Source organism: Micromonospora sp. NPDC048905 (genome assembly GCF_040649655.1).
In the GTDB taxonomy this organism is placed as follows: domain Bacteria; phylum Actinomycetota; class Actinomycetes; order Mycobacteriales; family Micromonosporaceae; genus Micromonospora.
The window spans coordinates 1-42421 of the sequence record NZ_JBEZFV010000025.1 but is presented as its reverse complement, the minus strand read 5'-3'; the positions used below and the strand labels follow the sequence as shown (position 1 = coordinate 42421).

General features: G+C 71.6%; 42 protein-coding genes and 1 pseudogene. 29 read left to right on the top strand and 14 right to left on the bottom strand.

The annotated features are described in order from the left end of the window. Nucleotides 1–207: 207 nt before the first annotated feature. Entirely contained in the window at nt 208–1173 is a 966-nt protein-coding gene (locus AB0C01_RS33730; RefSeq protein WP_357573063.1) for a COX15/CtaA family protein, read from the bottom strand. A 191-nt stretch (nt 1174–1364) separates the two neighbouring features. Here AB0C01_RS33730 and AB0C01_RS33725 point away from each other — a divergent pair, with 191 nt between their 5' ends. The 11 genes from AB0C01_RS33725 (at nt 1365) to AB0C01_RS33675 (ending at nt 11237) form a co-directional block, all read left to right on the top strand. Next, nucleotides 1365–2072 (top strand): transcriptional regulator, encoded by a 708-nt coding sequence (locus AB0C01_RS33725; RefSeq protein ID WP_357256124.1) that lies wholly within the window; start codon nt 1365–1367, stop codon nt 2070–2072. After that, the gene (gene sufB, locus AB0C01_RS33720) at nt 2069–3499 is read left to right on the top strand and encodes a Fe-S cluster assembly protein SufB (RefSeq protein ID WP_266244341.1); all 1431 of its coding nucleotides are present in this window, start codon (nt 2069–2071) and stop codon (nt 3497–3499) included. The genes AB0C01_RS33725 and sufB overlap by 4 nt, the downstream gene beginning before the upstream one ends. Nucleotides 3500–3590: 91 nt before the next feature. Next, nucleotides 3591–4739, top strand: coding sequence for a Fe-S cluster assembly protein SufD (gene sufD, locus AB0C01_RS33715; RefSeq protein ID WP_357256081.1), 1149 nt, complete (start codon nt 3591–3593; stop codon nt 4737–4739). Continuing rightward, the gene (locus AB0C01_RS33710; RefSeq protein WP_357256083.1) at nt 4739–5065 is read left to right on the top strand and encodes a non-heme iron oxygenase ferredoxin subunit; all 327 of its coding nucleotides are present in this window, start codon (nt 4739–4741) and stop codon (nt 5063–5065) included. Before sufD ends, AB0C01_RS33710 begins: the two co-directional genes overlap by 1 nt. After that, nucleotides 5065–5838 (top strand): Fe-S cluster assembly ATPase SufC, encoded by a 774-nt coding sequence (gene sufC, locus AB0C01_RS33705; protein ID WP_357069837.1) that lies wholly within the window; start codon nt 5065–5067, stop codon nt 5836–5838. Before AB0C01_RS33710 ends, sufC begins: the two co-directional genes overlap by 1 nt. Before the next feature lie 20 nt (nt 5839–5858). Continuing rightward, nucleotides 5859–7163 carry a cysteine desulfurase gene (locus AB0C01_RS33700; protein WP_357573062.1) on the top strand — a complete coding sequence of 435 codons (1305 nt, stop codon included), beginning with the start codon at nt 5859–5861 and terminating at the stop codon, nt 7161–7163. Then, nucleotides 7163–7636 carry a Fe-S cluster assembly sulfur transfer protein SufU gene (gene sufU / locus AB0C01_RS33695; RefSeq protein ID WP_350865704.1) on the top strand — a complete coding sequence of 158 codons (474 nt, stop codon included), beginning with the start codon at nt 7163–7165 and terminating at the stop codon, nt 7634–7636. The genes AB0C01_RS33700 and sufU overlap by 1 nt, the downstream gene beginning before the upstream one ends. A gap of 67 nt (nt 7637–7703) precedes the next feature. Continuing rightward, nucleotides 7704–8231: a metal-sulfur cluster assembly factor gene (locus AB0C01_RS33690; RefSeq protein ID WP_357573061.1), complete on the top strand. Its 528-nt coding sequence runs from the start codon at nt 7704–7706 to the stop codon at nt 8229–8231. Between the two features lie 1192 nt (nt 8232–9423). After that, nucleotides 9424–10056, top strand: coding sequence for a LysE family transporter (locus AB0C01_RS33685; RefSeq protein WP_357573060.1), 633 nt, complete (start codon nt 9424–9426; stop codon nt 10054–10056). Nucleotides 10057–10107: 51 nt separating this feature from the next. After that, a complete protein-coding gene (locus AB0C01_RS33680) occupies nt 10108–10761 on the top strand; it encodes an acVLRF1 family peptidyl-tRNA hydrolase (protein ID WP_357573059.1) in 654 nt (217 codons plus the stop codon). Nucleotides 10762–10877: 116 nt separating this feature from the next. Next, nucleotides 10878–11237 carry a nuclear transport factor 2 family protein gene (locus AB0C01_RS33675; protein WP_357573058.1) on the top strand — a complete coding sequence of 120 codons (360 nt, stop codon included), beginning with the start codon at nt 10878–10880 and terminating at the stop codon, nt 11235–11237. A gap of 97 nt (nt 11238–11334) precedes the next feature. Here AB0C01_RS33675 and AB0C01_RS33670 read toward each other — a convergent pair whose 3' ends face one another. After that, complete coding sequence (locus AB0C01_RS33670; protein WP_357256097.1) at nt 11335–12255, bottom strand: neutral zinc metallopeptidase; 921 nt, start codon at nt 12253–12255, stop codon at nt 11335–11337. 262 nt (nt 12256–12517) lie between these two features. Here AB0C01_RS33670 and AB0C01_RS33665 point away from each other — a divergent pair, with 262 nt between their 5' ends. Further along, a complete protein-coding gene (locus AB0C01_RS33665; protein ID WP_357256099.1) occupies nt 12518–14122 on the top strand; it encodes an ABC-F family ATP-binding cassette domain-containing protein in 1605 nt (534 codons plus the stop codon). 67 nt (nt 14123–14189) lie between these two features. Here the strand turns inward: AB0C01_RS33665 and AB0C01_RS33660 are convergent, their stop codons facing one another. Further along, nucleotides 14190–14789: a cadmium resistance transporter gene (locus AB0C01_RS33660; RefSeq protein WP_357573057.1), complete on the bottom strand. Its 600-nt coding sequence runs from the start codon at nt 14787–14789 to the stop codon at nt 14190–14192. A 215-nt stretch (nt 14790–15004) separates the two neighbouring features. On the opposite strand from AB0C01_RS33660, the gene AB0C01_RS33655 reads away from it, so the two are divergent. The 3 genes from AB0C01_RS33655 (at nt 15005) to AB0C01_RS33645 (ending at nt 18138) form a co-directional block, all read left to right on the top strand. Next, nucleotides 15005–15232, top strand: a complete 228-nt coding sequence (locus AB0C01_RS33655) for a helix-turn-helix domain-containing protein (protein ID WP_007462679.1) — start codon at nt 15005–15007, stop codon at nt 15230–15232. A gap of 46 nt (nt 15233–15278) precedes the next feature. Beyond that, complete coding sequence (locus AB0C01_RS33650; RefSeq protein ID WP_357256103.1) at nt 15279–16046, top strand: enoyl-CoA hydratase/isomerase family protein; 768 nt, start codon at nt 15279–15281, stop codon at nt 16044–16046. 115 nt (nt 16047–16161) lie between these two features. After that, the gene (locus AB0C01_RS33645) at nt 16162–18138 is read left to right on the top strand and encodes an ABC transporter ATP-binding protein (protein WP_357573064.1); all 1977 of its coding nucleotides are present in this window, start codon (nt 16162–16164) and stop codon (nt 18136–18138) included. 20 nt (nt 18139–18158) lie between these two features. Here the strand turns inward: AB0C01_RS33645 and AB0C01_RS33640 are convergent, their stop codons facing one another. From AB0C01_RS33640 to AB0C01_RS33610, 7 genes are all read right to left on the bottom strand, one after another. Further along, nucleotides 18159–18569 (bottom strand): hypothetical protein, encoded by a 411-nt coding sequence (locus AB0C01_RS33640; protein ID WP_357256105.1) that lies wholly within the window; start codon nt 18567–18569, stop codon nt 18159–18161. An 84-nt stretch (nt 18570–18653) separates the two neighbouring features. Then, nucleotides 18654–19241 (bottom strand): G/U mismatch-specific DNA glycosylase, encoded by a 588-nt coding sequence (gene mug, locus AB0C01_RS33635; protein WP_357256107.1) that lies wholly within the window; start codon nt 19239–19241, stop codon nt 18654–18656. Further along, nucleotides 19238–19999 (bottom strand): SDR family oxidoreductase, encoded by a 762-nt coding sequence (locus tag AB0C01_RS33630; RefSeq protein ID WP_357256109.1) that lies wholly within the window; start codon nt 19997–19999, stop codon nt 19238–19240. The genes mug and AB0C01_RS33630 overlap by 4 nt, the downstream gene beginning before the upstream one ends. After that, the gene (locus AB0C01_RS33625) at nt 19984–20523 is read right to left on the bottom strand and encodes a hypothetical protein (RefSeq protein ID WP_357256111.1); all 540 of its coding nucleotides are present in this window, start codon (nt 20521–20523) and stop codon (nt 19984–19986) included. The genes AB0C01_RS33630 and AB0C01_RS33625 overlap by 16 nt, the downstream gene beginning before the upstream one ends. Next, on the bottom strand, nt 20520–21338 hold the full coding sequence (locus AB0C01_RS33620; RefSeq protein WP_357256113.1) for a DUF692 domain-containing protein: 819 nt from the start codon (nt 21336–21338) through the stop codon (nt 20520–20522). The genes AB0C01_RS33625 and AB0C01_RS33620 overlap by 4 nt, the downstream gene beginning before the upstream one ends. Then, nucleotides 21335–22273 carry a TIGR04222 domain-containing membrane protein gene (locus tag AB0C01_RS33615; RefSeq protein ID WP_357573056.1) on the bottom strand — a complete coding sequence of 313 codons (939 nt, stop codon included), beginning with the start codon at nt 22271–22273 and terminating at the stop codon, nt 21335–21337. Before AB0C01_RS33615 ends, AB0C01_RS33620 begins: the two co-directional genes overlap by 4 nt. A gap of 81 nt (nt 22274–22354) precedes the next feature. After that, on the bottom strand, nt 22355–22927 hold the full coding sequence (locus tag AB0C01_RS33610) for a helix-turn-helix domain-containing protein (protein ID WP_357256117.1): 573 nt from the start codon (nt 22925–22927) through the stop codon (nt 22355–22357). Between the two features lie 78 nt (nt 22928–23005). Between AB0C01_RS33610 and AB0C01_RS33605 the strand changes: the two genes are divergently transcribed. The 3 genes from AB0C01_RS33605 (at nt 23006) to AB0C01_RS33595 (ending at nt 25818) form a co-directional block, all read left to right on the top strand. After that, nucleotides 23006–23866, top strand: a complete 861-nt coding sequence (locus AB0C01_RS33605) for a carbon-nitrogen hydrolase family protein (protein WP_357256119.1) — start codon at nt 23006–23008, stop codon at nt 23864–23866. 65 nt (nt 23867–23931) lie between these two features. Beyond that, nucleotides 23932–24576: an HAD family hydrolase gene (locus AB0C01_RS33600; protein ID WP_357256121.1), complete on the top strand. Its 645-nt coding sequence runs from the start codon at nt 23932–23934 to the stop codon at nt 24574–24576. 309 nt (nt 24577–24885) lie between these two features. Continuing rightward, on the top strand, nt 24886–25818 hold the full coding sequence (locus AB0C01_RS33595) for an RIO1 family regulatory kinase/ATPase (protein ID WP_357256122.1): 933 nt from the start codon (nt 24886–24888) through the stop codon (nt 25816–25818). 41 nt (nt 25819–25859) lie between these two features. On the opposite strand, the gene AB0C01_RS33590 is transcribed toward AB0C01_RS33595, so the two are convergent. After that, a complete protein-coding gene (locus AB0C01_RS33590; RefSeq protein WP_357069883.1) occupies nt 25860–26108 on the bottom strand; it encodes a DUF2630 family protein in 249 nt (82 codons plus the stop codon). Between the two features lie 436 nt (nt 26109–26544). Between AB0C01_RS33590 and AB0C01_RS33585 the strand changes: the two genes are divergently transcribed. The 9 genes from AB0C01_RS33585 to AB0C01_RS33545 all read left to right on the top strand — a co-directional run bounded on the left by AB0C01_RS33585 (nt 26545) and on the right by AB0C01_RS33545 (nt 36185). Then, complete coding sequence (locus AB0C01_RS33585; RefSeq protein WP_357248762.1) at nt 26545–27858, top strand: cytochrome P450; 1314 nt, start codon at nt 26545–26547, stop codon at nt 27856–27858. Between the two features lie 18 nt (nt 27859–27876). Continuing rightward, nucleotides 27877–28764, top strand: a complete 888-nt coding sequence (locus AB0C01_RS33580; protein WP_357248759.1) for a terpene synthase — start codon at nt 27877–27879, stop codon at nt 28762–28764. Further along, complete coding sequence (locus AB0C01_RS33575; RefSeq protein WP_357573055.1) at nt 28761–30392, top strand: prenyltransferase/squalene oxidase repeat-containing protein; 1632 nt, start codon at nt 28761–28763, stop codon at nt 30390–30392. The genes AB0C01_RS33580 and AB0C01_RS33575 overlap by 4 nt, the downstream gene beginning before the upstream one ends. 61 nt (nt 30393–30453) lie before the next feature. Beyond that, nucleotides 30454–33015, top strand: a complete 2562-nt coding sequence (locus AB0C01_RS33570) for a nitrate- and nitrite sensing domain-containing protein (protein ID WP_357573054.1) — start codon at nt 30454–30456, stop codon at nt 33013–33015. An 81-nt stretch (nt 33016–33096) separates the two neighbouring features. Next, on the top strand, nt 33097–33516 hold the full coding sequence (locus AB0C01_RS33565) for a roadblock/LC7 domain-containing protein (RefSeq protein ID WP_357248750.1): 420 nt from the start codon (nt 33097–33099) through the stop codon (nt 33514–33516). A 5-nt stretch (nt 33517–33521) separates the two neighbouring features. Further along, entirely contained in the window at nt 33522–33908 is a 387-nt protein-coding gene (locus AB0C01_RS33560; protein WP_357248747.1) for a DUF742 domain-containing protein, read from the top strand. Beyond that, a complete protein-coding gene (locus AB0C01_RS33555) occupies nt 33889–34500 on the top strand; it encodes an ATP/GTP-binding protein (protein ID WP_357248744.1) in 612 nt (203 codons plus the stop codon). Before AB0C01_RS33560 ends, AB0C01_RS33555 begins: the two co-directional genes overlap by 20 nt. A gap of 84 nt (nt 34501–34584) precedes the next feature. Next, nucleotides 34585–34920 carry a YciI family protein gene (locus tag AB0C01_RS33550; RefSeq protein WP_357248742.1) on the top strand — a complete coding sequence of 112 codons (336 nt, stop codon included), beginning with the start codon at nt 34585–34587 and terminating at the stop codon, nt 34918–34920. 5 nt (nt 34921–34925) lie between these two features. Further along, a complete protein-coding gene (locus AB0C01_RS33545) occupies nt 34926–36185 on the top strand; it encodes a sigma-70 family RNA polymerase sigma factor (protein WP_357573053.1) in 1260 nt (419 codons plus the stop codon). A 289-nt stretch (nt 36186–36474) separates the two neighbouring features. Here AB0C01_RS33545 and AB0C01_RS33540 read toward each other — a convergent pair whose 3' ends face one another. Further along, nucleotides 36475–36843, bottom strand: coding sequence for a VOC family protein (locus AB0C01_RS33540; RefSeq protein ID WP_357573052.1), 369 nt, complete (start codon nt 36841–36843; stop codon nt 36475–36477). 93 nt (nt 36844–36936) lie between these two features. On the opposite strand from AB0C01_RS33540, the gene AB0C01_RS33535 reads away from it, so the two are divergent. Further along, on the top strand, nt 36937–37902 hold the full coding sequence (locus AB0C01_RS33535) for a WYL domain-containing protein (RefSeq protein WP_357573051.1): 966 nt from the start codon (nt 36937–36939) through the stop codon (nt 37900–37902). A gap of 342 nt (nt 37903–38244) precedes the next feature. Here AB0C01_RS33535 and AB0C01_RS33530 read toward each other — a convergent pair whose 3' ends face one another. Beyond that, the gene (locus AB0C01_RS33530; protein ID WP_357248726.1) at nt 38245–41097 is read right to left on the bottom strand and encodes an aconitate hydratase; all 2853 of its coding nucleotides are present in this window, start codon (nt 41095–41097) and stop codon (nt 38245–38247) included. Nucleotides 41098–41348: 251 nt separating this feature from the next. On the opposite strand from AB0C01_RS33530, the gene AB0C01_RS33525 reads away from it, so the two are divergent. Beyond that, complete coding sequence (locus tag AB0C01_RS33525; RefSeq protein ID WP_357573050.1) at nt 41349–42119, top strand: DedA family protein; 771 nt, start codon at nt 41349–41351, stop codon at nt 42117–42119. A 131-nt stretch (nt 42120–42250) separates the two neighbouring features. Here AB0C01_RS33525 and AB0C01_RS33520 read toward each other — a convergent pair. Continuing rightward, nucleotides 42251–42421 (bottom strand): annotated as a pseudogene (locus AB0C01_RS33520) (phytochelatin synthase); the annotation flags it as partial.

Below are 42421 nucleotides of genomic sequence, written 5' to 3'. Positions count from 1 at the left end.
GGCGCGGCTCGGGGCGGGGCGCGGCACGGGGCGGGGCGCGGCACGGGGCGCGGCACGGCACGGGGCGCGGCACGGCACGGGGCGCGGCACGGCACGGGGCGCGGCACGGCGCGGGGCGCGGCACGGCGCGGGGCGGGGTGCGGGGCGCCGACGCCCGCCAGGCGGTCGGTCGGGCGGTGGCCGGCGGGGCCGGGGCGCGCAGGGTGGTCAGGCGGTGGCTGCGACCGGAGGTGCGGTGTCCGCCGGAGCGGTCGCGGCGGCCGGGGTGACCGGGCGGCGTTCGCGGGTCGACCACTGCGCCGACAGCGCGGCCAGCAGCACCAGGCAGGAGCCGAGCATGTGTGCGCCGACCAGGATCGCGGGCACGTGGGTGAAGTACTGCACGAAGCCGATCAGGCCCTGACCCAGCTCGACGGCTACCAGGACGATCGCGGCCCGGGTGGCCCGTCGCGCGCCGACTGCGCGGAACGCGAAGATCAGCGCCACCGAGAGGCCGATCAGCAGGAAGACGGCGTCCGCGTGCACCTGCGAGATCGTCTCCGGGTCGAGCCCGTTGCGGGCGGCGCCGTGGTCGCCGGCGTGCGGGCCGCTGCCGGTGACCCAGGTGCCGATGACCAGCACCGCGACCGCCACGCCGGTGGTGACCCGGGCCAGCGCGCGCAGCGGCGTGGGCACCACGGCCACGGTCGGGCCGTCCGGGTCGCCGATGCGCCGCCAGAGGGCGTACGCGGCGGCGATCACCGCCATCGACGCGAGGAAGTGCAGGCCGACCACCCAGGGGTTGAGGTTGGTCAGCACGGTGATGCCACCGATCACCGCCTGGGCGGGGATGCCCAGGAAGACCGCCACGGCCAGGGCGAGGAGCCCGGGTCGACGGGGCCGGTGCAGCAGTACGGCCAGCAGGGTGGCCAGCGCGATCAGGCCCACCGCGAAGGTGAGCATGCGGTTGCTGAACTCGATCACCCCGTACACACCCATCTCGGGGGTGGTGACGTACGAGTCGTCGGTGCACCGCGGCCAGGTGGGGCAGCCGAGGCCCGAGGCGGTCAACCGGACGGCCCCGCCGGTGAGGACGATGCCCACGTTCGCGATGATCGAGGCGAGCGCGAGGCGGCGCAGCAGGATGCCGGGGACCGGACGGGCGATTCGGTTCACGGCGCAAATCCTACGCACTGTAGTGATCGAGGTTCGTCCGACTCCGTCGGCTCGGTGGTTCGGATCACCGGGGCCCGGGTTTGCGACCCTCCGGGTAATTACGTAACGTTGGCGTTGTGAAAAACGCGGCGGCGCTCCCCGAGCACCAGCCGACGGCTGTCCCGGCCGTCGGCGCGTCCGCGTCCGCGTCGGTCGTGGCCACGTCGGGGATGCCCGGCGGGGTCACCGCGGCGGAGATCTCCACCCGCGACCGGGTCACCCAACTGCTGCTGGAGCAGGGTGCCACCACCGCCGCGCAGCTCGGCGTCGCCCTCGGGCTCAGCCCGGCGGCGATCCGCCGGCACCTCGACGCGATGCTCGCCGACGGCGATGTGTACGCCCGCGAGCAGGCCGTGCGGGGCAGTCGCGGTCGGGGGCGTCCGGCCAAGGTGTTCATGCTGACCGAGGCCGGCCGGGTCCGCTGTGGCACCCATCACTACGACAACATGGCCACCGCGGCGCTGCGGTGGATCGTCCGCAACGGCGGATCGGAGGCGGTCGAGGCGTTCGCCACCGAGCAGGTGTCCGCCCTGGAGTCGCGCTGCCGGACGGCCATGGAGGACGCCGGCGACGATCCCCTCGCCCGAGCCGAGGCACTCGCCGCGGCGCTCACCGCCGAGGGTTACGCTGCCAACGCGACCACGATCGCCTCCGGCGGTCAGCTCTGCCAGCACCATTGCCCGGTGGCGCACGTGGCCGCCGAGTTCCCTCAGCTGTGCGAGGCCGAGACCGCGGTGATCTCCCGTCTGGTCGGCACCCACGTACAGCGCCTTGCCACCATCGCGCACGGCGACGGGGTGTGCACCACGCACATTCCGACCCAGCCGGGGCGTGCTCAATCCGGTAATCCCGTCACCACTGTGAGGACAGATAGATGACCGAGCAGATTGTCCAGCCCCTGACCCAGGAAGAGCAGCTTGCCGCCCTGGGTCGGTACGAGTACGGCTGGTCCGACCCGGACGCCGCCGGGGCGGTCGCCCAGCGCGGCATCAACGAGGCGGTGGTGCGGGACATCTCGGCCAAGAAGAACGAGCCGGCGTGGATGCTCGACCTGCGGCTGAAGGGTCTGCGGCTGTTCGGCCGCAAGCCGATGCCGGCCTGGGGCGCGGACCTCACCGGCATCGACTTCGACAACATCAAGTACTTCGTGCGGTCCACCGAGAAGCAGGCCACCAGCTGGGAGGACCTGCCCGAGGACATCAAGAACACCTACGACCGGCTGGGCATCCCGGAGGCGGAGAAGCAGCGGCTGGTCGCCGGTGTCGCGGCGCAGTACGAGTCCGAGGTCGTCTACCACAAGATCCGTGAGGACCTTGAGGAGCAGGGCGTCCTCTTCCTGGACACCGACACCGCGCTGCGCGAGCACGAGGACGTCTTCAAGGAGTACTTCGGCACGGTGATCCCGGTCGGCGACAACAAGTTCGCCGCGCTGAACACCTCCGTGTGGTCCGGTGGCTCGTTCATCTACGTGCCGAAGGGTGTGCAGGTCGAGATCCCGTTGCAGGCCTACTTCCGGATCAACACGGAGAACATGGGCCAGTTCGAGCGGACGCTGATCATCGTCGACGAGGGCGCGTACGTGCACTACGTCGAGGGCTGCACCGCGCCGCTCTACTCCTCCGACTCGCTGCACAGCGCGGTCGTGGAGATCATCGTGAAGAAGAACGCGCGCTGCCGCTACACGACCATCCAGAACTGGTCGAACAACGTCTACAACCTGGTCACCAAGCGCGCCGTCTGCCACGAGGGCGCGACCATGGAGTGGGTCGACGGCAACATCGGCTCCAAGGTGACCATGAAGTACCCGGCGGTCTACATGACCGGCGAGCACGCCAAGGGCGAGGTGCTCTCGGTGGCGATGGCCGGCGAGGGTCAGCACCAGGACGCCGGCGCCAAGATGGTGCACGCCGCCCCGCACACCTCCTCGACCATCATCTCCAAGTCGATCGCCCGTGGCGGCGGCCGCACCTCGTACCGGGGTCTGGTGCAGGTCCTGGAGGGTTCGCACCACAGCCGGAGCACGGTCAAGTGCGACGCCCTGCTGGTCGACACCATCTCCCGCTCGGACACCTACCCGTACGTCGACATCCGCGAGGACGACGTGTCGATGGGGCACGAGGCGACCGTCTCCAAGATCAGTGATGACCAGCTCTTCTACCTGATGAGCCGGGGTCTGAGCGAGGACGAGGCGATGGCCATGATCGTGCGCGGCTTCATCGAGCCGATCGCCAAGGAGCTCCCGATGGAGTACGCCCTGGAGCTCAACCGCCTGATCGAGCTTCAGATGGAGGGCGCGGTCGGCTGACGCCGCCGCTCCCGCGGGGCGGGCCGGAACCTCGGCCCGCCCGCACCCCGCCCCACCCTCGTCGTCACGGAACAGACAGACCAAGGAAGACATGACTACCCAGGCTTCCGCGCCGCCCAGCACCAAGTCGCAGGCGCTGCGCTCGTACGACGTCGCTGACTTCCCGGCCCTCACCGGCCTGGAGGAGGAGTGGCGTTTCACCCCGCTCAAGCGCCTGCGCGGCCTGGCCACGGCGGACACCTCGGCCGCCACCGGCCGGGGCGTCACCGTCGAGCACCCGGACCTGCCGGCCGGGGTGTCGGTGCGGCTCGTCGAGCCGACCGATCCCAGCGTCGTGTCCGCGTCGGTGCCGACCGACCGGGTCAGCGCGCTGGCCCACGGCGGGGCGGCGCGCGTCGCGCTTGTCGAGGTGGCGGCCGAGGCCGTCGTGTCCGACGCGGTGATCGTCCGGCTGCTGGGCGCGTACCCCGAGGAGTTGGCCTTCGCCCGGACCCAGGTCCAGGTGGGTCGGTTCGCGGAGGCCACCGTCGTCTTCTCCCAGGAGGGCTCGACCACGCTCGCCGACAACGTCGAGGTGTTCGTCGCCGACGGCGCGAAGCTGACCCTGGTCACGGTCGCCGACTGGGCCGAGGACGCGGTCCAGGCGCAGCACGTCAACATCAAGCTGGGCCGCGACGCCCGGGTCGTCCACATCCAGGTCTCCCTCGGTGGTGACCTGGTCCGGCAGTTCACGAGCGTGGAATACACCGATCGGGGTGGCGAGGCCGAGCTGTACGGCGTCTACTTCGCCGACTCCGGGCAGCACCTGGAGCACCGGCAGCTGGTCGACCACTCCGTGTCGGACTGCCGCAGCTACGTCGGTTACCGGGGCGCGCTGCAGGGCGAGGACGCGCACACCGTCTGGGTCGGCGACGTGCTGATCCGGGCCGAGGCGACCGGCACCGACACGTACGAGATCAACCGGAACCTGCTGCTCACCGACGGCGCGCGGGCGGACTCCGTACCCAATCTGGAGATCGAGACCGGCGAGATCGCCGGCGCCGGCCACGCCAGCGCGACCGGCCGCTTCGACGACGAGCAGCTCTTCTACCTGATGGCCCGGGGTATCCCGGAGAGCGAGGCCCGCCGCCTGGTGGTCCGCGGCTTCTTCGCCGAGCTGATCAACAAGATCCCGGTGGAGTCGCTGCGCGAGCGCCTGGGCGACGCGATCGAGGCCCGGCTCACCAAGGCGGGCGCCTGATGATCCGCATCTGCTCCGCCGAGGACGTGCCGAAGGGCACCGCGATCAGCGCGGACGTCGACGGCACCCCGATCGCGCTGGTGCACGGCGAGGACGGCGAGTTCTACGCCGCCTACGACGAGTGCTCGCACGCCGCCGTCGCGCTCTCCGAGGGCGAGGTCGACGGCTGCACGTTGGAGTGCTGGCTGCACGGCTCGCGCTTCGACCTGCGCACCGGCGCGCCGAGTGGCCTGCCGGCCACCGAACCCGTCCCCGTCTACCCCGTCGAAGTCCGCGACGGCGACATCTACCTCAGCCTGACGCCGAGTAATGGAGTGACCCGATAATGAGCACCCTGGAGATCCGCGACCTGAAGGTGTCGGTCAAGCTGCCCGAGGGTGAGCTCAAGCCGATCCTGGCCGGCGTCGACCTGACCGTGAAGTCCGGTGAGACCCACGCGATCATGGGTCCGAACGGTTCCGGCAAGTCCACCCTGGCGTACTCGATCGCCGGTCACCCCAAGTACGAGATCACCGGCGGCACGGTGACCCTCGACGGCGAGGACGTGCTCGCCATGACCGTCGACGAGCGGGCCCGCGCCGGCCTCTTCCTGGCCATGCAGTACCCGGTCGAGGTGCCCGGCGTCTCGGTGGCCAACTTCCTGCGCACCGCGAAGACCGCCATCGACGGCGAGGCGCCGAAGCTGCGCACCTGGGGTGGCGAGCTGCGCGGCGCGATGGAGCGCCTGCAGATGGACCCGGCGTTCGCCCAGCGCAACGTCAACGAGGGCTTCTCCGGCGGTGAGAAGAAGCGGCACGAGATCGTCCAGCTGGAGCTGCTCAAGCCGAAGATCGCCATCCTCGACGAGACCGACTCGGGCCTCGACGTGGACGCGCTGCGCGTGGTCAGCGAGGGCGTCAACCGGGTCCGCGACAACGGCGACACCGGCATGCTGCTGATCACCCACTACACGCGGATCCTGCGCTACATCAAGCCGGACTTCGTGCACGTCTTCGTGGCCGGCCGGATCGTCGAGCAGGGCGGCCCGGAGCTGGCCGACAAGCTTGAGGCCGAGGGCTACGAGCGGTACGCCGCCGGGGCCGGCACGGCCAAGGCCTGAGCAGGAGAGGCGCTGCCGAGATGACCAGCATCGCGATCCCCGCGGGGATGCCGCAGTACGACGACGTGCCACGTTTCGACGTGGCCCGGGTGCGCGCCGACTTCCCGATCCTGTCCCGGGAGATCAACGGGCACCCGCTGGTCTACCTCGACAGCGCCAACACCTCGCACAAGCCCCGGCAGGTGCTCGACGTGCTCGACGAGCACTACGCGCGGCACAACGCCAACGTGTCGCGGTCGGTGCACACCCTGGGCACCGAGGCCACCGAGGCGTACGAGGGGGCGCGGGCGAAGATCGCCGCGTTCATCTCCGCGCCGAGCGTCGACGAGGTGGTGTTCACCAAGAACTCCACCGAGGCGATCAACATCGTGGCGTACGCCTTCTCGAACGCCTCGCTGCGCCCGGACGCCGACCCGCGGTTCCGGCTTGGGCCGGGCGACGAGGTGGTGATCTCCGAGATGGAGCACCACTCGAACATCGTCCCGTGGCAGTTGCTCTGCGAACGGACCGGCGCGACCCTGCGCTGGTTCCCGGTCACCGAGCAGGGGCGGCTGGACGAGTCGGGTCTGGAGGACCTGGTCACCGAACGGACGAAGATCGTCTCGTTGGTGCACATGTCCAACATCCTCGGCACGGTCAACGCCACCTCCCGCATCACCGCGCGGGTCCGTGAGGTGGGCGCGCTGCTGCTGCTGGACTGCTCGCAGTCGGTGCCACACCTGCCGATCGACGTGGTCGACCTGGACGCCGACTACATCGTCTTCACCGGCCACAAGATGCTCGGCCCGACCGGCATCGGTGTGCTCTGGGGTCGGGGCGAGCTGCTGGCGGCCATGCCGCCGGTGTTCGGCGGCGGGTCGATGATCGAGACGGTCACCATGGCCCGTTCGACGTTCGCCGCGCCACCGGCCCGGTTCGAGGCGGGCACGCCGCCGATCGCCGAGGCGGTCGCGCTCGGCGCGGCGGTGGACTACCTCACCGGGATCGGGATGCCGGCGATCCAGTGGCACGAGAAGGAGCTGACGGCGTACGCGCTGGACGCCCTCGGTGCGGTGCCCGACCTGCGGATCTTCGGTCCGACCGTGCCGGTCGGCCGGGGCGGCACCATCTCGTTCGCGCTGGGTGACGTGCACCCGCACGACGTGGGTCAGGTGCTCGACTCGCTCGGCGTGCAGGTGCGGGTGGGCCACCACTGCGCCAAGCCGGTGTGCAGCCGGTTCGGTGTCCCGGCGATGACCCGGGCCTCGTTCTACCTCTACACCACCACCGAGGAGATCGACGCTCTGGTGGCCGGTCTGGAGCAGGTGCGGAAGGTGTTCGACTGATGCAGCTCGACCAGCTCTACCAGGAGATCATCCTGGACCACTACAAGCGCCCGCACGGGCGCGGCCTGCGCGACGCCGACGACCCGGGTGACCAGGTCGCGGAGGCGCACCACGTCAACCCGACCTGCGGCGACGAGGTCACCGTCCGGGTGGCCACCGACGGCACGGTCCTGCACGACATCTCGTACGACGGGATGGGCTGCTCGATCAGCCAGGCGTCGGCGAGCGTGCTGCACGAGTTGCTGCGCGGTCGGGGCGCCGGGGAAGCTTTCGAGGTGCACGAGGCGTTCGTGGAGTTGATGTCCGGACGTGGCCAGGTCACGCCGGACGAGGACGTGCTCGGTGACGGGGTTGCTTTCGCGGGTGTGGCCCGCTACCCCGCCCGGGTCAAGTGCGCGCTGCTGCCGTGGATGGCGTTCAAGGACGCCGCGGCACGCGCCGGTGTGGGCGCGAGCCCGGAGGTGAAGGCGTGAGCGAGCGTCAGCGAGCGAATGACACCGTGGTGCCTGGTGGCATCACGAAGCGATGCGGAGGGACGGCATGAGCAGCGAGAACACCGCTACCGCGGCGACGCCGGAGGCCGGTGACGCCGTCGCGGCGTCGCAGACCGACGCCCTGACGACCGACGCCGTGACGACCGACGGTGCCGTGGCCCCGGCGGCCGGCGACGCCGTCGCCTCGACGGGCGGCGACGCGGTCGCCCCGGCTGCCGGCGACGCGGTCGCCCCGGCGGGCGGCGTCAGCAAGGCCATGATCGCCGACATCGAGGAGGCGATGAAGGACGTCGTCGACCCGGAGTTGGGCATCAACGTGGTCGACCTGGGCCTCGTGTACGGCGTACACGTCGACGACGAGAACGTCGCCACCCTCGACATGACGCTCACCTCGGCGGCCTGCCCGCTGACCGACGTGATCGAGGACCAGACCCGGCAGGCGCTGACCACCGGCCCCGGCGGCGGCCTGGTCAACGACATCCGGATCAACTGGGTGTGGCTCCCGCCGTGGGGCCCGGACAAGATCACCGACGAGGGTCGGGACCAGCTCCGATCCCTCGGCTTCAACGTCTGAGCCGACTCCGGTCGGCTCTGCCCGTCGAGCGCGACACCCCGCGGGGTGTCGCGCTCGATGCGTTACGCCCCCGCCCCGCGCGCGTAGGGAGTGCGCCAGGGCCGCGGGTCACCTGCGCCGTGCGCGGGTGCGTCCCGCGCCCGCGTCCTTGCGCGGTGTCTGCGCCCGCGTCCTCGCGCCGTGCGCCCGCGTCCTCGCGCCGTGCGCCCGCGTCCTCGCGCCGTGCGCCCGCGTCCTCGCGCCGTGCGCCCGCGTCCTCGCGCCGCGCGCCCGCGTCCTCGCGCCCTGCGCCCGCGTTGCGTGTCCTTGCGCGGTGCGCCCGCGTTGCGTGTCCTTGCGCGGTGCGCCCGCGTTGCGTGTCCTTGCGCGGTGCGCCCGCGTTGCGTTTCCTTGCGCGGTGCGCCCGCGTTGCGTGTCCTTGCGCGGTGCGCCCGCGTTGCGTGTCCTTGCGCGGTGCGCCCGCGTTGCGTGTCCTTGCGCGGTGCGCGCGTTGCGTGTCCTTGCGCCCTGCGCCCGCGTTGCGTGTCCTTGCGCCCTGCGCCCGCGTTGCGTGTCCTTGCGCGGTGCGCCCGCGTCGCGCCGTCGCGCCGTCGCGCCGTCCCACCCTGCAAGATCGCGCAATATCGTGGTTGTAGTGGTGTCGGCACGTCAGTGAGGCCACTAAAACCAGGATCAAGCACGATCTCTCGTTAGAGAGCCTCAAGCCCCACCGAAGATCCGCGCAACATCAGCGATAGTGCTGCCTCTGGCGCCTCTGAGGCAGCACCATCCCGGAAGTTGCACGGATCTTGGTCACCGCCCCGGGGGAGGGGCGAGGGATGACGCCGGCACGGCGGGGGGCGCAGGCACGGGGGTGCATGGCGCGGGGACGCATGGCGCCGGCGCGGGGCACGGGGGCCGCGGGGCGTGCGGGCGTTCGGCGCGGGCGCTCGGCGCGGGGCACGGGGGCCGCGGGGGCGTGCGGGCGTGCGGGCGTTCGGCGCGGGCGCTCGGCGCGGGGCACGGGGGCGTGCGGGCGTTCGGCGCGGGTGCACGGCTCGGGGCCGGAAATGCGGTGGCGCGGGCGTGGCTTCGGCGCGCAGGATGCGCGTGTGATTGAGGCGTACCCGATGCAGGTCCCTGTCCGTGCGGCCACTGCCGGGCGTCGACAGCGGCCGATCCGGGGACGAGCCTCGATCCGGCACCGACGATCGTGAGCGGGGCGTTCCTGGCCGGTCTGGTGGCCGGCTACGGCGTCGCCATCCCCGTCGGCGCGATCGCGATCCTGATCCTGGGGCTGAGTGCGCGTACCTCGTTTCGGGTCGGTGCGGCGGCGGCGCTCGCGGTGGCGACGGCCGACGGGTTGTACGCGGCGGTCGCCGCGCTCGGTGGCGCCGGCCTGGCCGGATTCATCGAGCCGGTCGCCGGGCCGCTGCGGGTGGTTGCCGCCGTCGTCCTGCTGGGTCTCGCCGGGCACGGTCTGTGGCGGACCTGGTCCGCCCACCGCTCGCGGCAGACGCCGACGGCACCGGTCGGGCGTGGTTTGAGCACGCCCGGGCGGGCCTACGCGGCGTTGCTCGGGCTGACCCTGCTGAACCCGGCGACGGTGCTGTACTTCACCGCGCTGGTGCTCGGTCGTCGGGACACCGCCGACGCGGACCCGGGCGCGGTGGTGCTCTTCGTGGCGGGTGTGTTCCTTGCGTCGGCGAGTTGGCAGCTGGTCATCGCCGGCGGCGGCACCGTGGTCGGCCGGGCGCTGAGCAGCCCGCGCGGACGACTGGTCACCGGACTGGTCTCCAGTGCGTTGATCGCCGCGCTGGCAGTGGTCGCGCTGTTGCCGCGCTGAGCGGCCCCGCCCGAGGGCCCGCTCGCGTCCGTCGTGCCGTACGGTCGGGCGGTGAGCAGTCGACCAGCAGCCGGGGGCGGTCGGTGGGTCGAGGTCGACCCGGCCCGAATCGGCCGCTGGGTCGAGGGCTTCGCCGGCCGGCACGGCCCGCCCGACACGACCGTGCGGGAGTACGGCCTGCTGCTCACCGCCCCCGACGGATCGACCGCCGAGTTGTACGCCCCACCCGGTGCGCCGGCCGGCGACGACGTCCCCGGGTTCGTGGCCCACGCCGTCGCGCCCCGCCGGATCGGTCTGTTGCTGGCCCGCAAGGGCGCGGTGGCCGTCGGTGTGGCCGAGGGCGCCGATCTTGTCGTCTCCAAGGTGGACACCCGGTACGTGCAGGGGCGCACCGCGGCGGGGGGATGGTCGCAGCACCGGTTCGCCCGGCGGCGCGACAACCAGGCGAAGGCGGCGCTGGGTGACGCGGCGGACCTGGCCGTACGGCTGCTGTTGCCGGAGGTGGCGGCGCTGACCGCGGTGGTCTGCGGCGGTGACCGGAAGGCGGTGGACACGGTGCTGACCGACCGGCGGTTGGCCCCGCTCGTGCCGCTGCGGGCCGAGCGGTTGCTCGACGTGCCGGAACCGCGCCACGCGGTGCTTGTCGCGGCGGTGGGTGCGGCCCGTGCGGTGTGGATCCGGTTGCGCGACCCGGCTCCCGAGTGACCTCGGCGCTCGACCGAGGGGAAACCGGCGTTCCTGGTGTGCTGCCGTGCGGCCGGTCCGAGGATGGGCGCATCGACGCGGTAACCCGTGACCGCAACACTCCCAGGGAGATCATCATGTCCGAGGCGCAGATCCTGCGTACCGTCCTCGACCGCTGGAAGTCCGCGGTCGACGCCCACGAGCCGGACCGGGTCGCGTCGTACTTCACCGAAGACGCGATCTTTCAGGGGCTGCGTCCGTACGCCGTGGGCCGTGTCGGGGTCGCCGCGTACTACGCCGGCCAGCCGCTCGGCCTGACCGCCGCCTACGAGATCCGGGAGACCCGGCGTCCCGCCGACGACCTGGTCCTCGGTTATCTGGAGGTCGAGTTCGGCTTCACCGACCGCCGGCCGCTGACGGTCCACCTCGGCGTGCTGCTGCGCCGGATCGGCGACGACTGGCTGATCAGTCACTACCAGGTGTCCCAGCTGAACTGACACGCCCGCGCCGCCCGCGCCGATCAGGGAGTTGTGGTGGACCCCATCCCGGGCACCACAACCGACTGATCGACGCGGACAGCGACCGGAGCGCGGGTCAGAGCTGGTCGGTGCCGAAGGTGTCGCAGGTCTTCGGGTCGCCGCTGTCGAAGCCCTGCTGGAACCAGCGTTGCCGCTGCTCAGAGGTGCCGTGGGTGAACGAGTCCGGGTTGACCTTCCCGCCGGAGCGTTCCTGGATGCTGTCGTCGCCGATCGTCTCGGCGGCCTTCAGCGCCTCGGTGATGTCGCCCGGGGTGATCGAGGTGAAGAGCGGTTCCTGGCCGGTCTTGTCCTTGGTCTCGGTGGCGTGCTTGGCCCAGGAGCCGGCGTAGCAGTCGGCCTGCAACTCCAGCCGCACGGAGGCGGAGCGGGGGCCGCTCTGGTCGCCCTGGCCGGCCTTGGCGTTGGTGCCGAGCAGGTTCTGGATGTGGTGTCCGTACTCGTGGGCGAGCACGTAGGGCTGGGCGAACTCGCCCTTCGCGCCGAACCGGGAGGCCAGCTCCTCGTAGAAGCTCAGGTCGATGTAGACCTGCCGGTCGGCGGGGCAGTAGAACGGGCCGACGCCCGAGTCGGCCTGGCCGCAGCCGGTGCTCACGGCGGCCTGGAAGTAGTTGGTGTCGGTGGGCTCGTACTTTCCGTTGCCCAGCTCCGGGTACGCCGTCTGCCAGTAGGCCTGGATGCTGTTGACGAAGGCCAGGTTGCGGCAGCGGAGGTCGTCGAAGCGCTGCGGGTTGTCACGCGAGCACAGCTGCGACAGGTCGGTGCCGCCGGCCTGCCCCCCGCCCTCGTCGCCGTTGGTCATCGCGTTCAGGCCGAACCCGCCGCCGAGCAGCGCGACGAGCACCGCCACCACGATGCCGATGATGCCGCCCCGGCCGCCGCCCCCGGGGATCGGGATGCCGAAGCCACCGCCCCCGCCGCCCCGACCCCGGTCGTTGACCTGGGAGGTGTCGAGTTCGGCCCGCTCGTTGAGTTCCATACTGACCCCGATCGCCGTATGCGCTGAATGTCGTGTGAAAGTCGTTGTGTCGGTTGCGTGCCGGACGGGGTCCGGACAGCGCTTTCGGTACCCGATGATCTTGATCGGTAATCCGGGCGGACCCTCCGGCGGCGCCCGGTACACTTGTCGGGTGCTGCGCTGCGAAGGCTGAACCGCCCCGCGCCGTCGGGCCCCTTGAGCCCGCCGGCCGTTTCGCGTGCCCCGAGTCAGCCTTCCAGACCCCGAGAGCGAGCCCGAAAACATGATCACAGCCACCGGCCTGGAACTGCGTGCCGGTTCCCGGATCCTGCTGTCCGACACCACCCTGCGCGTGCAGCCGGGAGACCGGATCGGCCTGGTCGGTCGCAACGGCGCCGGCAAGACCACCACGCTCAAGGTGCTCGCCGGCGAGGGGCAGCCGTACTCCGGCCAGATCGACGCGCGCAGCGCCATCGGCTACCTCCCGCAGGACCCGCGCACCGGCGACCTGGAGGTCACCGGCCGCGACCGGGTGCTCTCCGCGCGCGGCCTGGACGTCCTGATGTCCCAGATGCAGGAGATCGAGGCACGCCTCGCCGACGACGCCAGCGACAAACTGGTCCGCCGCTACGGCGCGCTGGAGGACCAGTTCGCCGCGCTCGGCGGGTACGCGGCCGAGGCCGAGGCCGCCCGCATCTGCGCCAACCTCGGGCTGCCCGACCGGGCGCTCGCGCAGACCATCGGCACCCTCTCCGGCGGTCAGCGCCGCCGCATCGAGTTGGCCCGGATCCTGTTCCGCGACGCGGGCGAGAACGGCGGCGGCATCCTGCTGCTCGACGAGCCGACGAACCACCTCGACGCCGACTCGATCACCTGGTTGCGCGGCTTCCTCGCCAACCACAAGGGCGGCCTGATCGTGATCTCCCACGACGGCGCGCTGCTGGAGTCGGTGGTCAACAAGGTCTGGTTCCTCGACGCCACCCGATCCGTGGTCGACGTCTACAACCTGGGCTGGAAGGCGTACCTGGAGGCGCGCGAGACCGACGAGCGGCGTCGCCGTCGGGAGCGGGCCAACGCGGAGAAGAAGGCCGGCGCGTTGATGGCGCAGGCCGACAAGATGCGGGCCAAGGCCACCAAGACCGTGGCCGCGCAGAACATGGCCCGCCGTGCCGAGAAGCTGATCTCCGGCCTGGAGGAGGTGCGGGTCGCCGACCGGGTGGCCAAGGTGCGTTTCCCCAACCCCGCGCCGTGCGGCAAGACCCCCCTCACCGCGACCGGCCTGTCCAAGTCGTACGGCTCGCTGGAGATCTTCACCGACGTCAACGTCGCGGTGGACCGGGGCTCCCGGGTGGCCATCCTCGGGCTCAACGGCGCCGGCAAGACCACCCTGCTGCGGATGCTCGGCGGGCTGCTCACCCCGGACACCGGCGAGGTGCACGCGGGTCACGGCCTGCGGCTGGGCTACTACGCCCAGGAGCACGAGACCCTCGACGTGGAGCGGACCGTGCTGGAGAACATGCGCGCCGCCGCCGTCGAGCAGTCCGACACCGACCTGCGCAAGATCCTCGGCGCGTTCCTCTTCTCCGGTGACGACGTGAACAAGCCGGCCGGGGTGCTCTCCGGTGGTGAGAAGACCCGGCTGGCCCTGTCCACCCTGGTCTGTTCCGGTGCCAACGTGCTGCTGCTCGACGAGCCGACGAACAACCTCGACCCGGTCAGCCGGGAGCAGGTGCTCGACGCCATCGCCAACTATCCGGGCGCGATCGTCCTGGTCACCCACGACCCGGGCGCGGTGCTCGCGCTCAAGCCGGACCGCGCGATCCTGCTGCCCGACGGCGACGAGGACGCCTGGAGCGACGACCTGCTCGAGCTGGTCGAGCTGGCCTGACCGGCGTCGCCTCCGGGCGCGCCGCAGCCGAGCAGGTCGAGGTCCGCAACCGGGCGCGGCGAGGTTCTCAGCCGAGTAGGTCGACCAGCCGGCCCAGCACGCCGGAGCTGACCAGGATCACCACCCCGACGCCGACGAAGATCGCCGGCACCAGCCAGTGGCCCGCGCGTTCGACCAGCCGGACCACGCGGGGGTGCCCGCCCAGCCACGCGCCGGCGGCGCACCACAGGGCGACCAGCAGCACGAACACCAGCAGGAAGATCGCGCTGTCGGCCAGGCCGAGGGCACGGAAGACGGGTACGTAGACGGCCACGTTGTCGGCGCCGTTGGCGATCGTCACCCCGGCCACCCCGAGCAGGCCGGTGACGACGGTGGGGGTCTCGTCGTCGTCGGAACCCCGTAGCGCGCGTACGCCCAGCGCGATCGGCAGCAACCCGAGCAGCCCCGTCCACGGGTCCGGCACCACCAGCAGGCCCGCCGCGACCACCGCGCTGGCCAGCGCGAGCGCGCCGATGCCCAGGTATTGGCCGGCGACAATCTGCCAGGGTCGGGGCCGACCGGTGGTGCGGGCCGCGACGAAGAACAGAGTCAGGATGACGATGTCGTCGATGTCGGTGGCGGCGAAGACCACTGCCGCTCCGGCCGCGGTGCCCAACAGGTCGATCACGACCGAAGGCTACGGGTCGCCGGCGGCCGCCGGCACACGGCATTGGTACGCCCGGACACCACGCCGCGTCGATTGCCAGGATCACTCTATCGGGAAGCTGACATTGCATAGCGTGTCGGTTGGCGAAGAGTTGATATCTGGCGCATGATCGTTCGAGGCGGTCTAATAGGTGGGACCGTATCCGAACCGCACAGTCTGGGACGTGAGGACACAGCATGGCAGCCACTGGCACAGCCACCAGCACTGAGAAGGGTCGCCGGATCGTCGGAGCCGAGCGTCAGACGCTCGCCAAGGACCTGGTAAAGCGGTACACGTCGGGGGAGAGCATCCGCGCGTTGGCGGCCTCGACCGGCCGTTCCTACGGGTTCATCCACCGAGTGCTCACCGAGTCAGGGGTGCAGCTGCGTCAGCGCGGCGGTGCCCGGCGCCGCAAGAAGGCGTGACCCGCCTCCCCGCGTCGTCGACAAGCGCCACGCCCCGGACCGCCCGGTGACCACCGAGGCGACCGGGGTTCGGTTGACCTGCGACGGGCCGGTCGCCACGGTGACGTTGTGCCGGCCCGACGTGCTCAATGCGCAGACGCCTGCCATGTGGCGGGCGATGAGCGACTTCTCCCGTGAGCTGCCCGGTGACGTGCGGGTGGTGGTGGTCCGGGGCGAGGGGCGTGCGTTCTCCGCCGGCCTCGACCTCGCGGTGGCTGGCGCTTCCGGCCCCGGCTCCTTCGCGGAGCTGGCCACGCTGCCCGAGCAGGAATGCGCCGAGCGCATCGCGGAATTCCAGGCTGGCTTCACCTGGCTGCACCGGCCGGACGTCATCTCCGTCGCCGCTGTGCAGGGCCACGCGATCGGCGCCGGCTTCCAGCTCGCGCTCGCCTGCGATCTGCGCGTGCTGAGCACGGACGCGAAGCTGTCGATGGCTGAGGTGACCCTCGGCCTGGTGCCCGACCTGGCCGGCACGAAGCGTCTCGTGGAGCTGGTCGGCTACGCACGGGCACTGGAGATCTGCGCGACCGGCCGCCGGTTGGACGCCGCCGAGGCGGACCGGATCGGGCTGGCGACCCTGGTGGTGCCACCGGCCGAGGTGGATGGCGCGGTCCAGGACCTGACCGCCGGGTTGCTCGCCGGAGCCCGCGACGCGGTGGTGGAGATCAAGGCACTGCTGGTGGGTGCGGCCGGGCGGTCGCACGCCGACCAGCAGCGCGCCGAGCGGGAGGCGCAGACCCGCCGACTGCGCGATCTGGCTGGCCAGGGAGAATAGGTAAGGACCGGCCGGGAAGATCCAGGTTACGACCGAGGTTGTCACAGCTGTCGGGAGAATTGGCCTGACGGTGCAGTCCGCCCGACGACCCCGGAGGTGAGCGATGTCCAACCCGATGTCCGGCGGTGGCATGGCCGGGTGGAGCATGCTCCGGTCGATGCGCAACAGGGACGAGGTCTCCACCCATCGGCTCAAGCGCGGGGTCGCCCGACGCATCGTGGCCTTCGCCCAGCCCTACCGGCGCGACATCATCGTCTTCCTGGTCACCGTGGTCCTGGCCGCCGTCATCGGCGTGGCCACACCGGTGCTCGCCGGCGACGTCATCAACGCGATCAACCGGGGCGGCACCGAGGCCGGCCGGCTCGTGGTGCGGCTGGCCCTGTTCATCGCCGCGCTGGCGGTCGCCGACGCGCTGCTCTCGCTGGCCCAGCGGTGGTATTCGGCCCGGATCGGCGAGGGCATCATCGTCAACCTGCGCACCCGGGTCTACGACCACGTGCAGCGGATGCCTCTGCAGTTCTTCACGCGTACCCAGACCGGCGCCCTGGTCAGCAGGCTCAACAACGACGTGCTGGGCGCCCAGCGGGCGTTTACGTCGACGTTGTCCGGCGTGGTCAGCAACGTCATCCAACTCGTGCTCACCGCCGCGGTGATGTTCACCCTCTCCTGGCAGATCACCGCGCTCTCGCTGGTGCTGCTGCCGATCTTCATCATCCCGGCCCGACGGGTGGGGCGGCGGCTGGCCGACATCACCCGTGAGTCGTACAACCTCGATGCCAAGATGAACGCGACAATGACCGAGCGGTTCGGGGTGGCCGGCGCGCTGCTGGTGAAGCTCTTCGGCCAGCCCGAGATCGAGGCCCGTCGGTTCGCCGACCGGGCCGAGCGGGTGCGGGACATCGGCATCCAGTCCGCCATGTATTCCCGTACGTTCTTCGTCGCGATGCTGCTGGTCGCCTCACTGGCGCAGGCGCTCACCTACGGCCTCGGTGGCTGGCTCGCCGTGACCGGCGGCGTCAGCGCGGGCACCGTGGTGACCCTCGCGCTGCTGCTGACCCGCCTGTACGGTCCGCTCACCGCGCTCTCCAACGTGCGGGTGGACGTGATGAGCGCGCTCGTCTCGTTCGACCGGGTCTTCGAGGTGCTCGACCTCAAGCCGGGCATCGTGGAGAAGCCCGACGCGGTGGCGGTGCCCCGGGGCGCCGGCCGGGTCGCCTTCCGGGACGTCCGGTTCCGCTACCCGAGCGCCGCCGAGATCTCCCTCGCCTCCCTGGAGGAGGTCGCCACGCTCGACCGCACCGTCAACGAGCCGGTTCTCAAGGGCGTCTCGTTCAGCGTCGAGCCGGGGCAGATGGTCGCCCTCGTCGGCCCGTCCGGCGCCGGCAAGTCGACGCTGTCGATGCTCATCTCCCGGATCTACGACGTCACCGACGGGCAGGTGCTCGTCGGTGGCGTGGACGTGCGGGACGCGACCCTCGCCTCGCTGCGTGACGAGATCGGCGTCGTCACCCAGGATTCGCACCTGTTCCACGAGACGATCGCCGAGAACCTGCGGTACGCCAAGCCGGACGCCACCGACGACGAGATCTGGGCCGCCCTGGCCGGGGCGCAGGTGGCTGATCTGGTCCGGGCGCTGCCCGACGGTCTGGATACCACGGTGGGGGAGCGCGGCTACCGGTTCTCCGGTGGCGAGAAGCAGCGCATCGCCATCGCCCGTCTGCTGCTCAAGGCCCCGTCGGTCGTGATCCTCGACGAGGCGACCGCACACCTGGATTCGGAGAGCGAGGCGGCGGTGCAGCGGGCGCTGTCGGTGGCGCTGGCCGGACGTACCGCGTTGGTGATCGCGCACCGGCTCTCCACCGTGCGCGACGCCGACCAGATCCTGGTCCTCGACGGCGGACGGATCGTCGAGCGCGGGCGGCACGACGAGTTGGTCGCGGTCGGCGGGCTCTACGCCGAGCTGTACCGGACCCAGTTCGCGGTCGCCGACTCGCCCACCCCGTTCGTCGACGCGACCGGCCCCGAGCCGGTGGTCATGCCCCTGGGCACGTACCGCGCCGACGAGGTGCTGCCACCGGCCGCCGCCAACTGACGGTTGCGGGACTGCTCGGCTCAGTCCGCCACGAAGGCCGCGATGGTGCTGGCCAGCGGCGTGCAGGCGAACGCAGCGTAGGCGGCGACGAGAGCGGTGGAGGCGACGCACCACCGGTACCGGGTCGCCGGGCAGCGGCGGCGCGTCGCCACCAGCACACCGACCCCGACCACCGCGAGCAGGATGCCGGGCACCGGCCCGAGCAGGGTGAGGTAGAAACCGGGCACGCCGAGCAGCCAGCCCGGCACGATGAAGGTCCAGGTCGGCGGGTACGGCCGGGGTGCCCACAGATAGGGCACGACGGCCGCGGCGAGGTAGGCCGCCACGGTGTACAGCTGGATGCCGACAAGCGTGCGGATCGGCGCGGTGGACGCCTCGGTGGGGGTCTCGAGGGTCGAGACCTGGGCCGTGCCGGCGGGAACATCCGTCATTGTCGCTCCACTGTGGCGGGATCGTGGTCTGCGCCGAGGGTAGGTGTGCCCGTGCCGCCCGACAAGCTCGTCGCGGACCGCTCGTCAGAACGCCGCCACCCGCAGCTCGGCGAAGGCCAGGCCCAGGGTGACCGGCGTGAAGTGCGCGTTCAGGCCGCTCGGGTTGGGTAGCACCCACAGTCGGGCGCCGGCCAGCAGCTCCGACTGCGGCCCGAAGGTGGCCTTCGGCCGTTGAAAACCGATCCGGTACGCGGTCACCCCCACCACCGCCACCCAGCGCGGCCGGTACCGGGACACCTTCTCGGTGAGGATCGCCGCGCCGGCGAGAAGTTCCTCCGTGCTCAGCTCGTCCGCGCGGGCGCTGGCCCGGGCCGCCATGTTGGTGATGCCGAGCCCGAGCGCGGGCAGCTCGGCCTGTTCGCTCGGGTGCAGCAGCCGGGGGGTGAACCCGCCCCGGTGCAGGGCGGGCCAGAACCGGTTGCCGGGCCGGGCGAAGTGCCAGCCCGTCGCGGCCGACCAGAGGCCCGGGTTGATGCCGACGAAGAGCACCGCCAGCCCCGGCGCGAGCACGTCGGGAATCGTCCGATCGGCTGCCGCCGCCAGGTCCGCGCGGCTCGGCCGGGCCGTCCCGGGCGTCACCGCACGCGCGTCGCCGGCCCCGTCGGGGGTCACAGCCCGCGCAGCGCGCCGCCGTCCACCGGCAGGGTGATCCCGGTGAGGTAGCTCGCGGCGGGGGAGAGCACGAACGCGGCCACCCGGCCGAACTCGGCGGGGTCGCCGAGGCGGCGCAGCGGGATGCTGGCCTCCGCGGCGGCCCGGGCCTGCTCCGGGTCGCCGGTCGCGGCGAAGAGCTCCCGGTTGCGGTCGGTCAGAATTCGGCCGGGCAGCAGCCCCACCACCCGGACCCCGCGCGGGCCGTAGTCGTCGGAGATGTCCTTGGCCGCACCGACCAGGCCGGGCCGGAGACCGTTGGAGATGCCCAGGCCGGGGACCGGGCCGCGAGCCGAGGTGGAGAGCACCAGCCCGATCGCACCACCCGAGGGCAGCGCGGCGGCGATCGTGCGGACCGCGCGGATGGTGCCCAGGAAGACCGTTTCGAAGGAGAGCCGCCACTGCTCGTCGCTGATCGCCGCGGCGTTCCCCGCCGGTGGGCCGCCGACCGAGATCAGTGCGCCGTCGAGCCGGCCGAAGTGCTCCTGGGCGGCGGCGACGAGCTGCCCCGGGGTCTCCGGGTCGGTCAGGTCAGCGGTCACCCCGACGGCGTGCTCGGGACCACCCAGCCGCTGCGCGGCGGCGGCCACGGCATCCGGGTCCCGGGCCGACAGCACCACCCGCGCACCGTCGGCTACCAGGCTCTGCGCGGTCGCGTAACCCAGACCGCGGGAGGCGCCGGTGAGGACGTACACGCGGTCGGTCAGTCCGAGGTCCATGACTCCGATCCTGCCGCATCCGGCACACCGTCGCCGCGAGGGGTGGGTGGGCGCGGCGCGGGGCGCAGCAGACGTACCCGGCCGGCGATCTGCACCGCGACGGCGCCGCCGGCGCGGCCCACCGCCGGCACCCGGCGCGGACGCGGCGTCCGCAGCCCGTCGTAGCGCAGGCGCGCCTCCCGAACAGCCAACTCCTCGGCGGCCACCGGGGGGAGCACCCGCTGGTCGCGCAACGCACGGGCCAGGTCCCAACCGTCGCGCAGTGAGCCGGCGGTGGGTCGCCGGGCGGCCCAGTCGGCGAAGGTGGTCGACCACCCGGCACCGAGACCGGCGGCGAGCAGTGGCCAGTGCCGGGCCACCTCGCCGGCCCGCTTGCGCAGCAGGGCCGCGCGGGTGGCGGCCAGCGGGCCGGGTGCGAACCCCGCCGGTGGCGCACCCCCGGCGACCAGCGCCGCGACCAGTTCGGCCTGTCGCTCGGCGAGCCCCGCGCGGGGCGTGGCGTCGCCGTCGGGTGCGCCCGTCATGTCACGGCCGGAAAGCCCGCCGCGGCGGCCAGGGCGTCCAGTTCGGCGCGGAGTTCGGCGGCCGGCGGGTAGTGGCCGTCGCGTTCCAGCAGCAGCGCCGGCGGTCGCCGTCGGGCGCAGAGCGCCTCGACCAGCTCCAGCACCGCCGACGGCACCGGGTCGGTGTGGGTGTCGTGGTAGAAGCCGCCGTGCTCCGCGCCGCCGGCCACGTGGACGTACGCGACCCGCTCCAGCGGCAGCCGGTCCAGCAACGCCAGCGGGTCGGCGCCCCGGTTGCGAGCGTTGGCGTGCACGTTTGCCACGTCCAACAGCAGCAGCGCCCCGGTCCGGTCGAGGATCTCGGTGAGGAAGTCCGCCTCGTCCAGCTCGTCGTCGGGCCAGTCGAGCAACGCGGCGATCGGTTCCAACGCGATCGGCACCGGAAGCTCGGCCTGTGCCCGCGCCACGTTGGCGCAGACCGCGTCGACGGCTTCCCGGCTGCGCGGCAGCGGCAGCAGGTGGCCGGCCTCCAGACCGCCCGCCCGGACGAACGCGATGTGCTCGCTGACCAGCGGCGCCTCGACACGCTGCGCCACCGCGGCCAGGTGGGCGACCCGGGCCGGGTCGACCGGCTCCGCGCCGCCGAGGGAGAGCCGCACCCCATGCGGTACGACAGTCACCGCGCGTTCCCGTAGCTGCGCCAGGCCGGGCGGGAGTGGCCCGGTGGCGGGTATCCCCTCGGCCACCACCTCGACGAAGCGCAGCCCCGGCAGCTCGGCCACGAAGCCGGCGATCTCCGGACGCCAGCCGATGCCCACCCCGGACGGCCCGGTCATCCGCCGCACCCGCCGCCACCGCCGCAGCCGCCACCTCCACCACCGCAGGAGCCGCCGCCGGAGCTGTCGCCGCCGCCGGAGCTGTCGCCTCCGCCGCCCCAGCCGTCGGAGCCGCCCGTTGAGCCGCCGCTGCTGGAGATGGCCTGGCGCTGGATCTCGGCCTGCTCGGCGAAGCCCGGGTCGAGCGCCCAGAGCGAGGCGGTGCCGTACAGGGCCACGCCCATCGCCGCGCCGGCCGCTCCGTAGGTGGCGTAGGCAGGCGCGGAGGCGGGTTCGAGGTGGGTGTGCTGGCGGCGGACGTCGCGCAGCGCGGCGCGTCCGGCCCTTGTCTGCAGGGGTGCCCGGCGCAGCACCAGCACGATGATGAGTTGCGGGACCAGGGTCAGCAGCAGGTAACCGACCGGGTGACCGTTGACCAGGCCGGAGATCAACCGGAACACACCGAGGGCCAGCAGGACGGTCAGGAGCGCGATCAAGAAGCCGTAAACTTCCCGCTGCCGGTGGCTCGTCAGCAACCCGCGCTGCTCCAGGCCGTTGCGGAGCTGGTCCAGCGCGGAGCGTACGTGTCGGTGCTGCGGCAGGTCCCGGACCCGCGAGTGGTGGTGGGCGGCCCAGTGGATGCCTTGCTCCAGCGGGGTGAGCCCGGTCGGCGCGGCGCCGACGGTGGTCAGCCGACGGTCCGGTCGCACGGCGATCGCACCGCCGCCGCGCAGCCCGCCCAGCGCGGCGTTCACGGCGAGTCGGGGGCCACCATTGAGGTACGCGACCTCCTGCGGCCCGAGCGGATCGTGGGTGGTCCGCCCGTGGGCGCTCAGCGGGCGGATCCGGTGGTAGGCCACGACCGCCAGCGCCACGGCGGCTGCCATGAGGTAGTACCGGAGGAAGGTCGGGCCGGGGATGCCCCAGGTGTCGCTCGACGCGGCGTTGACGATCACTGACTGCTCCTGTCGCCGGAGGGATCGGCGGCCCCATTGTGGAGCAGCGTCGCCACGGTCGGCGGACCGGTGCCCACGCGGTCAGGGACGGCGAACGGCCTCCTCGACGAGGTCGAGCACCGGCCCCAGGTCACCGGCCGGTCGGCCCATCGCCAGGTGCAGCACCAGGCCGTCGTAGGCCAGCTCCAGGAACTGGGCCAGCACGTCGATCGGGACGTCCTCGCGCAGCACCCCGGCGTCACGCTGGCGGGTCAACCGGTCCCGGGTCGCCTCGGCGATCGCGGCGGACCGCTCGGCCCAGCGCTTGGCGAACGCCGGGTCGGTGCGCAGCCGGCGCGATACCTCCAGTTGGCTGCCCAGCCAGCCGGTGGTGTCCGGCGACATGGCCCGGGCGAGCAGATCGCGCATCACCTGCACCAGCCCGTTGCGGGCCACCGTCTCCACCATGGCGGCGGCGTCGTCCTCGGCGACGGCCAGGAAGAGTGAGTCCTTGTCGCGGAAGTGGTGGAAGATGGCGCCACGGGACAGGCCGGTGGCCTCCTCGAGGCGGCGTACGGTCGCTCCCTCGTAGCCGAGCCGGGCGAAACACGCCCGTGCGGCGGCGAGGATCTCCTGCCGGCGCGCGTCGAGCTGGTCCTGGCTTACTCTGGGCACGCGTCGATCGTCGCAGGTCACCCCGGGGGCGTGCAAACCGTACGTACGGCTTGGAATGCCCCCGTCTACCATCGCCCGGTGACCCTGCCCCGCCCCGTGCCCACCGCCCCGCTGACCGTGGCCGCCATCCAGGCCACGCCCGCGCCGGGAGACGTCGCCGGAAACGCGGTCGCCGCCGCCGACCTGGTTCGCCGAGCCGCCGACCGGGGCGCCCGGGTGGCCGTCCTGCCGGAGCTGTTCCTCTGCGCGTACCACCCGCCGACCCTCGCCGCCGACCCGGCCGGCACGGACGTCACGGCCGACCCGGGCGGAATGGTCGCGGATCCCCGCCTCGACCCGCTGCGCGCCGCGGCCCGCGAGGCCGGCGTCACCGTGCTGGTCGGTGCCGCCGCCCGACACCCGGACGGCCGGCGGACCATCGCCGCGCTGGTGGTCGACCGGACCGGCGCGATCCGGGTCGGCTACGACAAGCAGCAACTCTGGGGCGACGAACGCGACCTGTTCAGCGCCGGCGACCGGGGTGCCACGCTGCTCGTCGACGACTGGCGGCTCGGCCTCGGCATCTGCTACGACGGCTGTTTCCCGGAGCACGGTCGGGCCGCCGCCCTCGACGGCGCGCACGCCTACCTGTGCCCCAGCGGATACCTGGCCGGCTCCGAGCACCGCCGCGACCTCTACTACGCCGCGCGCGCCCTCGACAACACGATGTTCGTGGTCTTCGCCAACGCGGTCGGCGGCGTCGACCCGTGGCGGTTCAACGGCGGCGCGGCGATCTACGACCCGCAGGGACGGGTGCTGGACCGGGGTGCCGACGACGGTACGGCGGTGCTGGTGGCGACGTTGGACCCGGCCGTGCTCGCGGCCACCCGGTCGGCCCATTCGATGCTCGCCGACCGGCTCGCGGACCAGGGCGGCCCCCGGTCGTCGATGTCCGGCTGAGCACATCGTCAGGTCGGTACCCGCTGCATCTGTTGGCGGACACATCGGTCCCGTAGGGTGCCCGAGTGCCACTGCTCCTGCTGGACCTGGACAACACCCTGCTGGATCGGGCCGGGCCGTTCCGCCGCTGGGGTGAGCGCTTCCTGGACGGCATCGGCGCGCCCCCCAGCGACATCGAATGGCTGGTCTCGATCGACGCCGACGGGTTGACCGACCGCTGGGATCTCGCCGACGCGATCCGGGACCGCTACGAGCTGCGCATCCCCTCGATCGACCTGGTGGAGGAGCTGCACGACGGGGTGGTGGCGCAGACCCGGCTCGACCCGCTCACCGCCTGCGCGCTGCGGATCGCCGACGACGCCGGCTGGGTGCCGGTGGTGGTCTGCAACGGCACGGTACGTGTCGACGACGCCAAGATTCGCCGGACCGGCCTGGACCGCTACGTCGCGGACTGGGTGATCTCCGAGGAGTGCGGGGTCAGCAAGCCCAACCCGCGGATCTTCGCGCTCGCCGCCCAGCGGGTCCGGATGTCGCTGCGCGGCGCCTGGGTGGTCGGCGACAGCCCGGAGGCGGACATCGGTGGCGCCGCCGCGGTCGGGCTGCCCAGCGTCTGGCTGCACCGCGGGCGCTCCTGGTCGGACGTCCGGTTCGCGCCCAGCCGCACCGCGGACGGGCTGATCGCCGCGGTCGCCACCATCCTCGCCCGCTGAACGCCCGCCGTGCGCGCCCGCCTCGCGCGCCCGCCCCAAGATTCGCGCAACATCCCCGATGTTGCTGCCTCGGGACGCGCGGAGGCGGCAACATCCCCGATGTTGCTGCCTCGGATCCCGGTCGGGCGGCGCGTGGGCGGTGTCCGGGAGTAATTCGATTGACCCGCCGACGGGCTGCGGCGAGCATTGTCCGCGCATGGTGCATCCCGGGCGTGTGCCCGGTCGAGGGAGAAGGAGGTCGGCCATGGCCGTCGTCGCCTTTCGCTGTCAGCTGCCTTCTTCAGCCTCGACCAAGGGAATCTCACCACAGTGCGCGATCACGACCTTCCGGCGCTGGAGCGCCGGAGCCGCGGCAAGAGCCGCTTCGACGACGACGAACCGCAGTTTCTGAAGCGCGGGCGGCACACCGAGCCGCCCGCGGACCCGGACAGCGCCCCTGACCCGGACACCGGCGAACGCTGGTCGTCCTGGGACGACGCCGTCCACGGACCCCAGCCGCACCCGGGCTGGCTGATCACCGAGCTGGCCGCCAAGGACACCGAGTTGGGTGTGCTGAAGACCGGCAAGGAGGCGGACGTCCACCTGGTCCGCCGGGCCGTACCCGACACCGACAGGTCCTGCCTGTTGGCGGTCAAGCGCTACCGCGAGCCTGAGCACCGCCTGTTCCACCGGGACGCCGGCTATCTGGAGGGCCGCCGCGTGCGCCGCTCCCGGGAGAACCGGGCCATGGCCAGCCGGACGGCGTTCGGCCGGCAGATGATCGCCGGGCAGTGGGCCGCCGCCGAGTTCGCCGCCCTGGCCCGGCTCTGGGACATCAGCGCCGGGAACGACCGGATCGCCGTGCCGTACCCGGTGCAGTTGCGGGGCACCGAGCTGATGCTGGAGTTCGTCGGTGACGCCGAGTCGGGGGAGGCGGCGCCCCGGCTGGCACAACTGCGACCCGATCCGGCCGAGCTCCGCGACCTGTGGGGCCAGTTGGTGGAGGCGCTGCGGGTGCTGGCCCGTGCCGGCTACGCGCACGGCGACCTGTCGCCGTACAACCTGCTCGTGCACCGGGGCCGCCTGGTGGTGATCGACCTGCCGCAGGTGGTCGACGTGGTGGCGAACCCGCAGGGGCCGGAGTTCCTGGCCCGGGACGTGCGGGTGGTCAGCACCTGGTTCGCGGCCCGTGGCCTGCCCGCCGAGCAGGTCGACCCCGGCCTGTTGACAGGTGAGCTACTGCACGAGGCGGGCCTGCGCTGATCGGAGCGGGTCGGGCGGCCGGGCCGCCCGACCCGCCGGGGTCACTGGAGGTAGCGCTCCACCTCGGGCTTGGGTCGTTCACCCTGTGCGTCCGGGTCGCCGTGGGTGTCCCGGGCTGCCCGCCTGCGGCGCAGGAGGTCCCAACACTGGTCGAGGGACTCCTCCAGGGCGCGCAGCCGCTCGCTGGTCTCGCCCTCGGTGCCCGACTCGTGGGCCTGGGCGTCCGCCCGCAGCTTGTGTTCCTCGTCGACCAGCTCGGTGATCCGGTTCAGGATGGTCTTGTCGTCCATGCTCCTGAGCCTGGCACAGCGGCCCTGGAAGCGCCGGGATTCGTACCCCTGTCGCGCGGCGGTCGTCGGCTGGACCACACCGACAACGGCGCGTCAATGTGCCGTTTTTCACGCTCAGTTCGGATTGTTTCACGCCCTGCTCATCATGGGGCGTCACCTGCGGGATTCTCGCGGATGGGCCGCGCCCGTCCGGATCAAAGGCGCAAATCGCTCGACCAACGCGAAAGTCTTCCCGGTCGGCGTCCTGGTGAAGCGGATTCGTGAATGGGATGCTCTGCCTGATGGTCACGCGCCATCGTTCCGAGGCAGCACGAAGCGACCCGCAGTGCGGTGCCACCGGAGAGGACGGACCCCCTGCAGGTGAATGATGACTGAGCCGACCACCCCGAGACGGCGTGGTCCACACGTGGCCACCCTCCGCCACACGTTACCCGGGTTGCTCCGTGATCCACTGGGCACGCTGGTCGGCCTGGCCGACGCGTCGCCCGGGCAGGTCGTCCAGCTGAACCTCGGCACGATCCGGCCGTACCTGGTCACCGAGCCCGCACACGTCCAGTACGTGCTCCGCGACAACGCCGCCAACTACACCCGGGCCGGCGACAGCATGTTGTGGCAGTCGGTCAAGAAGCTCGGCGGTGACGGCATCCTCTCCGAGGGCCCGAAGTGGGAGGCGAGCCGCCGGCGGCTCCAGGTCCACTTCACCCCGAAACGGCTGGACGCCGCGGTGGGCGACCTGAGCGGGGCGATCAGCGATGCGGTCGACGAGCTGAACGTTCCGGCGCGCGACGGCGAACCGGTCGACGCGGCCAGCGAGATCTCCAGGATCATCTGCCAGGCCGTCGTCAGGGTCTTCTTCGGCAACCGGATCAGCGTCGCCGACGCCGTGCGGGTCGTCGCGGAACAGGACACCGTTGCCAACGCACTGCGTTTCCGGCTGCTCACCCCGTTCATGCCGGACGCCGTGCCGATGCCCGGCGACCGCGCCTTCCGGCAGGCGGTCCGGAACATCGACGACATTCTGCTGCCGCTGGTCATTGCCGCGCAAAACCAGGACGACGGCGGCGACGACATGGTCGCGTCGCTGGCCCGGGCCCGGGACGCGCATGGTCGCAAGCTCGACGAACAGCGGGTACGCGACGACCTGGTGTCGACGTTCGCCACCACGACCGAGACCACGTACGTCGTACTCACCTGGCTCTTCCCGCTGCTAGAGCAACGGCCCGACGTGGCCGCGCGGCTCTACGAGGAGATCGATCGTGTGGTCGGCCCCGGCGACGTGATCGACAAGAAGCAGCTCGACGAACTGCGCTACACCCGGATGGTGCTCGACGAACTCCTCCGCGTCTACCCGTCCGGCTGGTTGGTGCCCCGCACCGCGGTCGCTGACGACGTCATCGACGGCACCCGGGTCAAGGCCGGCAGCACGATCATCCTCAGTCCGTACGTGACCCAGCGGTTGGCCCGCTTCTGGGACCGGCCGGAGGTCTTCGAACCGGAACGCTTCGCGCCCGACGCTCCCCGGCGCGCCCACCGGTACGCCTACTACCCGTTCGGTGGCGGCGCCCACCAGTGCATCGGCCAGTACCTCTTCCAGCTTGAGGCGCCACTGATCGTGGCGACCCTGCTCAGCCGATTCCGATACCGGCTCTGCACGCCCGGGATGCCGTCGGCGAAGCTGGCCGCGTCGCTGCGACCAAGGGAACGCGTGCCGCTGCTGCTCACCCCCCATCGACAGCCGGCGCTGGCCTGAATGGTGGCACGATCTCACGTGATCACAGACGAACTACGGCAGGCCGCCGAGCACGGGCGCGTCTGCGCCCTCGCCGCCCAGGGGCAACGCGACCTGCAACGGTGTCTGACGGCTCATCCGGACCTTTTCGCGGAAGGGCCCTTCGACGGCGCGCTGACCAGCACCATCGCGATGGTCACCGCGTTCAGCGCGCCCCGGTGTTCGACCGCCGAGCTGCGACTGACCAATCGGGCGGTGCTCTGGGTCTTCGCGCTGGACTGGCAGGTGGACCGGCTGGCCACGTCCGCCGCCGAGGTCGACCGGCTGGTGCAGGGGCAGCTTCGGGTTGCGGACGGCGCACCGCCGCTGGCCGACGATCCGCTGGGCCGGTTCCTCGCCGTTCTGCACGCCGATCTCGCTGCCGCGCCCGCCTTTGACAGGCTCGGCGGGGCATGGCGGGCGGTGGCGCGTCGAAGCCTGCTGGCCATGCGGCGGGAGTGGCAGTGGAAGACGGCGATGGGCGACGACCTCGCACCGCGGCCCACCCTCGCCGAGTATCTGGACAACGCGGACAACCTGGCCAGCACCCTCGTGAACGTCGTGCAGTGGATCCGGACCGGCGCGGCCGAGACCGAGGCTCAACTCGACCGGCTGGTCGTCGTGAGTGACGCGGTGCAACGCGCCCTCCGGCTGGTCAACGACCTGGGCACCTACGAGCGGGACCTCCGCTGGGGCGACCTGAACGCGATCATGCTGGTGGACGACCGGTCGGTTGTGGAACAGGAGCTGAAGCGCCTGGTCGTGGAGGCGACCGGGCTGCTGGAGGAGTTGCGGGACGACTGCCCCAGGGAGGCGGAGTACCTGACCCAGCAACTCGGCTACACCACCGGCTTCTACCGGAGCACCGACTTCTGGGGAGTGTCGTGAGCACTGGGGCCCTGGTCCAGGACACCGGCGCGGCGAAAGGTCCCGGGCCGGCGGGCGACGTCGACGAGGTGATCGCCGAGCTGAGCCGGCACCCGTCCGGCCGTACCTCCGCGTCGCCGTACGAGACCGCCCGGCTGGTCTCCCTGGCGCCCTGGTTGCCACGACACGCCGACCGGATCCAGTACCTGCTTGCCGGGCAGCGCCCCGACGGCGGCTGGGGCGGGCCGGACGGGTACGCCCTGGTGCCCACCCTGAGCGCGGTGGAGGGGTTGATCGCGGCGTTGCTGCGCGACGAGCCGGTGGGCTGGTCCTCCGTGGCGGTGCACGATGCCGTCGACCGTGGGTTGCGACTGCTGTTCGACCGGGCCGCCGGCCCGGCTACCTGCCCCGTGCCGGACCTGCCGGCCGTGGACCTGATCGTCCCGGCCCTCGTCGACCGGATCGCCGACCAACTCGACGACCCGCCGACACAGTTGGCCCGCTGGCGTGGCGCCGGCGCGCCGCCGATGCCCGCCGGGCTGGATCGGCAGCGGCTCGACCGGGTACGCCAGCTGGTCGGATCCGGTCGGCCGATTCCGCCCAAGCTGCTGCACGCGTTGGAGATCCTCGGACCGGCCGCCCGGAGAGCGGAAGGTGTCACCGCGACCGCCGCCGGCCCGGTCGGCGCCTCGCCGGCCGCCACCGCAGCCTGGCTCGGTGACCCCGACGGTACTCAATCCGCCCCGCTGGACTACCTGATTCGGGTGCTCGGTGAGCACGATGGAGCGGTTCCCTGTGCCACTCCGATCACCGTGTTCGAACGCGGGTGGGCGCTGAGTACCCTGGCGCGCGCCGGTGTGCTCCCGGCGGTGCCACCGGAGCTGGCCGCGGCGCTGCGCGAGGCGCTGGGACCGGACGGGGCGGCCACCGGGCCGGGGCTACCCACCGACGCCGACACGACGGCGGTGACGCTGTACACGCTGGCCCTCCTGGGCCACGCCACCGATCCGACGTGCCTGAGCCGCTTCGACACCGGTGAGCACTTCGGCACCTGGCAGGGCGAGGACGGCTCGTCGGTGACCACGAACGCGCACGTGTTGGAGGCGTTCGGTCGGTGCCTGGGCGGCGACGACCCCGCCGCGGCCCCGGTGCTGCGCCGGCTCACCGGCTGGCTGCTCGACCGGCAACAGCTCGACGGTCGATGGTCGGATCGGTGGCACGCCTCGTCGTACTACGCCACCTACTGCGTCGTGCTGGCGCTTCGGGAGTACGGCGGCCCGTCGGCCCACGCGGCGGTGCAGCGGGCCGTCACCTGGGTGCTCGACAGCCAGCGGGCCGACGGTTCCTGGGGGCGATGGCGTAGCACGCCGGAGGAGACCGCCTACGGACTACTCGTGTTGCTGGCAGCGCCGCCATCACCCAAGATCCAGGCCGCAGGGGTCGTCGCAGCCCGCCGACTGTCCACAATGCAGGACGAGGCCACCGACACTCCACTGTGGCATGACAAGGATCTCTATCATCCAACGGTGATAGTCCGAGCGGCGGTGGCGGCCGCCCGAGCGTCGGCTGCGGCGCGGCTGAGCGGTTCCGCCCATATCTCAGACAGCCGTTGGTCTGCACCGCTTGAGGGAAATTCCGGACACTGCTAGCGTGCGCCGGGCCGGGGGCTGGGCTCATTCAGCCAATCGAAACGGTCGAGGGACGGGTGGGATGGCTTCCCGCAGTGCAAGTTTGCGCACCAAGATTGTGGCCCTGCTGGTCTCGCTCGCCGCGCTCTGGGCGTTCGCGGCCTGGGTGACCCTGCGCGACGGTTTCAACGTGCTCGGTGCGCAGACGCTCGACGCGCAGGTCGCGCAACCAAGTGAGTCGCTGCTCACCGAGCTCCAACGGGAGCGTCGGATGTCGGTGGTCTACCTTGGCCGCCGCGACCAGGGCCTGGCACAGCAGTTGCAGGTGCAGCACGAGCGCAGCGAGGAGAGGGCGACCGCCTTCGCCGAGTCGGCCCGCAGCTGGCGGGCCCGGTTCGCGTCGAGTGACGAGCTGATCGGGCGGATCGACGAGATGGTCGCCCGACTGGACGGACTCGGCGAGATGCGGGCGGCCGTGGTCTCCGGCTCCGTGGACCGGTCCGGCGCGGCCGCGGCGTACACCGGGGTCCTCGACTCGCTGTTCCGGGTGTACGCGGCCATGGGCCAACTCGACGACGAGCAGATCGCCCAGGACACCGTCAACCTCACCCGGCTCGTCCGGGTGCGGGAGCTGATGTCGCAGGAGGACGCCCTCTTCGCCGGGATGGCCGCCGCCGGTCGGGTCAGCACCCCGGAGTACACCCAGTTCGCCCATCTGGTCGGCGCGCAGCGGTTCCTGGTCGCCGAGGCGTTGGCCGAGCTGCCGGACGCCGACCGTGGGCGCTACGTCCAGATGACCGAGGGGCAGGCCTTCACCCGCCTCCGAGCCCTCGAAGATCGGATGGTCACCGGCGGTCGCCCCAACGCGCCGCCGCCGGTCGAGGCCGACGCCTGGCAGGCCGCGATCGATCCCGCCCTGCAGGAGCAGGAAGCCGTCGTCCTGGCCGGTGGTGACGCTCTGGTGAAGCGCGCCACCCCGGTGGCGGTCTGGGTGGTCATCCGGCTGGTGCTCGCCGCCGGTCTCGGTCTGCTCGCCGTCATCGCCTCCATCGTCGTCTCGATCACCACGGCACGGACCCTGTTGCGTCAGTTGGGCCGACTGCGCGACGCCGCCTGGCAGCTCGCCGACGAGCGGCTGCCGCGGGTCGTGGAGCGGCTCGGGCGTGGCGAGGATGTCGACGTGGCCACCGAGGCGCCTCCGCTGGAATTCGGCACCGACGAGATCGGCCAGGTCGGCAAGGCGTTCAACGCGGTCCAGGAGACCGCCCTGCGTACCGCGGTCCAGCAGGCCGACCTGCGTCGCAACGTCCGCGAGGTCTTCCTCAGCCTGGCCCGCCGCACCCAGGCACTCGTGCACCGCCAGCTCACCCTGCTCGACGCGATGGAGCGCCGCGAACACGACGCGGACGAGTTGGAGGACCTCTTCCGGGTCGACCACCTGGCCACCCGGATGCGGCGCAACGCGGAAAACCTGATCGTGCTCTCCGGCTCCACCCCCGGTCGGGCCTGGCGGCGCAACGTCCCGATGGTCGATGTGGTGCGCGGCGCCGTGGCCGAGGTGGAGGACTACACCCGCGTCAACGTGCTGCCGCTCGGCCGGGTCTCGCTCGCCGGCCGCGCGGTCGGCGACATGATCCACCTGCTCGCCGAGTTGATCGAGAACGGCCTCTCGTTCTCCCCACCGCACACCACCGTGGAGGTCCGCGGCCAGGTGGTGGCCAACGGGTTCGCCATCGAGATCGAGGACCGGGGCCTCGGCATGAGCGAGGAGGATCTGGCCGCGGCGAACCACCGCATCGTCGACCAGTCCGAGTTGAACCTCGCCAACGCCACCCGCCTCGGGCTGTACGTGGTGAGCCGGCTGACCGAGCGGCACGGCGTACGGGTGCGGCTCAAGGAGTCCGCGTACGGCGGCACCACCGCGGTCGTGCTGATCCCACTGGAGCTCGTCACCGAGGACACTGTCGGCGTCGAGGACTCGGGCGAGATCCGCTCCGGCTCGGCCATCCCGCTGCCGTCGGGGCCGTCCGGCACCAGTGGCCGCCCCGCCATCCTCGCGCCGGTCGCGGTTGCCGCGTCGACGACCAGCACCCGCGAGACGCCGGAAGCGGTGACCCCGCCGGCACCGGTGTCGGACGAGACGGCCACCCCGGAGGTCGTGGCCGACGAGGGCGGCGGCCTGCCCACCCGGCAGCGGACCGTCCCGATCACCGACAGGTCCGAGCTTTCCACCCGAGCCCGGCGCGTCCCGGGCCTGCAAGCCCTGGAGGCCCCCACGGTGCCCACCGGCCTGCCCGCGGTCGACGGCAACCGATCGACCGAGAGCCGCGACGTGCCGGACGCGGCCAGCGACGGTGGTCCCCAGGCCACCGAGGCCGAGGCGGTCCGGACCGACTCGGGCCTACCCGTCCGCGTCCGACAGGCGAACATCGTCCCCGAGTTGCGGGACGACCCGGCCGCGACCGAGGACGACGACGACCTGGATGCGGTACGCGCCCCGGAGCAGGTGCGCCGAATGATGAGTTCGTACCAGACCGGCACCCGGCGTGGTCGGACCGACGCGGCGCGGCTGCTCGGCGGCACCTCCGGCACCTCGACGGCGTCAACCCCCGAGCAGACCGACGAGGACCCGAAAGCGACCTGACCAAGCGCTGGTTTTCCGCGCGGTGTGACGGTCAACCCGAGACGAGAACGGCGCACAGCCGGGCGAGAAGAGGACGACGAAGTGGTGCAGAAGACGGCTTCGAGTGCCGACCTGACGTGGTTGCTGGATGACCTGGTGGGCCGGGTGAAGCAGGCCGAGCACGCGGTCGCGCTCTCCACCGATGGCCTGTTGATGGCCTCCTCCCAGGGGTTGAGCCGGGACGACGGCGAGCACCTCGCTGCCATGGCGGCCGGCATCCAGAGCCTGGCCCGGGGCGCGGGTAAGCGCTTCGGTGGCGGGCAGGTGCAGCAGACCATCATCGAGATGCAGTCGTCGTTCCTGTTCGTCACCGCGGCCGGCCGTAACGCCTGCCTGGCGGTGCTGGCCAGCGAGGACGCCGACGTCGGGCTGATCGCCTACGAGATGGCGATGCTCGTCACCCGCGTCGGCAAGTACGTCGCGTCGCCGTCCCGCACCGAGCAGCCGGCCGGCGAGAGGTAGCGGTGATGACGGTCCAGGGGGAGTCCGCAGGCCAGCAGTGGGTGGATGACCATGCTGGTCCGGTCGTTCGGCCGTACGCGGTGACGCGCGGACGGGCCCGTCCGATCACCGGCACGTTCGACCTGATCTCCCTGGTCACCGCGACCCGAGCCGAGGTCACACCGGAGATCGGTCTCGGCCCGGAGCACCTGGCGATCGTCGGGCTGTGCCAACGCATACAGTCCGTCGCCGAGATCGCCGCCCATCTCGACCTGCCGGTGGGCACCATCCGGGTGCTCCTCGGTGACCTCGCGGCTCGCAGCCTGGTGCAGGTTCGCGAGCCGCACACCACGGCCGGCCTTCCCGACAACAGCATCTTCGAGGCGGTAATCAATGGACTACGGGCACTCTGACCGGCCGGCGGGAGCGACCCCACTGCCCACCGCGATCAAGATCCTTGTCGCCGGTGGCTTCGGCGTGGGCAAGACGACCATGGTCGGTGCGGTCAGCGAGACCCGGCCGCTGCGCACCGAGGAGGTGCTGACGGAGTCGGGGGTCGGCATCGACGACCTGTCCGGGGTGGAGGGTAAGACCACCACCACCGTGGCCATGGACTTCGGCCGGATCACCATCAGCGACGACCTGGTGCTGTACCTGTTCGGCACGCCCGGCCAGGATCGGTTCTGGTTCGTCTGGGACGAGTTGGCGTTGGGCGCGATCGGCGCGGTGGTGCTGGCCGACACTCGCCGGCTCGCCGACTGCTTCCCGTCGATCGACTACTTCGAGGGCCGGGGCACGCCCTTCGTGGTCGCGGTGAACTGCTTCGAGGGTTCCCGCAAGTACCGGCTCGACGAGGTGCAGGCCGCGCTGAACCTGGACCCGGGGGTGCCGGTGCTGCTCTGCGACGCCCGGCAGCGCGAGTCGAGCAAGGAGGTGCTCGTCACCCTGATGGAGCACGCCATGAAGACCCGCGAGGCTCGCCGCCGCGCCGCCAACGGGAACTGACCGGGTTTCTCGGGGAAGGGTGTCCGGAACGCGGTCGCCCGATCGTCATGCTGGCGACACCCCGAGAGACCAGGGAGCGACCAGATGAAGTACCTGATGTTCGTGTGCAGCGACACCGAGCCGGACACCGACCCCACCGAGTTGCCCGACATCCACAAGTGGGTGGCGGAGAACGACTCTCGTGGCCGCCGCCTGACCGGCAACGTGCTGGCGGCGACCAGCGCGGCCACCACCGTCCGTGTCCGTGACGGCGAGCTGCTCATCTCCGAGGGGCCGTTCGCGGAGACCACCGAGGTGATCGTGGGCTTCGACCTGCTCGACTGCGCCGACCTGGACGAGGCGATCGAGGTGGCGCGCACCCACCCGATGGCCCGTGAAGGGCGACTGGAGCTGCGCCCGTTCGCGGACCTGAGCGACTGACGACGTTGTCCACCTCGCAGCGCCGGCCGGTGCGGATCCAGGCGCCGGCCGGCGCGGCGGCGGCGGAGGCCGTCGCTGCCGCCGGCGTCGAGGCGTACCCCCGGATCGTCGCGACCCTGATCCGGGTGACCGGGGACTGGGCGTTGGCCGAGGACTGCGCCCAGGAGGCGCTGGCCGTCGCCCTGGAACGCTGGCCCGGCGACGGTGTGCCGACCAACCCCGGTGGCTGGCTGATGACCGTGGCCCGTAACCGGGCGCTCGACGTGCTGCGTCGGGCCAGCGTGGAGCGCCGCAAGCTGCACGACCTGGCATTGCTCACGCCGACCGATCCGCAGCCCGAGCCCGAGGTGGGGCAGGACGTGGTGGACGACCGCCTGCGTCTGATCTTCACCTGCTGCCATCCGGCGCTGGCCCTCGACGCCCGGGTGGCGTTGACGTTGCGAACCGTGTGTGGTGTGCCGACGGCGGACATCGCCCGCCTCCTGCTGGTCAGCGAGTCGACGATGACCCGACGGCTGACCCGGGCGCGCACCCGCATCGCGCAGGCCGGCATCCCGTACCGGGTGCCGAGCGGGCCGGCGCTGACCGAGCGGCTGCCCGGCGTCCTCGCCGTGCTGTACCTGCTGTTCACCCGGGGCTACGTCGCCGACGGCGAGCCGGCCTTCGCCGACGAGGCGGTCCGACTGGCCCGGCTCCTCGACCGGCTCATGCCGGAGCAGTCCGAAGTGGCCGCGCTGCTGGCGCTGTTCCTGTTCCAGCACTCCCGCCGCGACGCCCGCCGGGACGCCGCCGGCGCCCTGCTCACCCTGGAGCGGCAGGACCGCGACCGGTGGGACCGCGCCGGCATCGCCGAGGGCCTGGCCGCGCTCGATCGGGTACGCCGCGACGGGCCGTACGCGTGGCAGGCGCGGATCGCCGCTTGCCACGCCACCGCCGTCTCGGCCGACGACACCGACTGGCCGGCGATCGCCCGGGCCTACGACGCGCTCGCCGACATCCGCCCCTCACCGGTGATCGCGCTCAACCGCGCTGTCGCGCACGGCTACGCGTACGGCCCGGCCGTCGGGTTGGACCTGCTCGACGCGGCACACGCCGGGGGAGGGCTGGACGGCAACCCGCTCGCGGTGGCCGTACGGGCCGATCTGGTGGCCCGCCAGGGCGACCGGATACGCGCGGCAACCCTGTTCCGGGAGGCGGCGGCGGCGGTCAGCTCGGCCGCCGAACGCCACGCGCTGCTCAAGCGGGCTGCCGAACTCGCCAGGTAGGACAGGGGGTCAGCCGCGGGGCCCACCTCGCCTCCGCCCTCGCCACGGCGGGCGCGTCGGTGATCGTCAACTACCGCGCCGACGCCGCCGGTGCCGAACGCATCGTCGAGGACATCGTCACCGCAGGCGGGCGCGCGATTCGCCGTCCAAGGCGACGTCGGCCGCCGTGGAGACGTCCGAGCGCCGTTCACCCACCGCCCGAAAGGCATTCGGGGAAATGTTGTGCGCCAGCGGTGGTCAGCGATGACCGGCACCCACCTGTGGTGCGCGCCTGCCGCATCGTGGCCTTTCAGTCCCGCGGTGCGACCCGGATACGGTTCCCGTCGGGATCGGCTGCGAGGAAGGTCAGCCCAAACCCCGCATCATGAGGCTCCTGCAGGATCGTGACCCCCTTGGACCGCCACTGCTTGAAGATCGCGTTGACCTCGTCGGGTCCACCGCCGCCGATGGCCAGGCAAACCTCACTGGTACGTGGGACGTCCGGCGACAGATCCTCGAACTGGCCAGACCACACTGCGAGGTCAGCGCCCGGCCCGAGGTCAAAGGTGATGTATCCCGGAGTCTCGAACGAGGGGCTCAGGTCAAGGAGGTCGCCGTAGAAACGAGCTGCGGCGGGAGCGTCGTTCACGTAGACGATGGACACGAAGGATCTGGTCATGGTTGTTCCTTCTCACTGGTCGTAGGTCTGCATCCACCAGCCTGGCCGGAATATGCGCCGTATCGTGTCGCAATTTCCTGGAAAACTTCGCGTGTGAACCCGGACCGCTTCTTCGCACTGATGCTGCTGCTCGAATCGAGAGATGGCGCAACCACCCAGGAACTTGCCTCGGCGCTCGGGGTTTCCCTCCGAACCATCACCCGGGACCTGAACTGGCTCCGCGACGCCGGTCTGCCGGTGACCGCACACCGGGGCCGCCTCGGCGGCGTGACCATGCTGCCCGGGTCCGGGCTCGATCTCACGCGGCTCACGCCCGGCGAGCATGATCATCTTTCGCTGATCGGGCTAGATGAGAAGCTACGCGCGGAGCTCAACACCTCGGCCGAGAGCCGACGCGCGCTCGCCAAGCTCGCCGCGACACAGTCACGTCGCGTTGATGAGCTCCTGCCGCTCAGCGACGTCGTGCACGTGGACAGCCGTCCCTGGCACCAGACACGAGCTTCCGGCACGAATCCGGCTGCACTGATCGGCGCAGTGCGGCGAGGCCGCCAGCTACGGATCGAGTACGACAGCCCACGCGAGCCATGCCCACGTGACCTGGTCGTGGATTCCTACGGGCTGCTCGCCAAGGCCGGCATCTGGTACCTCGTCGCCGACTGTGCCCGAGTGCCACGGATGTACCGACTCGAACGGATCACCACCTGGCAAGAAGTCGACCAGCCACGACGGCTCCGCGAAAACCAAACCCTGGCCACCGTCGCTGCAGCGCTCATCGATCAGTGGGAACACAGCCACGCGATAGAGGTCAGCGCCACCATCGACCCGACCCAGATCGAGAGAGCGCAACGGATCTTTGGCCTACGACTCGTCCGGGACGACGATGAAGAATCCGCCACCGGCCACAAGGTGACAATCCGCTTCCTGAATCTGGAGGACGTGCGAGCACTACTGCCGTTCGGGAACGCCGTCACTGTGCACGGCCCCACCGAAGCCAGGGCTCACCTCCGGGACCTCGCCACCAACCTCGCCCACCACTACGCGCCGTCACCAATGTCCTGAACAGCAACAGCACCACCTAGTTGTCCTCCTCGCGCTGTCGGCCGAGCAGGAGGGCAAGGGTGCCCCCTGGCCGCTCGTCGTTGGCGGCGCCGCAGCAGTAGCGGGCGCCAGAACCCGTCGGCAAGCTCGGTCGGCCGGATCGCCGCCGCAACACGCCGGGGCTTGACAGGGACACGACCTGAACCGGGCGGCGGGCCCGGCTACCCACCGGCGGCGACAACCCATGCCGCCCGGCGCCACGACCGGGCCGATGGAGGCCGCTGCCGAGTCGAGAGCGAGGAGAAACGCAAGGGCCGCTCCCCGCAAGCGCGGAAAGCGGCCCGTACGCCGGACGTCGGTACGTCAGTTGGCGATCATGCGGCGCAGCACGTACTGCAGGATGCCGCCGTGCCGGTAGTAGTCCGCCTCACCGGGGGTGTCGATCCGCACCACCGCGTCGAACTCCACGCCGGTGTCGGTGCTGACCTGCACCGTGCGCGGGGTGTCCCCGTCGTTGAGGGCGGTCACCCCGGTGATGGTGAACGTCTCCGTGCCGGTGAGACCGAGCGACTCGGCGGTGACGTCGACCGGGAACTGCAACGGCAGCACGCCCATGCCGATCAGGTTGGAGCGGTGGATCCGCTCGTACGACTCGGCGATGACCGCCCGCACACCCAGCAGCATCGTGCCCTTGGCAGCCCAGTCTCGCGACGAACCCGAGCCGTACTCCTTGCCGGCCAGCACGACCAGCGGGATGCCGGCCTCCTGGTAGGCGACGGAGGCGTCGTAGATCGAGGTCTGCTCGCCGGTGAGGTGGTTGACGGTGAAGCCACCCTCCACGCCGGGGACCAGCTGGTTGCGCAGCCGGATGTTGGCGAACGTGCCCCGGATCATCACCTCGTGGTTGCCCCGCCGGGAACCGTACGAGTTGAACTCGTGGCGCGGCACGCCGTGCTCGGCGAGGTACGTGCCGGCCGGAGAGTCGGCCTTGATCGCGCCGGCCGGCGAGATGTGGTCGGTGGTCACCGAGTCACCCAGCTTCGCCAGCACCCGCGCGCCGGCGATGTCCACGACCGGGCTCGGCTCCTGCTGCATGCCCTCGAAGTACGGGGGCTTGCGCACGTAGGTGGAGTCGCTCTCCCAGGCGAAGGTGTCGCCGGTCGGGGTGGGCAGCGACTGCCACCGCTCGTCGCCGGCGAAGACATCGGCGTACGCGGCACTGAACCCGGTCGCGCCGATCGCCTGGGCGATGACGTCCTGGATCTCGGTGCTGTTCGGCCAGATCTCCCGCAGGTAGACCGGGTTGCCCTCGGTGTCCTCACCGATCGGCTCGTTGGCCAGGTCGATGTCCATGGTGCCGGCGAGCGCGTACGCGACCACCAGCGGCGGGGACGCCAGGTAGTTCATCTTGACGTCCGGGTTGATCCGGCCCTCGAAGTTCCGGTTGCCCGACAGCACCGAGACGACCGACAGGTCGTGCTCGTTCACCGCGGCGGACACCTCCTCGGGCAGCGGCCCCGAGTTGCCGATGCAGGTGGTGCAGCCGTAGCCGACCAGGTTGAAGCCGAGCTTGTCCAGGTACGGGGTGAGGCCGGCCCGCTCGTAGTAGTCCATGACGACCTTCGAGCCCGGTGCCAGGGTGGTCTTCACCCACGGCTTGCGGCTCAGGCCCTTGTCGACGGCGTTCCGCGCCAGCAGCGCGGCACCGATCATCACCTGCGGGTTGGACGTGTTGGTGCAGGAGGTGATCGCGGCGATCACCACGGCGCCGTGGTCCAACTCGTACTCGACACCGTCGGCGCCGGTGACCCGTACCGGCTTGCTGGCCCGACCGCCCGCGCCGACCGCCGCGGTCTCCAGGTCACGCGGCTCGTCGGCCGGGTCGCTGAACTCGTTGGCCGGCGGGTCGCTGGCCGGGAAGGACTCGGCGCTGGCCTCGTCGGCCGGGCCGTTGGCACCGCGCGGCAGCTCCTCGCGGGGAACGCCCGGCTTGAAGTCACGCTCGCCGACCGAGTCGTCGGAGACGTAGTCGGTCAGCGCCGAGCGGAACAGCGTCTTGGCGCTGCCCAGCGGCACCCGGTCCTGCGGGCGCTTCGGGCCGGCGAGCGACGGCTCGATGGTGCCGAGGTCCAGCTCCAGGCGCTCCGAGTAGTCCGGCTCGTGGTTCGGGTCGTGCCAGAGGCCCTGCTCCTTGGCGTACGCCTCGACGAGAGCGACCTGCGCGGCGTCGCGACCGGTCAGCTCCAGGTAGCGGACCGTCTCCGCGTCGATCGGGAAGATCGCCACGGTCGAGCCGTACTCCGGGGACATGTTGCCGATGGTGGCCCGGTTGGCCAGCGGTACGGCGCTCACGCCGGGGCCGTAGAACTCGACGAACTTGCCGACCACGCCGTGCTTGCGCAGCATCTCGGTGATGGTCAGCACCAGGTCGGTGGCGGTGGTGCCGGCCGGCATCTCACCGGAGAGCTTGAAGCCCACCACGCGGGGGATCAGCATGCTGACCGGCTGGCCGAGCATCGCGGCCTCGGCCTCGATACCGCCGACGCCCCAGCCCAGCACACCCAGGCCGTTGACCATCGTGGTGTGCGAGTCGGTGCCGACCACGGTGTCCGGGTACGCCTGGCCGCCGCGCTCCATGATGGTGCGGGCCAGGTACTCGATGTTGACCTGGTGCACGATGCCGGTGCCCGGCGGGACGACCTTGAACTCGTTGAACGCGGTCTGGCCCCAGCGCAGGAACTGGTAACGCTCCTTGTTGCGCTCGTACTCCAGCTCCACGTTGCGGGCGAACGCGTCCTCGCGGCCGAACAGGTCGGCGATCACCGAGTGGTCGATGACCAGCTCGGCCGGGGCAAGGGGGTTGACCTTGGTGGCGTCGCCGCCCAGGTCTCGCACCGCCTCGCGCATGGTGGCCAGGTCGACCACGCAGGGCACGCCGGTGAAGTCCTGCATGAGCACCCGCGCCGGGGTGAACTGGATCTCGACGCTCGGGGCGGCGCTGGAGTCCCACGCGCCGAGCTGCTCGATGTGGTCGGCGGTGATGTTCGCGCCGTCCTCGGTCCGCAGCAGGTTCTCCAGCAGGATCTTCAGGCTGTACGGCAGCCGCGCGTGGCCGTCCACCTTGTCAATCTTGAAAATCTCGTAGCTCGCGTCTCCGACGCGTAGCTGGGTCTTCGCACCGAAGGTGTCGAGGCTCGCCACGTCGTACTCCTTCACACCAGCGACCGTAAGTAGTCCTGAGCAGTCTGTCGCACCGGTCGGGGTACCGCCGAGGTTAGGTGACACTTACCGCCCGATCACGCTCTTAACAAAACCGTACGTCCGTCTTGCTATTTGCGCAACCCGAGTGTCGGCCTCCAGCCCACCCTGACCCCTAGCCTCCTAGGACGGTTTGCGGGAGGTGCGGAGGGCCACCGGGCCAGCCGGCCGCGGGTAGGGTTCGAGGCCGGTCGGAGAAGGGGTCAACCGTGTTCGACGTCCAGCACTGGCTCGTGTCGCTGCCACCGATCGCGGTATACCTGCTGGTCGGCGGCGTTATCGGCGTGGAGAGCATGGGCATCCCTCTGCCGGGTGAGATCGTCCTGGTCAGCAGCGCACTGCTCGCCGCCACAGGCGTGGTCGAACCGGAGTGGGTGGCCACCGCCGCGGCCACCGGTGCGATCGTCGGTGACTCCATCGGGTACGCGGTCGGCCGTCGCGGTGGTCGTCCACTGCTGGCCCGACTGGGCCGGCGGTTCCCCCGCCATCTCGGACCCGCCCAACTCGTCCGAGCCGAGCAGAGCTTCGCCCGTTACGGCGTCTGGGCTGTGTTCTTCGGCCGCTTCGTCGCGCTGCTGCGGATCCTGGCCGGCCCGCTCGCCGGGGCACTGCACGTGCCGTACCGGCGATTCCTGCTGGCCAACGCCGCCGGTGGGCTGGTCTGGGCGTTCGGTACCACCTACCTGTTGTTCAGCGTGGGCCGGGCGGCCGAGCACTGGCTCAAGGACATCTCCTGGGCCGGGCTGGTTCTCGCGGTGCTCGCCGGTCTGGCCAGCACCTGGTGGCTGCGCCGACGAGCGCACCGCATCGAGGCGACCGAGCCCGCAGTGGACGCCGAGCCAGCAGTGGACGCCGAGCCAGCAGTGGACGCCGGGCGGGCGGTGGACGCCGAGCCCGCAGTGGACGCCGAGCCAGCAGTGGACGCCGAGCGGGCGGGGGACGCCGAGCCAGCGCGGTCCGTCGGCCCGCCGGCTGGCTGAGTCGCTGGCGGCCGGGACGGCTCATCGTCTTCGGTGCTGCTGGTTGAGGACGCGCTGACGCACATGCCGAAGGGCCGGTCCCCCGTGGTGGGGTCCGGCCCTTCGGTGTAGGCGGTGGTGGTGTGTGTGGGTCAGCTGGTGGCGTAGCCGCGGGTGGCGATCCAGTCGGCGAGGTGCTCGACGGTGATCCAGTAGGAGGCGGTGTTGGGGTCGGCGGAGTCGGCGATCTTGACGGTGGTGCCGTTGTCGCGGTAGCCGACGACGCTGATGTAGTGCCCGCCCTCGTAGGAGTGGGTGACACC

Bases quoted from the DNA above. Each gene is read 5' to 3' on its own strand.
- AB0C01_RS33725 (WP_357256124.1), top strand. From the start codon at position 1,365: ATGCCCGGCGGGGTCACCGCGGCGGAGATCTCCACCCGCGACCGGGTC.
- sufB (WP_266244341.1), top strand. From the start codon at position 2,069: ATGACCGAGCAGATTGTCCAGCCCCTGACCCAGGAAGAGCAGCTTGCC.
- sufD (WP_357256081.1), top strand. From the start codon at position 3,591: ATGACTACCCAGGCTTCCGCGCCGCCCAGCACCAAGTCGCAGGCGCTG.
- AB0C01_RS33710 (WP_357256083.1), top strand. From the start codon at position 4,739: ATGATCCGCATCTGCTCCGCCGAGGACGTGCCGAAGGGCACCGCGATC.
- sufC (WP_357069837.1), top strand. From the start codon at position 5,065: ATGAGCACCCTGGAGATCCGCGACCTGAAGGTGTCGGTCAAGCTGCCC.
- AB0C01_RS33700 (WP_357573062.1), top strand. From the start codon at position 5,859: ATGACCAGCATCGCGATCCCCGCGGGGATGCCGCAGTACGACGACGTG.
- sufU (WP_350865704.1), top strand. From the start codon at position 7,163: ATGCAGCTCGACCAGCTCTACCAGGAGATCATCCTGGACCACTACAAG.
- AB0C01_RS33690 (WP_357573061.1), top strand. From the start codon at position 7,704: ATGAGCAGCGAGAACACCGCTACCGCGGCGACGCCGGAGGCCGGTGAC.
- AB0C01_RS33675 (WP_357573058.1), top strand. From the start codon at position 10,878: ATGTCCGAGGCGCAGATCCTGCGTACCGTCCTCGACCGCTGGAAGTCC.
- AB0C01_RS33670 (WP_357256097.1), bottom strand. From the start codon at position 12,255: ATGGAACTCAACGAGCGGGCCGAACTCGACACCTCCCAGGTCAACGAC.
- AB0C01_RS33665 (WP_357256099.1), top strand. From the start codon at position 12,518: ATGATCACAGCCACCGGCCTGGAACTGCGTGCCGGTTCCCGGATCCTG.
- AB0C01_RS33655 (WP_007462679.1), top strand. From the start codon at position 15,005: ATGGCAGCCACTGGCACAGCCACCAGCACTGAGAAGGGTCGCCGGATC.
- AB0C01_RS33645 (WP_357573064.1), top strand. From the start codon at position 16,162: ATGTCCGGCGGTGGCATGGCCGGGTGGAGCATGCTCCGGTCGATGCGC.
- AB0C01_RS33640 (WP_357256105.1), bottom strand. From the start codon at position 18,569: ATGACGGATGTTCCCGCCGGCACGGCCCAGGTCTCGACCCTCGAGACC.
- AB0C01_RS33630 (WP_357256109.1), bottom strand. From the start codon at position 19,999: ATGGACCTCGGACTGACCGACCGCGTGTACGTCCTCACCGGCGCCTCC.
- AB0C01_RS33625 (WP_357256111.1), bottom strand. From the start codon at position 20,523: ATGACGGGCGCACCCGACGGCGACGCCACGCCCCGCGCGGGGCTCGCC.
- AB0C01_RS33620 (WP_357256113.1), bottom strand. From the start codon at position 21,338: ATGACCGGGCCGTCCGGGGTGGGCATCGGCTGGCGTCCGGAGATCGCC.
- AB0C01_RS33590 (WP_357069883.1), bottom strand. From the start codon at position 26,108: ATGGACGACAAGACCATCCTGAACCGGATCACCGAGCTGGTCGACGAG.
- AB0C01_RS33570 (WP_357573054.1), top strand. From the start codon at position 30,454: ATGGCTTCCCGCAGTGCAAGTTTGCGCACCAAGATTGTGGCCCTGCTG.
- AB0C01_RS33560 (WP_357248747.1), top strand. From the start codon at position 33,522: ATGACGGTCCAGGGGGAGTCCGCAGGCCAGCAGTGGGTGGATGACCAT.
- AB0C01_RS33555 (WP_357248744.1), top strand. From the start codon at position 33,889: ATGGACTACGGGCACTCTGACCGGCCGGCGGGAGCGACCCCACTGCCC.
- AB0C01_RS33550 (WP_357248742.1), top strand. From the start codon at position 34,585: ATGAAGTACCTGATGTTCGTGTGCAGCGACACCGAGCCGGACACCGAC.
- AB0C01_RS33540 (WP_357573052.1), bottom strand. From the start codon at position 36,843: ATGACCAGATCCTTCGTGTCCATCGTCTACGTGAACGACGCTCCCGCC.